This is a genomic window from Clavibacter zhangzhiyongii, from assembly GCF_014775655.1.
Taxonomy (GTDB): domain Bacteria; phylum Actinomycetota; class Actinomycetes; order Actinomycetales; family Microbacteriaceae; genus Clavibacter; species Clavibacter zhangzhiyongii.
Genome location: NZ_CP061274.1, coordinates 1,633,102 through 1,689,420 on the forward strand (window position 1 = coordinate 1,633,102; position 56,319 = coordinate 1,689,420).

The 56,319-nt window shown below is 73.1% G+C and carries 51 protein-coding genes, 1 tRNA gene and 1 other RNA gene (2 of these 53 cut by a window edge); 27 read left to right on the plus strand and 26 right to left on the minus strand.

All coding sequences use genetic code 11. The features are described from left to right. On the plus strand, positions 1-161 hold the 3' portion of the coding sequence (locus tag H9X71_RS07755; RefSeq protein ID WP_191146576.1) for an acyltransferase family protein. It extends 970 nt beyond the left edge of the window; 161 of the gene's 1,131 nt are visible here — the last part of the coding sequence; its start codon lies off the left edge, out of view; its stop codon occupies positions 159-161. A gap of 141 nt (positions 162-302) precedes the next feature. On the opposite strand, the gene H9X71_RS07760 is transcribed toward H9X71_RS07755, so the two are convergent. Further along, positions 303-1,403 (minus strand): glycosyltransferase, encoded by a 1,101-nt coding sequence (locus H9X71_RS07760; protein WP_191146577.1) that lies wholly within the window; start codon positions 1,401-1,403, stop codon positions 303-305. A gap of 363 nt (positions 1,404-1,766) precedes the next feature. After that, positions 1,767-2,870, minus strand: a complete 1,104-nt coding sequence (locus H9X71_RS07765) for a glycosyltransferase (RefSeq protein ID WP_191146578.1) — start codon at positions 2,868-2,870, stop codon at positions 1,767-1,769. A 488-nt stretch (positions 2,871-3,358) separates the two neighbouring features. Between H9X71_RS07765 and H9X71_RS07770 the strand changes: the two genes are divergently transcribed. The 3 genes from H9X71_RS07770 to H9X71_RS07780 are packed head-to-tail and all read left to right on the plus strand — an operon-like array spanning position 3,359 to position 6,686. Beyond that, a complete protein-coding gene (locus tag H9X71_RS07770; protein WP_191146579.1) occupies positions 3,359-4,453 on the plus strand; it encodes a glycosyltransferase family protein in 1,095 nt (364 codons plus the stop codon). Continuing rightward, positions 4,450-5,670, plus strand: a complete 1,221-nt coding sequence (locus tag H9X71_RS07775; RefSeq protein WP_191146580.1) for an oligosaccharide flippase family protein — start codon at positions 4,450-4,452, stop codon at positions 5,668-5,670. Before H9X71_RS07770 ends, H9X71_RS07775 begins: the two co-directional genes overlap by 4 nt. Beyond that, a complete protein-coding gene (locus H9X71_RS07780; RefSeq protein WP_191146581.1) occupies positions 5,667-6,686 on the plus strand; it encodes a glycosyltransferase family 4 protein in 1,020 nt (339 codons plus the stop codon). The genes H9X71_RS07775 and H9X71_RS07780 overlap by 4 nt, the downstream gene beginning before the upstream one ends. Before the next feature lie 138 nt (positions 6,687-6,824). Here H9X71_RS07780 and H9X71_RS07785 read toward each other — a convergent pair whose 3' ends face one another. The 4 genes from H9X71_RS07785 to H9X71_RS07800 form a co-directional block, all read right to left on the minus strand. Beyond that, positions 6,825-8,132 (minus strand): O-antigen ligase family protein, encoded by a 1,308-nt coding sequence (locus tag H9X71_RS07785; RefSeq protein ID WP_191146582.1) that lies wholly within the window; start codon positions 8,130-8,132, stop codon positions 6,825-6,827. A 106-nt stretch (positions 8,133-8,238) separates the two neighbouring features. Then, a complete protein-coding gene (locus H9X71_RS07790) occupies positions 8,239-9,711 on the minus strand; it encodes a sugar transferase (RefSeq protein ID WP_244961509.1) in 1,473 nt (490 codons plus the stop codon). Between the two features lie 231 nt (positions 9,712-9,942). Further along, on the minus strand, positions 9,943-10,230 hold the full coding sequence (locus tag H9X71_RS07795) for a hypothetical protein (RefSeq protein ID WP_191146584.1): 288 nt from the start codon (positions 10,228-10,230) through the stop codon (positions 9,943-9,945). A 116-nt stretch (positions 10,231-10,346) separates the two neighbouring features. Further along, a complete protein-coding gene (locus H9X71_RS07800) occupies positions 10,347-10,550 on the minus strand; it encodes a cold-shock protein (RefSeq protein WP_012038298.1) in 204 nt (67 codons plus the stop codon). 245 nt (positions 10,551-10,795) lie between these two features. On the opposite strand from H9X71_RS07800, the gene H9X71_RS07805 reads away from it, so the two are divergent. Further along, positions 10,796-12,466, plus strand: coding sequence for a bifunctional 3'-5' exonuclease/DNA polymerase (locus H9X71_RS07805; RefSeq protein ID WP_191146585.1), 1,671 nt, complete (start codon positions 10,796-10,798; stop codon positions 12,464-12,466). Between the two features lie 63 nt (positions 12,467-12,529). On the opposite strand, the gene H9X71_RS07810 is transcribed toward H9X71_RS07805, so the two are convergent. Further along, on the minus strand, positions 12,530-12,718 hold the full coding sequence (locus tag H9X71_RS07810) for a hypothetical protein (protein ID WP_191146586.1): 189 nt from the start codon (positions 12,716-12,718) through the stop codon (positions 12,530-12,532). Between the two features lie 106 nt (positions 12,719-12,824). Between H9X71_RS07810 and H9X71_RS07815 the strand changes: the two genes are divergently transcribed. Beyond that, the gene (locus H9X71_RS07815; protein WP_191146587.1) at positions 12,825-13,679 is read left to right on the plus strand and encodes a DUF1684 domain-containing protein; all 855 of its coding nucleotides are present in this window, start codon (positions 12,825-12,827) and stop codon (positions 13,677-13,679) included. 3 nt (positions 13,680-13,682) lie between these two features. Here H9X71_RS07815 and H9X71_RS07820 read toward each other — a convergent pair whose 3' ends face one another. Beyond that, positions 13,683-14,282: a PadR family transcriptional regulator gene (locus H9X71_RS07820; protein WP_191146588.1), complete on the minus strand. Its 600-nt coding sequence runs from the start codon at positions 14,280-14,282 to the stop codon at positions 13,683-13,685. 263 nt (positions 14,283-14,545) lie between these two features. On the opposite strand from H9X71_RS07820, the gene H9X71_RS07825 reads away from it, so the two are divergent. Next, complete coding sequence (locus tag H9X71_RS07825) at positions 14,546-15,064, plus strand: DUF3145 domain-containing protein (RefSeq protein WP_191146589.1); 519 nt, start codon at positions 14,546-14,548, stop codon at positions 15,062-15,064. Between the two features lie 93 nt (positions 15,065-15,157). Here the strand turns inward: H9X71_RS07825 and H9X71_RS07830 are convergent, their stop codons facing one another. From H9X71_RS07830 to aceE, 6 genes are all read right to left on the minus strand, one after another. Beyond that, entirely contained in the window at positions 15,158-16,399 is a 1,242-nt protein-coding gene (locus H9X71_RS07830) for a beta-ketoacyl-[acyl-carrier-protein] synthase family protein (protein ID WP_191146590.1), read from the minus strand. 82 nt (positions 16,400-16,481) lie between these two features. Further along, complete coding sequence (locus H9X71_RS07835) at positions 16,482-16,730, minus strand: acyl carrier protein (RefSeq protein WP_012038305.1); 249 nt, start codon at positions 16,728-16,730, stop codon at positions 16,482-16,484. A 53-nt stretch (positions 16,731-16,783) separates the two neighbouring features. Then, the gene (locus tag H9X71_RS07840; protein ID WP_191146591.1) at positions 16,784-17,797 is read right to left on the minus strand and encodes a beta-ketoacyl-ACP synthase III; all 1,014 of its coding nucleotides are present in this window, start codon (positions 17,795-17,797) and stop codon (positions 16,784-16,786) included. Positions 17,798-17,828: 31 nt separating this feature from the next. Further along, positions 17,829-18,749 (minus strand): ACP S-malonyltransferase, encoded by a 921-nt coding sequence (locus H9X71_RS07845; protein ID WP_191146592.1) that lies wholly within the window; start codon positions 18,747-18,749, stop codon positions 17,829-17,831. A 94-nt stretch (positions 18,750-18,843) separates the two neighbouring features. Further along, complete coding sequence (locus H9X71_RS07850; protein ID WP_191146593.1) at positions 18,844-20,118, minus strand: PucR family transcriptional regulator; 1,275 nt, start codon at positions 20,116-20,118, stop codon at positions 18,844-18,846. A gap of 16 nt (positions 20,119-20,134) precedes the next feature. Further along, positions 20,135-22,861, minus strand: coding sequence for a pyruvate dehydrogenase (acetyl-transferring), homodimeric type (gene aceE / locus H9X71_RS07855; protein WP_191146594.1), 2,727 nt, complete (start codon positions 22,859-22,861; stop codon positions 20,135-20,137). 256 nt (positions 22,862-23,117) lie between these two features. Between aceE and H9X71_RS07860 the strand changes: the two genes are divergently transcribed. Further along, positions 23,118-23,591 carry a peroxiredoxin gene (locus H9X71_RS07860; RefSeq protein ID WP_191146595.1) on the plus strand — a complete coding sequence of 158 codons (474 nt, stop codon included), beginning with the start codon at positions 23,118-23,120 and terminating at the stop codon, positions 23,589-23,591. A 36-nt stretch (positions 23,592-23,627) separates the two neighbouring features. Here the strand turns inward: H9X71_RS07860 and H9X71_RS07865 are convergent, their stop codons facing one another. Then, positions 23,628-24,317 carry a DUF1345 domain-containing protein gene (locus tag H9X71_RS07865; RefSeq protein ID WP_191146596.1) on the minus strand — a complete coding sequence of 230 codons (690 nt, stop codon included), beginning with the start codon at positions 24,315-24,317 and terminating at the stop codon, positions 23,628-23,630. Between the two features lie 92 nt (positions 24,318-24,409). On the opposite strand from H9X71_RS07865, the gene H9X71_RS07870 reads away from it, so the two are divergent. Then, a tRNA-Val gene (locus H9X71_RS07870) sits at positions 24,410-24,482 on the plus strand. On the opposite strand, the gene H9X71_RS07875 is transcribed toward H9X71_RS07870, so the two are convergent. Beyond that, complete coding sequence (locus tag H9X71_RS07875) at positions 24,442-25,302, minus strand: TetR/AcrR family transcriptional regulator (RefSeq protein WP_342355640.1); 861 nt, start codon at positions 25,300-25,302, stop codon at positions 24,442-24,444. The genes H9X71_RS07870 and H9X71_RS07875 overlap by 41 nt on opposite strands. Here H9X71_RS07875 and H9X71_RS07880 point away from each other — a divergent pair. The 7 genes from H9X71_RS07880 to rnpB all read left to right on the plus strand — a co-directional run bounded on the left by H9X71_RS07880 (position 25,187) and on the right by rnpB (position 29,489). Further along, positions 25,187-25,822, plus strand: coding sequence for a biotin transporter BioY (locus H9X71_RS07880; RefSeq protein WP_191146597.1), 636 nt, complete (start codon positions 25,187-25,189; stop codon positions 25,820-25,822). The genes H9X71_RS07875 and H9X71_RS07880 overlap by 116 nt on opposite strands. Continuing rightward, positions 25,777-26,505: an energy-coupling factor ABC transporter ATP-binding protein gene (locus H9X71_RS07885; protein ID WP_191146598.1), complete on the plus strand. Its 729-nt coding sequence runs from the start codon at positions 25,777-25,779 to the stop codon at positions 26,503-26,505. Before H9X71_RS07880 ends, H9X71_RS07885 begins: the two co-directional genes overlap by 46 nt. After that, positions 26,502-27,110, plus strand: coding sequence for a CbiQ family ECF transporter T component (locus H9X71_RS07890; RefSeq protein WP_191146599.1), 609 nt, complete (start codon positions 26,502-26,504; stop codon positions 27,108-27,110). Before H9X71_RS07885 ends, H9X71_RS07890 begins: the two co-directional genes overlap by 4 nt. A 90-nt stretch (positions 27,111-27,200) precedes the next feature. Continuing rightward, positions 27,201-27,374: a hypothetical protein gene (locus H9X71_RS07895; protein ID WP_191146600.1), complete on the plus strand. Its 174-nt coding sequence runs from the start codon at positions 27,201-27,203 to the stop codon at positions 27,372-27,374. A 52-nt stretch (positions 27,375-27,426) separates the two neighbouring features. Further along, positions 27,427-28,254, plus strand: coding sequence for a Nif3-like dinuclear metal center hexameric protein (locus H9X71_RS07900; RefSeq protein WP_191146601.1), 828 nt, complete (start codon positions 27,427-27,429; stop codon positions 28,252-28,254). Positions 28,255-28,330: 76 nt separating this feature from the next. Next, positions 28,331-29,065, plus strand: coding sequence for a zinc ribbon domain-containing protein (locus H9X71_RS07905; protein WP_191146602.1), 735 nt, complete (start codon positions 28,331-28,333; stop codon positions 29,063-29,065). Between the two features lie 44 nt (positions 29,066-29,109). Beyond that, an RNA gene (gene rnpB / locus H9X71_RS07910) (RNase P RNA component class A) lies at positions 29,110-29,489 on the plus strand. A 70-nt stretch (positions 29,490-29,559) separates the two neighbouring features. Here rnpB and ppgK read toward each other — a convergent pair. After that, complete coding sequence (gene ppgK, locus H9X71_RS07915; protein ID WP_191146603.1) at positions 29,560-30,381, minus strand: polyphosphate--glucose phosphotransferase; 822 nt, start codon at positions 30,379-30,381, stop codon at positions 29,560-29,562. A 74-nt stretch (positions 30,382-30,455) separates the two neighbouring features. On the opposite strand from ppgK, the gene H9X71_RS07920 reads away from it, so the two are divergent. Next, the gene (locus H9X71_RS07920) at positions 30,456-30,638 is read left to right on the plus strand and encodes an SPOR domain-containing protein (RefSeq protein ID WP_191146604.1); all 183 of its coding nucleotides are present in this window, start codon (positions 30,456-30,458) and stop codon (positions 30,636-30,638) included. 27 nt (positions 30,639-30,665) lie between these two features. On the opposite strand, the gene panB is transcribed toward H9X71_RS07920, so the two are convergent. Next, positions 30,666-31,535, minus strand: coding sequence for a 3-methyl-2-oxobutanoate hydroxymethyltransferase (panB, locus tag H9X71_RS07925; protein ID WP_191146605.1), 870 nt, complete (start codon positions 31,533-31,535; stop codon positions 30,666-30,668). Positions 31,536-31,620: 85 nt separating this feature from the next. On the opposite strand from panB, the gene H9X71_RS07930 reads away from it, so the two are divergent. Further along, entirely contained in the window at positions 31,621-32,958 is a 1,338-nt protein-coding gene (locus H9X71_RS07930; protein ID WP_191146606.1) for a glutamine synthetase family protein, read from the plus strand. A gap of 58 nt (positions 32,959-33,016) precedes the next feature. After that, entirely contained in the window at positions 33,017-36,034 is a 3,018-nt protein-coding gene (locus H9X71_RS07935; RefSeq protein ID WP_191146607.1) for a bifunctional [glutamine synthetase] adenylyltransferase/[glutamine synthetase]-adenylyl-L-tyrosine phosphorylase, read from the plus strand. Positions 36,035-36,128: 94 nt separating this feature from the next. On the opposite strand, the gene glnA is transcribed toward H9X71_RS07935, so the two are convergent. Further along, positions 36,129-37,553, minus strand: coding sequence for a type I glutamate--ammonia ligase (gene glnA / locus H9X71_RS07940; RefSeq protein ID WP_191146608.1), 1,425 nt, complete (start codon positions 37,551-37,553; stop codon positions 36,129-36,131). A 192-nt stretch (positions 37,554-37,745) separates the two neighbouring features. On the opposite strand from glnA, the gene H9X71_RS07945 reads away from it, so the two are divergent. Then, the gene (locus H9X71_RS07945; RefSeq protein ID WP_191146609.1) at positions 37,746-38,174 is read left to right on the plus strand and encodes an RDD family protein; all 429 of its coding nucleotides are present in this window, start codon (positions 37,746-37,748) and stop codon (positions 38,172-38,174) included. A gap of 26 nt (positions 38,175-38,200) precedes the next feature. On the opposite strand, the gene H9X71_RS07950 is transcribed toward H9X71_RS07945, so the two are convergent. Next, a complete protein-coding gene (locus H9X71_RS07950; protein ID WP_191146610.1) occupies positions 38,201-38,923 on the minus strand; it encodes a J domain-containing protein in 723 nt (240 codons plus the stop codon). A 54-nt stretch (positions 38,924-38,977) separates the two neighbouring features. Beyond that, on the minus strand, positions 38,978-39,688 hold the full coding sequence (locus H9X71_RS07955) for a DUF4191 domain-containing protein (protein ID WP_191146611.1): 711 nt from the start codon (positions 39,686-39,688) through the stop codon (positions 38,978-38,980). 238 nt (positions 39,689-39,926) lie between these two features. Here H9X71_RS07955 and H9X71_RS07960 point away from each other — a divergent pair, with 238 nt between their 5' ends. Continuing rightward, positions 39,927-41,588, plus strand: a complete 1,662-nt coding sequence (locus H9X71_RS07960; RefSeq protein ID WP_425321394.1) for a protein kinase domain-containing protein — start codon at positions 39,927-39,929, stop codon at positions 41,586-41,588. A gap of 26 nt (positions 41,589-41,614) precedes the next feature. Here H9X71_RS07960 and sucB read toward each other — a convergent pair whose 3' ends face one another. The 3 genes from sucB to H9X71_RS07975 all read right to left on the minus strand — a co-directional run bounded on the left by sucB (position 41,615) and on the right by H9X71_RS07975 (position 46,096). Further along, on the minus strand, positions 41,615-43,063 hold the full coding sequence (sucB, locus tag H9X71_RS07965; RefSeq protein ID WP_191146613.1) for a 2-oxoglutarate dehydrogenase, E2 component, dihydrolipoamide succinyltransferase: 1,449 nt from the start codon (positions 43,061-43,063) through the stop codon (positions 41,615-41,617). 60 nt (positions 43,064-43,123) lie between these two features. Next, positions 43,124-44,497, minus strand: coding sequence for a dihydrolipoyl dehydrogenase (gene lpdA, locus H9X71_RS07970; RefSeq protein WP_191146614.1), 1,374 nt, complete (start codon positions 44,495-44,497; stop codon positions 43,124-43,126). 90 nt (positions 44,498-44,587) lie between these two features. Further along, complete coding sequence (locus H9X71_RS07975; RefSeq protein WP_191146615.1) at positions 44,588-46,096, minus strand: leucyl aminopeptidase; 1,509 nt, start codon at positions 46,094-46,096, stop codon at positions 44,588-44,590. Between the two features lie 138 nt (positions 46,097-46,234). Between H9X71_RS07975 and H9X71_RS07980 the strand changes: the two genes are divergently transcribed. The 5 genes from H9X71_RS07980 (at position 46,235) to H9X71_RS08000 (ending at position 52,259) form a co-directional block, all read left to right on the plus strand. Beyond that, the gene (locus H9X71_RS07980) at positions 46,235-47,155 is read left to right on the plus strand and encodes a proteasome assembly chaperone family protein (RefSeq protein ID WP_191146616.1); all 921 of its coding nucleotides are present in this window, start codon (positions 46,235-46,237) and stop codon (positions 47,153-47,155) included. A 73-nt stretch (positions 47,156-47,228) separates the two neighbouring features. Beyond that, positions 47,229-48,551, plus strand: coding sequence for an MFS transporter (locus H9X71_RS07985; RefSeq protein WP_191146617.1), 1,323 nt, complete (start codon positions 47,229-47,231; stop codon positions 48,549-48,551). 232 nt (positions 48,552-48,783) lie between these two features. Next, on the plus strand, positions 48,784-50,244 hold the full coding sequence (locus H9X71_RS07990) for an RNA polymerase sigma factor (protein ID WP_191146618.1): 1,461 nt from the start codon (positions 48,784-48,786) through the stop codon (positions 50,242-50,244). Positions 50,245-50,247: 3 nt separating this feature from the next. Further along, the gene (locus H9X71_RS07995) at positions 50,248-51,528 is read left to right on the plus strand and encodes a Mur ligase family protein (protein ID WP_191146619.1); all 1,281 of its coding nucleotides are present in this window, start codon (positions 50,248-50,250) and stop codon (positions 51,526-51,528) included. Continuing rightward, complete coding sequence (locus H9X71_RS08000) at positions 51,525-52,259, plus strand: type 1 glutamine amidotransferase (RefSeq protein WP_191146620.1); 735 nt, start codon at positions 51,525-51,527, stop codon at positions 52,257-52,259. The genes H9X71_RS07995 and H9X71_RS08000 overlap by 4 nt, the downstream gene beginning before the upstream one ends. Positions 52,260-52,357: 98 nt before the next feature. On the opposite strand, the gene H9X71_RS08005 is transcribed toward H9X71_RS08000, so the two are convergent. Then, positions 52,358-52,585, minus strand: coding sequence for a DUF7455 domain-containing protein (locus tag H9X71_RS08005; protein ID WP_012038337.1), 228 nt, complete (start codon positions 52,583-52,585; stop codon positions 52,358-52,360). A 211-nt stretch (positions 52,586-52,796) separates the two neighbouring features. On the opposite strand from H9X71_RS08005, the gene H9X71_RS08010 reads away from it, so the two are divergent. After that, the gene (locus tag H9X71_RS08010) at positions 52,797-54,875 is read left to right on the plus strand and encodes a DNA gyrase/topoisomerase IV subunit B (protein ID WP_191146621.1); all 2,079 of its coding nucleotides are present in this window, start codon (positions 52,797-52,799) and stop codon (positions 54,873-54,875) included. Positions 54,876-54,947: 72 nt separating this feature from the next. Here the strand turns inward: H9X71_RS08010 and H9X71_RS08015 are convergent, their stop codons facing one another. Next, positions 54,948-56,319: the 3' portion of a DNA gyrase/topoisomerase IV subunit A gene (locus H9X71_RS08015; protein ID WP_191146622.1), read on the minus strand. The gene runs 1,175 nt beyond the window's last position; only the last 1,372 of its 2,547 coding nucleotides appear in the window; the start codon falls outside the window, past its right edge — the gene reads right to left on this strand; it ends in the stop codon at positions 54,948-54,950.

The window sequence follows — 56,319 nt, forward strand, 5'->3', positions numbered from 1 at the left end:
ACCTGGGGCTCGACGGCATCCCGGCGTTCGCGCTCGCCCTCGCCCTCGCACTGGTCGCGTCGTACCTCGTGCACCGGTTCGTCGAGGTGCCCTTCGAGCGACGCCTCCGGGGCCGGGGGAGGAGCCCCCTCGCCTCGAAGGAGACGGCGCTGCAGCCCTGAGGTGGGCCCCGCCTCCTCAGGGGGCGGCGGGGCGGCGGGCTCGGGATCGACGGCCGGTCCGTGAGCTGGGTCCGGGGATGCTGAACGGCCTCGCGTCGGTCCAGACTCCGGGCGACGGCGCGTCGGAGGACCCGGCCCGCGTCAGTCCCGCGCGGCGAGCTCGGGCAGCATCGCCTCGAGGAACGTGGCGGCGAAGGCCGCGGGCGTGCGCGTGAGGATCTCCGGGGCGTCGATGCGCTCCGCCGGGACCGCCGCGAGGATCCCCCGGCGCAGCCCCTCGACGGACACGTCAGTCGTGGAGACGCCGCGCATGCCGCGCACGGACGGGGTGACGCCGGCGTGCTCGCCGACGAGCACGGCCATGCCCGCCGCCAGCGCCTCGTTGACCGTCAGGCCCCAGACCTCCTGCAGGGCGGGGTGCACGAGGACATCGTGGCCGGCGAAGCAGCCCGGCAGGTCGGACGACGCGACGTACCCGAGGAAGGAGACGCGCTCCGCGAGGCCGAGCCGTCCCGCCAGGGCCTCCAGCGACGCCCGCTCCGGGCCCGTGCCGACGACCGTCAGGGTGCAGTCGGCGAGCTCGGGCGCGGCCAGCGCCTCGATGAGGCTCGCGACGTTCTTGCGGGGGATGAGCTGGCCGACGCACAGCAGGCGGTGCCCGGCCGCGGACGTCGACGCGTCCGCCGTCCGCCGCGCCGCCAGGGTGCGCGCGTGGATCCCCTCGACGTCGACGGCGTTGAAACCCACGCGGATGCGCGCGGGATCGATGCCCTCCGCGACGAGCGCGTCGCGCGCGGCGACCCCCGGCACGACGGTCTCGTCCATGCTCGCGAAGAACGCGCGCCGGACGCGCGCGACGGGACCCCCGTGGTGCTGCTGCGAGAGCCGGTGCGACTCGTAGAAGCCCACGCGCCGCACTCCGGCGAGCTTCGCCGACCACGACGCCACCCAGTAGGCGGGGGAGTCCCACCCGCCGAGGAGGATCGCGTCCTTCCCGCGCAGCGACGACGGCCGGATCCACCCCGTCACGTAGTGCCGGGCCTCGCCCCGGTGGACGACGCGGTTCGGGAGGAACCGCGTCGCGTAGGGGGATCCGCGGTCGCCGGTGGTCCAGTCCTCGCCGCGGTTGTTGTCGTCGCGACGCAGGCGCTCGTCGCTCTCGAGGAGCCAGACCTCGAGGTCGGCCTCCCGCGCGATCGCGTCCCACACCGGGACGCGGTACGGCGGAGCGAGGTTCGTCATCCAGACGATCGACGGTCGGCGCGCGGTGACCTGCTGCCGTGCCGCGCCCCTCCTGAGGAACGCGAAGCGCCGACGCGACGGACGGCGAGCGGCGCCGTCGGCGGGGTGGCGGACGCCGGACCCCGGCTCGACCTCGGCGTCAGCGGGCGCGGAGCCGGCCGTCGGGCCGTCCGCGGTGGGTGGTACACGGACTCGGGCGTCGTGCTGCTCCACTGGTCTCCCTGGTCGAGGACCTCGGGCAGGTCCTGCGTCGTCCGCGGCGGCCATCGGCGCGCGGTGCTCGCAGCTTAGGGGTGCGGGCGCGCGGACGGGGGCCGCGTCCCCCCACCTGGGGGAGCGGCGCGGGCGGCGCGTCGGCCGGCGCTAGGCCGGCCCCATGGCGTCCAGGATCGTGGCGCTGATGGTGTGCGCCGCCGCCTCGATGGTCGGATGGTCGGCGGCGGGCGCGTCGGCCCGCTCGCGGTCGGCCATCCAGGCTCGGGCGTACGCCTCGGGCGTCGGCGTCACCTCGACGACGTCGACGCCGGGTCGCAGGTACTCGAACTCGGGGGCGTGCGCGGCCCCCGTCGTCGTGACGACCCGCAGGCCCATGACGAGCGCGTCCACCGCGACGAGCCCGACCCGACCCGGGTTCAGGAGCGAGTGCGACATCGCGGCGGCGGGGGCGAAGTCCTGCGGACCCGACTGCCCCAGGACCACGACGCGCCGCGTCTCCCGAGCAAGCTCCTCCACCAGCCCGCGGGACTCCCCGTCGCCCGCGACGACGAGCCACTGCGACGGATCCTCCGCGAACACCAGGCGCGCGGCCTCCACCAGGAGGTCGACGGCCTTGAACCGGTTCAGGGCGCCCAGGAAGAGGGAGACGCGCGCGTCAGCCGGGATGCCGTGACGCGCGCGGAACGCGGCCTCGTCCGCCGGAGCGACCTCGGCCATCGCCCGCTGGAGGCGCGAGGTGTCGGTGGAGTTCCGGAACGCCGCCACCTGGTCCTCCCGCAGCCGCGTGGACGCGAGCACGTGACGCCGACCCGTCTCCGTGTAGGTGAGGGCCCTCGTCGCCGAGGAGTTCAGGAGGTTCTCCGCCGCGTCGGCGAGCGGCGACTGGGTCGTCGTCGCGGAGATGCCGTGCCCGAGGGTGACGAACGGCTGCCGCAGGCCGGCGCGCAGCCACGCGTTGAGGTTGGTGCCCTGCATCTCGGTCACGAGCAGCACCCGTCGCCCGCGCCAGGTGCGCGGGAGGCGCCGGAAGACGAACTTCGGGATGGAGCGGACGGGCCGGACGGTCAGCGCGGAGACGCGACTGGCCCATCGCGGTTCGATGCCGTCGCCCCGCGCGGCGACGTCCCGTTCCTGGTCCCGGTCGCCGCCGTAGAAGATCCGGCACTCGACGTCGGCCTCCCGCAGCTCGTCGATGACCAGCGACCAGAGGCGCTCCCGGTAGCCCGGTATGTACGGCTGCGTGACGGCCACGCGGCGGTCCACACGGCGCTCCCGCCCGTGCTCCCGCTGTCCGGCCCTTCTGACATGACGATCCCCCATCGTCTCTCCCCCTTCGACGATCGGGGATGCCAGGCACAGCCGCCCACCGGCGTCAGCATGCGCGCGGTGCGGCGGAAGTCGTGCTCGTCATCGTGCGATGACACCCCCGTCAGACGAGCGTAGTACGAAGCAGGCACGCTGCTCGGCGCCCACGGCACCCGTCGCGCGGACGTCGGGCCGACCGGATGCGGTCCGGCATACTGGTGGCGACACGGGGCACGTCCCCGAGGTCGACGTCAGGAGGGGACGGAGTCGCATGGGGGAACGGGGACGTCCGGTGCTGCCGACGGGACGCGGATCGGGCATGCCGGCACCAGCCGCCGGGACCCGGAGCACGGGGACGACACAGCCGGGACGCGCGTGCTGACCGCACCGTGCACCGCCTCGCCCGCCCCGATCCCCGCCGTCGGATCCCGCGCATGAGCGCCGAGCGACCGCATCCCGCCACCGCCGCGGGCCCGGCGCCCGTGCTGATCCTCGAGGGGAACGGCGACGGGCACCGCTTCTACTTCGTGCGGCTCCTCGCCGACGCGATCCTGGCCGATGGAGGTCGGGCCGTGCTGGTCACGAGGCCCGGCGAGATGGACGGCGCGCACGCCGCCGAGTTCCTCCGCGACCTCCCGTCGGGCTTCACCGTCGTCGAGGTCCCCGACGCGGACGTCGCCACGGCGTCGCGCGTCGCCCGGGAGACGGGGGCGCGACGCATCGTCATCCCCGACGGGGACCGCCACCTCGTCGACCTCGTCACCCGCCGGGGAGCCGACCTGCCGCACGTCACCGCGCTCATCATGCGGGAGCCCGACCTGCGTCGCCAGGCCGTCCGGTCGTCGGCCCGCCAGTGGGCGAAGCGCGCGACCATGACCCTCGCGGGCCTCCGCCGGTCCACCACCGTCACCGTCCTCAAGTCCTCGGTGTGGGCGGGCCGATCCCGCTTCCCCGTCGCCCAGGATCCCGTGACGCTCGCGGCCGGTCCGAACGACGTCGTCGCCCTCCGTGCGCGCTGGGGCCTCGACGCGGACCGCCGGTGGTTCGCCGTCGTCGGCGCCATCTCGGCGCGCAAGAACCTGCCGCTGGTGGCGGCGGCGTTCGCGCGCGTCGCCGGCCCGGGCATGGGCCTGCTCGTCGGCGGTGCCGTCTTCGACGACCAGCTCGCCGAGGCCGGACCCCACCTCGCGGAGGCGCGTCGCCGTGGTGCGGGCGTGGTGATCGTCGACCGCATGCTCGAGGACGTGGAGCTCGACGCCGCCATCGCCGCGGTGGACTGCGTGGTCCTCGCGCACTCCAACGAGGGCCCGAGCGGCATCTTCGGCAAGGCCGTCATGTCCGGCACGCGGCTGATCGCCTCCGGGGCGGCGAGCCTGCGGGGCGACGCTCACGCCGTGCCGACGCACGCCGTCTGGACGCCCCTGTCCGCCGACGCGATGGCGCGGGCGATGGAGGAGGCCGCCGCGGCCGACCGCCCCGCCGCCGTGTCGGACATGGGCACCGCGCGCTTCACCTCGGCCCTGCTGTGACGGCGGCCGCGCCCGCGTCGTCCGGCGGGCTCGGCCGGCAGGCCACCTTCCTCGCCGCGTCCACCGCGGTCGCCCAGATCCTCACGGCCCTGATCTACCTGTTCGCCGCCCGGGTCAGCGGCCCGACCGCGTTCGGCCAGGTGGTCACGGCGATCGCCATCGCCACGAGCGCGGTGGGCGTCCTCGACTTCGGCACCAACTCGCTCTGGATCCGGGAGACGGCCAAGGGGGCGCTGACCACCCACGACCTGGCCCGTCGCGCCCTGGCCAAGATCCTCATCGCGCTCGTCGTCTTCTCCGTCGGCGGCGCCGTCCTCCACGCGGTCGCCCCGAACCCGTGGCTGTGGACCGCCGCACCCATCGGCATGTTCCTGCTCGTGTCGCAGACCGCGCAGGTCCCGCTCCGCGCGCACTCCCGCATCGGCGTCGTCGCTCTCTCACTCATCGTGGATCGCCTGGTCGGGATGGTGGTGCTGTTCGCCGGGATGCTCCTCGGCGCGGACGGCGCCGCCTCGCTCTGGCTGGCCCTCGTCTGCGGCTCCATCGGCGGCACCCTCCTCCTCGTGTCGCAGATGCCCGGCCGCCGCCGCCTCCTGGTCGCCCCGGAGCTCGGCCACCTCCCGTGGCGCGGCTCGGGCTACTACGGGCTCAGCTCCATGGCCGCGACCTCCCAGGTCCTCGACGTCGCCATCATGTCGGCGGTGGCCGGTCCGGCGGCGGCCGGCATCTACGGAGCGGTCAACCGGTGGACGCAGCCCATGGGGCTGGCCGTGTCGGCCTTCGCGGCCGCGGCCGTCCCGGTCGTCGCCCGCGCGCAGTCCTGGAGCGCCGCGTGGCCGCAGGTCAAGCGGGCCCTGTGGCTCCCGGCCGCCGCACTGGCCGCGTGCGTGGTCGTGATCATCGGCGCCCCGACGTTCGTCGACATCCTGGTGGGGGACGCATACGCGGAGTCCGCGACGGTCCTCCGCGTCCTGGCCTTCGGCACGCTCTTCGCCATCGTCAACCAGCCCGTCGCCGTCTTCCTGCAGAGCCTCGGGCGGGACAGGGCCGTCTCGTTCGTCACCCTCGGCCTCGTCGCCGTCCAGCTGGCGCTCGTCGCAGTCCTCGCCTCCGTCTACGGATCCGTCGGCGCCGCGTTCGCCTTCCTCGTGGCGCAGGCGCTCATGCTCCTGTTGCTGCTCATGCTCACCCGGACCGGCAGGAGAGGCCGTCGATGAAGATCCTGCAGCTGCTGCTCCGCCCCCAGATCGGCGGCGCCGAGACCCTGGTGGCCGGTCTCGCGACCGAGTGGCGCCGGATGGGGCACGACAGCGAGCTGGCCTACCTCGATCCCGAAGGGGAGCCCACGGGGAGGCTGGCACGCGGACGACGGCTGCACCGGACGATCCGCGCGATCGCACCCGACCTCGTCGTCTCCCACTCCGCCCTCCCGAACCTCTACTCGAGCCTCGTGACGCCGCGTCGCACCCCGCTCCTGTCCGTGCTGCACAGCGCCACCGACGACTTCGCCTCCTCCCTGCTGCGGACGGCGGAGGCTCCAAGCCGTCGCCGGGGGAGGACCGTCATCGCGGTGAGTCGGAAGCAGGTGGACGAGTACGTGGCGCACTTCCCGCGGAGGCCACGCCCCGTCCTCATCCCCAACGGCATCAGCGACGACCTGCCGCGGAAGGCCGGCGCCCCGTCGCGGCCCGTCCGCGTGATCACGATGGCGCGCGTGGCGGGTCAGAAGGAGCCGGAGCTGTGGCTCGACGTGGTCGAGCGCCTCTCCTCGCTGGATCCCGCCCTCGAGTTCTCGTGGGCCGGTCCCGTCCTCGACTCGGACCCGCGCATCGCCCGGTTCCGCTCGGACGCCCGGACGCGGGGGTTCGCGCATCTCCTCACCGGCCCGTCGGCGGACGTGGGCGCCGACCTCGCCGCCGCGGACATCTGCTTCCACCCGTCGAGCAGGGAGGCGCACAGCATCGGCGTCCTCGAGGCGGCGGCGGTCGGTCTCCCCGTCGTCTGCAGCGAGGACGTGGCGGCCACGCTGCAGTCCTACGTCCCCGCCGCGACGTTCGCCTCGGGGGACCCGTCGTCCGCCGTCGCCGCCGTCCGGGCCGTGGTCGACGACTACCCGGCCGTCCTCGGCGCGGCACAGGGGACCGCCGAGCGCGTCCGGGCCGAGTTCAGCATCTCGGCGACCGCGATCGCGTACCTCCGGGTCGCGGGGGTGGACGGCCGCTCCACGTCGTAGGGGCGGCAGGTCACCTGGCGCGACAGCGGGAGATCGGCCGCCTCATATCGTCGACGGTCACGCGCCGCGGAGAGGCGAGGCAGGGTCGGGGGACGGCCCGGCCCTCCGGCGCACAGCGGGAGGGGGAGCGCCCGCCCGCTACCCCGTGTGCGCGGGAGCAGCCGTGGCCACAGCCGGCGACCTCGGGCCGGGGGACGACGACCGCACATCCGCCCGTCCGCGCTCGTCCGTCGGCAGCTCCACCAGGGACCCGCTCCGCGCGTTGAACAGCACGAACACCAGGGGCAGGAGGGCCGGGACCAGGTAGAGCCGCCCCGGTGCGCTCGTGACCTCCGTCATGCCGGCCGCCAGCCACACCACCGCCATCCCGAGCGCGATGATCCGCGCCTCGGGATCGGTCCGTCGGGCGCACAGGATGATTGCTCCGACGAGGGCCAGCGCGCCCAGCAGTCCGGTGGACACGAGCACCTCCAGCGCGAGGTTGTGCGCGCTGTAGTTGGCGGTGAGAGCCGTCGTGATGGGCTGCCGGACCCAGTACGTGGATCCCACGCCGAGCAGGGGGTTCTGCTGGATGAGCTCCTGCGCCTTCAGCCAGAGGACGCCGCGGTAGGTGAACGCGTCCGGCTGCCACGTCGTGACCGCCACCGCGCCCACGAGGAGCGCCGTGGTGATCGTGAGCGCTGCCATGAGGCGCGTCCGCACCTGGATGCGCATCCTCGTCGTCGTGCGGATGAGGAGCGCCGCGACGAGGGCCAGGGACCACATGATGAGGGCGGAGCGGCTGCTGCAGAGGTCGACGAGCAGCCCGGACGCGACGACCGCGATGAGCGCCCATGCCGTCTTCCGCGCGGTCAGGATGATGGGGAAGGAGAGGATCGCGATCGCCACGCCGAGCGCGTTGCCGGATCCCAGCTCCCCGAGCTGCTGACCCCAGAGGGAGCACTTGTCGAGGCGGCATGCGCCCACGATCGATCCCACCGCGCCGTAGAGCGCGATCATGACGGCCATCGCCTTGAGCGAGTGCACCAGTCCGAGCAGGACGAGCCGGACGTCCACGGGCTGGCGATCGACCGCCAGAGCGGGGAGGAAGGCGAAGGCCGCGATGAACGGCGTCAGGGACAGCTCGCCCGCCGCGAACGCCATGGGGATGCACAGCAGGAGGAGGAGGAGCAGGTGACCCCCGTAGACCTTCCCCCGGCTGAGGCTCCGAGCACCGATGACGGCACCCGCGACGAGCATGGGCACGAAGCGCGCGATGGACAGCAGCTCGTTGGCACCGCCGGCGCTGTCCTGCGAGAGCTCGGTGACGCGCAGGATCCCCGTGAGGCCGAACCCGGAGACGACCCACAGGTAGTACGGCGACCGCCAGGCCTCGCGGAAGCGCGGACCCGCCGTCGGCAGGAGCACGAGCAGGACGGCCGAGACCAGGAGGACGAGCTGCGCCATCAGAGGATGCCCCCCGGGAGTCCGAGGACTACGAGGACGCCGAGGTCGCCCATGGGGTCTGCTCCGGTCGCTCCCGTTCCCCGCCGCCGGTCACCACGTGCGCCCATCAATACGCCCCCTCACGCCGCAGCACGGCACGTGCCGTCTTCCACAGGATCACGAGATCCCCCACGATCGACCAGTTCTCCACGTAGTAGAGGTCGAGCCGCACGCTGTCCTCCCACGAGAGGTTCGACCGGCCGCTGACCTGCCAGAGGCCCGTGATGCCCGGCTTCACGAGGAAGCGGCGGTGCACCTTGGTCTCGTACGACTCGACCTCACGGGCGAGCGGCGGGCGTGGGCCCACGAGCGACATCGACCCGTTCAGCACGTTCACCAGCTGCATCAGCTCGTCGAGGCTGTAGCGCCGGAGGAACCGGCCGACCGGCGTCACGCGCGGGTCGTCCTTCATCTTGAACAGCACCGAGTTGCCAGCGTCCCGGGACTGCTTCTCGAGCTCGAGGAGCCGCGCCTCGGCGTCGGTCACCATGGTGCGGAACTTGAGCATGAGGAACGGTCGCCCGTTGATGCCCACTCGCTCCTGCCGGAACAGCACGGGGCCCGGCGTGCTCAGCCGGATCGTCATGGCGATCGCGAGGAGCAGGGGAGAGGAGAGGACCAGGATCAGGGCGCTCGCGAGGATGTCGAAGGCGCGCTTCGCGAAGAGCTTGGTGCCCTCGTAGCGCGGCGTCTCGACGTGGATGAGGGGGAGGCCGGCCACCGGACGCGTGTGGATCCGCGGCCCGCCGATGTCGGTGAGGCTCGGCGCGACGACCAGGTGCTGGCGTCCGGGCTCGAGCGACCAGCTCAGCTCCCGGATCCGCTCGGCCGAGAGCTCGTCGTTGCTGGCGATGACGATGGTGTCGGCGTCGACGGCGCGCATGGCGGCCTGGAGGTCGTCGAGCTTGCCGAGGACGGGGATGCCGGTTCCCGGCAGCGTGGCCGCGATGACGCCGGATGGGATGCACGCGCCCACCACGAGGTAGCCGGCGTACGGCTGGCGCGCGAGCTCGCGGGCGAGGAAGCCGGTGGACGCCTCGGATCCGATGAGCAGGACGCGGGAGGAGTAGCGGCCCTTGGTGCGCTGGACGTTGAGCCACTGCCGCCACATCCAGCGACTGAGCACGAGGGTCACGAGGCCGAGCGGCAGGGCGATGATGATGTAGCCGCGCGCGAACTCGATGCGGCCGAGGAACGCGACGATGGCGACGAGGCCGAACAGGCGGACGGTCGCGCTGAGGATGAGCCGGTACTCCTGGGGGCCGGTCCCGAGCACGCGGTAGCTGCGCGTGCCGTAGAGGCCGAGGGCGAGCATCCAGCTGGCGATGATGATGATCGAGATGAGCGAGTAGCTCACGGTCACGCCCTCGATGTCGCCGTTGAAGGCGACGTCCGAGGTCGAGACCCCGAACCAGGCGATCTGCACGCCGAACACGACCCAGATGAGCACGAGCAGGTCGGTGATGACGAGCCCGAAGGCGTAGGTGCGGCGCCACTCGTGCGCCTTGGCGTGGCTGAGCTCGGTCTCCGGCCCCGACATCACGCCGGACGGCTCGGCGTTCCGGCCTCGCGTGCGTGCCCGCGGAGCGGCTGCGGTCCGTGCGTCGTCGTGCGTCGCCTGCTGTTCGATCATCGTCCCCCCAAGCCGATGGTGCGTCCCCCAGAGTCACCGTCGGCTCTCGGTCATGAGACTACAGGCGATCCCGCCGATCCCCGTCGGCCCGGCCTTCGAGGCGCCGCGGGACACCGGCAGCGGACAGCCGCGGGGGAGTCAGATGCGGGTCCAGGCGCCGCCGTCGCGACGGGTGACGGTCGCGCGCTCCACGTCGACGAGCTGCGCGGTGCGGGCGCGCACGGCTCCGGCGATCCGCTCGGCGGCGGGATCGTCCTCCGCGGTGAAGCGCACGGTGAGACGCGGCTCGCCGCGGACGACCTGGAGGTCGTTCGCCTCGAGCGTCGCGACGCGGGCGGCCTCGGCGGCGGCCGCCGGCAGGACCTCCGCGGGCTCGGCGCCGGGTCGGAGCGCGCCGACGGTCATGGTGATGCGGTAGGAGGGCACGGTCGATGGTCTCGCATCGCGGGCCCTGCGTTAACTGGAGAACGGCCCCGACCACATGGTCGGAGCCGTTCTCGGAAGCTCAGCGTGCGTCGCTCACCAGTGGTGAGCGGGTGGCGTTAGAGCGGGCGGATGTTCTCAGCCTGGGGACCCTTGGGGCCCTGGGCGACCTCGAACTCGACCTTCTGGTTCTCGTCGAGCGACTTGTAGCCGCCCGTCGCGATCGCGGAGTAGTGAGCGAACACATCCGCGGTTCCGTTGTCGGGAGCGATGAAGCCGAAGCCCTTTTCAGCGTTGAACCACTTGACGGTGCCTGTTGCCATGACGAAATTTCCTTCAAAAGAGATGCATCGATCCCGGGACCCGGGACCGCGGGTCGGAAGCCCCTCGTGATCTCCCGGCGGACCGGGTGGATCGTGAGGACCTGACGACTTGTGAGCAACCCTAGCGGGTGGGAGCCGCATCTTGGGGGATGCCAGCACATTCGCATCCGGCATTTCCTCCGATGACGCCCTGTGGGGGGATCGCGACGGCAGGGCGCGTCGGAGGGTGGGGCGATGATGGGGGAGTGCACATCCTGGTCGCGAGGACGCCCGAGGGCGTGCGGCTCGTCGACCTCGATGCCGCCGGACGCGTCACGGCGGAGCGGGTCGTCGCCTCCGCGGACTGGCCGGCGGTCGCCGCCGAGCGTGAGCGCGCGGATCCGTCCCCGCGCTGGGTGTGGGACGACACGTCCGCCTGGGCCCGCACGCTGCTGCCCGCCGGCGTCCGCGTCGCGCGCTGCCACGACCTCCGGCTCTGCCACGCCATCCTGCGGCTCTCCGTCCAGAGCTCCGGCAGCACGCTCGCCCGCGCGCCGCTCGGCCCTTGGGACACCGGCCGGCCGGCGGAGCGCGAGCCGTCCGCGGCCGCGACGCTCTTCGACGACCTCGACGCGCCGGAGGGCCGGTCGACGGAGGAGCTGGTCGCCGAGCTGCGGCTCCAGCTCGAGGCCGTCGCGGGCAGCACGGAGCCCGGACGCCTCCGCCTGCTGCTCGCCGCGGAGTCCGCGGGTGCGCTCGTCGCCGCCGAGATGTCCGCCGACGGGCTGCCCTGGGACACCGCCGTCCACGACGCGCTCCTCGTCGACGCGCTCGGCGGCCGCCCGGCGCACGGCGGCGCGCCGCCTGCCCTCGTCCGGCTGGCCGCGCGGATCCGCGAGCTCCTGCACGCGCCCGACCTCAACGTGGACAGCCCGCCGGAGGTCCTGCGCGCGCTCCGACGCGCCGGCATCGACGCGGCGAGCACCCGGCAGTGGGAGCTGCAGGAGATCGACCACCCGGTCATCCCGCCGCTGCTCGAGCACAAGAAGCTGTCGCGGCTGCTGACCGCGAACGGCTGGACGTGGATGGAGACGTGGATCCGCGACGGCCGCTTCCATCCCGAGTACGTCCCGGGCGGCGTCGTCACGGGGCGGTGGGCGGCGAGCGGCGGCGGGGCGCTGCAGCTCCCGCGCCAGATCCGGTCGGCCGTGCGGGCGGACCCCGGCTGGCGGCTCGTGGTCGCGGACGCCGCGCAGCTCGAGCCGCGCGTCCTCGCCGCGCTGGCCGAGGACCGCGCCATGGCGGATGCCGGTCGCGGCACCGACCTCTACCAGGGGCTCGTCGACGCGGGCGTCGTGGACACCCGCGCGCACGCGAAGGTGGCGATGCTCGGCGCCATGTACGGCGCTACCTCCGGGGAGAGCGGCCGGCTCATGCCCCGGCTCGTCCGGGCGTACCCGAAGGCGACAGGCTACGTCGAGCTGGCGGCGCGCACGGGGGAGAGCGGCGGGGTCGTCAGCACGCGCCTCGGACGCTCCTCGCCGCCGCCCGGCGACGCCTGGCGCGACGTCCAGCAGAGCGGACGGGCGGGCGAGGCGTCGGCGGCCGACGCCGCGCGTGCCCGCACCGCCGCGCGCGACCAGGGGCGGTTCACCCGCAACTTCGTGGTGCAGGGCAGCGCCGCCGAGTGGGCCCTCTGCTGGCTCGCGGGGCTCCGTCGCCGGCTCGCCGCGATGGAGCGCCCGGGATCGCGGCCGCACCTCGTCTTCTTCCTGCACGACGAGGTGATGGTGCACGCACCGGATGACCGCGTGGACGAGGTCCGGACGGCGGTCGCGGACGCGGCCGCGGAGGCCGGGCGCCTGCTGTTCGGCGACGCCCCGGTCGACTTCCCCGTCACGATCGCGGTGGTCGACGACTACGCCCAGGCCAAGTGACCCGAGCCCGGACGCGACGCCCGGCCCCCGAGGGGGCCGGGCGTCGCACGGTCGTGGGGAGGATCAGCCGCCGGAGCCGACGTCGCCCTCGTGGTCGTCGCCCTCGCTCGTGTTGCTGCCGGAGCCGTCGGGCGCGGACTCGTCGGAGCCGCTCTCCGTCGTGATCGAGGAGGAGGACGACTCGGCGTGCTCCTCGGTGTGGGTCGTCGTGCCGTCGTCGTCGGTCGAGGTGCTCTCGTGATCTGTGCTCATGGTCCGACCGTACGCTCGCCGTCCCCGCCACGGAACCCCGCCGGGCGGAGGACACGCGCGCGGCGGCCGACTTGGCCGCGGCCCCGTGGGCGGCGAGGATGGGGGGATGACCGATCCCGCCGCGTCCGCCCCCTCCGCTCCCACCGATCCGGCTGAGGTGCTCGCCCTCTACCGCTCCCGCCGCGAGCAGATGGTGGTCATGCCGCAGGGCAACCTGGCGCTCGTCAACACGCAGTGGCTCGCCCACGACGCGGCGCCGCAGCCCGTGCACGGCATCGCGGGCACCTGGTCGCCCCTCGAACCCGGCGTCTCCGGCCTCCGGGTGCAGGCGTCGGCCGCCGACGGGATCCGCGTGGACGGGGTCCTCGTCGACGGCGAGGCCATCGTGCGCGGCCGTGACGACCCGAACCCGTCCGCGGTCGTCGCGAGCGACACCGTGTCCGCCTTCGTCATCGCGGACGAGGACGGCATGTACGCGTTGCGCGTCTGGGACGCGCAGTCCGACGCGATCCGCGACTTCGGCGGGATCGACGCGTTCCCGTACTCCGAGGAGTGGGTGGTCGAGGCCGACTTCACCCCCATCGAGGGCGGCCGGGCCATGGGCTTCGAGCACCTCAAGGACGACGGCGCCACCAAGGACAAGGTCGTTCCCGGGGAGATCACCTTCACGAAGGACGGCGTCGACTACGAGCTCGCCGCGTTCCGCGAGGGCCGCGCGCTCCTGCTGGTGTTCTCCGACGCGACGAGCGGCGACTCCACCTACGGCGTCGGCCGCTTCCTGATGGTCGCGCCCTCGCCCGACGGCACGATCACCCTCGACTTCAACCGCGCCTACCTGCCGCCGTGCGCGTTCAGCTACAACTTCAACTGCCCGATGCCGCCGAAGCAGAACCGCTTCACCGTGCCCATCGAGGCGGGGGAGAAGAACGTGCTCGCCACGGGCGGCGGCCTGCTCCACTAGGGGTCAGCGCGGCGCGTCCTCGCGGCGTGCCGGTCGTCCGCGGCGCGGCGCCGCGCCGAGCCCGGCGGGCCGCGACCCCCCGGCCCGTGCCGCCCGGATGCGCCGTTCCGCCGCGTCGAGGAAGGCGAGTCGCGCCGCGACCTGCGCCTCCTGCGCCTCGACGGCGAGCAGGCGCTCCAGCTGGACGTCGTCGGCATCCGCCTCCAGATCCTCGCGGAGCCGAGCCAGCGCCGCGGCCTCGTCCTGCGAGCTGGCCCGCTGGATCCGCACCACCTCGCCGGCGTCCGCGCCCGGGAGCGACAGCGCGAGCGCGACCTTGACGAGCAGCTCGTCGCGCCCGCCGACCCCGGCGACCGCGCCTCCGAGCCATGCGGCCACCTCGGCGCTGCCGGCCTCGGTGATCGTGTACGGGACGTGACCCGCCTCGTCGGTCGCGCCCTTGACGACGAGCCCGTCCCGTTCGAGCCGGTCGAGGGTGTTGTAGATCTGGCCGACGTTGAGCGGCACGGCGGTCCCGGTGCGCCGCGAGAACTCGGTGCGGAGCTGGTAGCCGTAGCAGGTGCCCTCGGTCAGGACGGCGAGGAGCGCATGCCGCACCGACATCCCCGCCCCGTCTCCCGGCCCCAACGGGCCGACACCCGCAGCCTAGGCATTCCCGGCATGCATCCCGGGGGGACCCGCCGAGACCGCCGATTCGCCGAACCGACCCGCTGCGGCGCGTCGCGCCCGCGATGTTGCCGACGCACAGGATCACCCGGCATGATGAGACCCGTCGGCGCTCGCGCCGGTCGCACCGGCAGGTGTGGAGCTCGTCCATCGCACGCAGATCGTTGGGGAAGACGCATCTGATCGGATGGAGGAGACCCATGGAAGCACCCGTCGCCAACTCAAGACCGGCTCGAGGAGTGCTCTACGTGCACTCCTCCCCTCGCGCGCTCTGCCCCCATGTCGAATGGGCAGCGGGTCGCGCGCTCGGTCACGCCGTGAACTTCACGTGGAACCCGCAGCCGGTGCTGAAGGGCGCCATGCGCGCGGAGTACTACTGGGAGGGCCCGGAGGGATCCGGCGCCGCCATCGCCAGCGGCCTCCGCGGCTGGGAGCACCTCCGCTACGAGGTCACCGAGGACGCCGGCCCGGGCCGCGACGGCGGAAGGTGGATGCACACGCCCGACCTCGGCGTCTTCTTCGCGCAGACGGACACGGCCGGCAACACGGTCATCCCCGAGGACCGCATCCGCTACGCCCTCGACGTCGCTGGCTCGAACACCCTCGAGCTGCACCGCGAGCTGCGCCTCGCCATGGGGCAGGCGTGGGACGACGAGCTCGAGGCCTTCCGCCACGCGAGCGACTTCAGCCCGGTCGTCTGGCTTCATAAGGTCGGCTGACCCGCTCCGCTCCCCGCGGACGGCTCCTCCCGCTCCGCCCCGCACGACGAGAGGCCCCGACCATCCGGTCGGGGCCTCTCGTCGTGCGTGCGACTAGACGCTGCGGAAGGCGATGACCGCGTTGTGCCCGCCGAAGCCGAACGAGTTGCTGATCGCGAGCAGGTCGCCGTCGCCGAGGGGGCGGGGCGACGTGACCACGTCGAGCGGGATGGCGGGGTCCTGCTCCGTGAGGTTGATGGTCGGGGGAGCGGTGCGCTCCGCCAGGGCCTTCACGGTGAAGACGGCCTCGATGGCGCCGGCGCCGCCGAGCAGGTGGCCGGTCGACGCCTTCGTGGCGCTCACGGGGATCCCGTGAACGGACTCGCCGAAGACGCGCTCGAGCGCCTTGTACTCGGCGATGTCGCCGACGGGCGTGCTCGTCGCGTGCACGTTGATGTGCGACACGTCGGAGCGCGAGTAGCCGGCGCCCTCGATGGTCTGGATCATGGCGCGGGCCGCGGCCGTGCCCTCCGGGTCCGGCGCGGTGATGTGGAAGGCGTCGCTCGTGACCGAGCCGCCGACGAGCTCGGCGTAGATGCGGGCGCCACGGGCCTTGGCGTGCTCCTCGGTCTCCAGGACGAGCGCGGCGCCGCCCTCGCCGAGGACGAAGCCGTCCCGTGCGATGTCGTACGGGCGCGAGGCGCGGGTGGGATCGTCGTTGCGCTTGGAGAGCGCCTGCATCGCGGCGAAGGACGCGATGGGGAGCGGGTGGATCGAGGCCTCGGAGCCGCCGGCGACGATGATGTCGGCCCGGCCTGCCTGGAGGTGCTCGTAGGCGCTGGCGATGGACTCGGTGCTGGAGGCGCAGGCCGACACGACGGTCTGGATGCCGGCGCGGGCGCCGAGGTCCATGCCGACCGCGGCCGCGGGGCCGTTCGGCATGAGCATCGGGACGGTCATGGGGAGGACCCGGCGGGGGCCCTTCTCGCGCAGCGTGTCCCACGCGTCGAGCAGGGTCCACACGCCGCCGATGCCGGTCGCCCAGTCCACGGCGAAGCGCAGCGGGTCGACATCGGGGGAACCCGCGTCGGCCCACGCCTCGCGGGCGGCCGTCAGGGCGAACTGGCTGGAGGGATCGAGGCGCTTGGTCTCGATGCGCTGCATCACCTCGGAGGACGGCACCTTGGCCTGTCCGGCGAACGTGACGGGGATCTCCCACTTCGCGACCCAGTCCTGCTCGAGGGTGCTGATGCCCGACTCGCCGCGGAGGAGCGCCTGCCAGGTGTCCTCGGCCATGCCACCGAGGGGCGACGTGGCGCCGATGCCGGTGACGACGATCTTCTTGGGGGTGGTCATGCGTGGCGTCTCCTCGACGTCAGGGGGAACGGGAGAGGGAGACGGCCGGCCCCGGATGCGGGACCGGCCGTCGTCCGCGCGATCAGGACTGCGCGTTGGTGATGAACGTGACCGCGTCGCCGACGGTCTTGAGGTTCTTGACTTCCTCGTCCGGGATCTTCACGTCGAACTTCTCCTCGGCGTTGACGACGATCGTCATCATCGAGATCGAGTCGATGTCCAGGTCGTCGGTGAACGACTTGTCCATCTCGACGGTGTCGGTGGCGATCCCGGTCTCGTCGTTGACGAGCTCGGCCAGGCCGGCCAGGACTTCTTCGGTGGACAGTGCCATGTGTATCTCCTCGTTGTTCGTGATGACCGGAACAGCTTATGGGGCGGTGGGGCTCAGGGCAGGACGACGACCTGCGCGCCGAAGACGAGCCCGGCGCCGAACCCGATCTGCAGGGCGAGGCCGCCGGAGAGCGACGGGTCCTCCTCGAGCAGGCGGTGGGTGGCGAGCGGGATCGACGCGGCGGACGTGTTGCCGGTGGTCGCGATGTCGCGCGCGATGGCGACGGACTCGGGCAGGCCGAGCTGCTTGGCGAACTCGTCGACGATGCGCATGTTGGCCTGGTGGGGGATGAACGCGGCGAGCTGCTCGGGTGCCACGCCCGCGCGGTCGAGGGCATCCTTGGCGACCTTCACCATCTCCCAGACCGCCCAGCGGAAGACCTTCTGGCCGTCCTGGCGGAGCGTGGGCCACGCGGATCCGTCGCGCATGCTCTTCAGCGTGCCGCTCATGCCGACCGCGTCCCAGTTGGAGCCGTCGGAGCCCCAGACGGTGGGCGAGATGCCGGGGGTGTCGCTCGGGCCGACGATCGCGGCGCCGGCTCCGTCGCCCAGCAGGAACGAGATGGAGCGGTCGGTGGGGTCGACGATGTCGGAGAGCTTCTCCGCGCCGACGACGAGCACGTACTCGGCGAGGCCCGACCGGATGAAGGAGTCGGCCTGCGCGATGCCGTACGTGTAGCCGGCGCACGCGGCCGAGATGTCGTAGGCGGGCGCCGGGTTCGCGCCGATGCGGTCGGCGAGGAGCGCGGCCATCGACGGCGTCTGCACGGTGTTGCTCACGGTGCTGACCAGGACGATGCCGATCTGCTCGGGGCGGATGCCCGCCTTCGCGATGGCCTCGAGCGACGCGGTGGTCGCCAGGTCGACGGCGTCGACGTCGGCGCCCGCGCGCTTCCGGGTGATGATGCCGGTGCGCTGGCGGATCCACTCGTCGGAGGAGTCGATCGGGCCCACGAGGTCGTCGTTCGGCACGTCGAGCTCGCCGCGGGCGGCGCCGAGGCCCCAGATGCGGGTGAAGCGCTCGACCACGGGCGCGGTCTGGATGGTGGGGCGGGGCTGGGCGGTCATGTCTGCCTGTTCGGTGTCGGGTGAGGCGGGATCAGGCGTGCGCGTCGAGCATGTCGATTGCCGCCGGGAGGTCGTCGGGCGTGGAGAGCGCGAGCGTCGGCAGGCCCTTGAGGCCGCGCTTGGCGAGGCCCGTCAGCGCACCGGCGGGGGCGACCTCGATGAGGCCGGTGACGCCGGCCGCGTCGAACGCCTCCATGCAGAGGTCCCAGCGCACGGGGCTCGCCACCTGGCCGACGATGAGGTCGAGGTACGCGGCGCCCGACTCGACCCGGCTGCCGTCGCGGTTCGTCCAGACGGGGAACCGCGGGTCGCGCGGGGCGAGCGGCGCGACGGCGGCACGCAGCGCGTCCACGGCGGGGGCCATGTGGTGCGTGTGGAACGCGCCGGCGACCTGGAGGGGGATGACGCGCGTGCCGCGGAGCGGCTCGGCCTGCAGCGCGGCGAGGGCCTCGGGTGCGCCGGCCACGACGATCTGGCCGCCGCCGTTGAAGTTGGCGGGCTCCAGGTCGAGCTCGGCGAGGCGGGCGAGGACGGCGTCCTGGTCGCCGCCGACGACCGCGCTCATGCCCGTGCGGGTGATCGCCGCGGCCTCGGCCATGGCGTCGCCGCGGGTGCGCACGACGCGCATCGCCTCGTCGTCCGTGAGGATGCCAGCCCCGGCGGCCGCGGTGATCTCGCCGACCGAGTGCCCGGCGATGCCGGCGACGTAGGCGTCACGCCCCTCCGCCAGGAGCGCGTGCAGGGCGACGATGCCCGCCGCCACGATGAGGGGCTGCGCGACGGCGGTGTCGCGGATGGTGTGGGCGTCCGACGTCGTGCCGTGCGTGACGAGGTCGAGGCCGGCGGCGTCGCCGAGCTCCCCCAGACGTCGCGCGTGCTCCGGGTGCTCGAGCCAAGGGGAGAGGAAGCCGGGCTTCTGCGAGCCCTGACCCGGGCAGACGACGATGATCATCCGTCCATCCTCCCGCTCGCGGAGGGGGAGGCCGGAGTCGACGTCCTACAGAGGATCCGCGACGACGTTGTGAGGGCTCCACACGCGATGAGCGTCACCGGGCCGCCTGCCGCTTCGGCCGCGCGCGCCCCGAGCCCTGCTGCTTCGGCACGGCGGTGCCGGCCTCGGCGATGCTGCCGATGATGAGCGCCGCCTGGAGGATGAGCGCCTCACGCGCGCCGGTGGCGTCCCAGCCGATGACGTCGGAGACCCGCTTCAGACGGTACCGGACGGTGTTGGGGTGCACGAACAGCTCGCGCGCCGTCGCCTCGAGGGAGCGGCCGGTGTCGAGGTAGCACCACAGCGTCGCGAGCAGCTCCGTGGAGTGCGCCTGCAGCGGCTTGTAGATGCGGTTGATGAGGGTGGAGCGCGCCAGCGGGTCGCCGGCGAGGGCGCGCTCGGGCAGCAGGTCGTCGGCGAGCGTCGGACGCGGCGCGTTCCGCCACGAGCGCGCGACCGCGAATCCGGCGAGGGCGGCGCGAGCGCTGCGCGACGCCTCGACGAGGCTCGGCACCTCGTGGCCGAGGACCAGGTGGCCGGAGCCGAAGCCCGGCTCCAGCTGCGTCGCGATCTCGAGGAACGCCACGGGCGGCGTCTCGGGGGCGGGCGCGTCGGGATCCGCCTGCGCGGGGGAGGCGCGCCCGATGACCAGGACGAGCCGGCTCCCCTGGACGCCGATGAGGACGTCCGCGTCGAGGTGCCGGGCCGTGCGGCGCAGCTGGTCGACGTCGAGCACCGCGGGCGCCGTGCCCACGAGGACCGACACCTCGCCGTGCCCGTGCCAGCCGAGGGCCGCGATGCGCGACGGCAGCTCGTCGTCGTACTCGCCCGAGAGGATGCTGTCGACCACGAGGGCCTCGAGCCGCGCGTCCCAGAGCCCGCGGGCCTCGGCGGCGCGCGCGTAGACGTCGGCCGCCGCGAAGGCGATCTCCCGCGAGTAGAGCAGGATCGCATCCCGCACCGTGCGGTGGCGGTCCCGCACGCGGTCCTCGACGACCTCCACCGTGACCCGGATGAGCTGCAGCGTCTGCTGCAGGCTCACCGAGCGGAGGAGCTCCCGCGGGGCCGCGCCGAACACGTCGGCGGCGATCCACGGCGTGGAGTCGGGGTCGTCGTACCAGTGGATGAACGACGTGATGCCGGCCTGGGCGACGAGGCCCACGGCGGACCGCCGCCCCGGCGGCATGTCGCCGTACCAGGGCAGCGTGTCCTCCAGCCGCTTGAGCGTCGCGCTCGCGAGCTCGCCCGACAGGGACCGGAGCCACGTCAGCGTCTCCGCCTTCGTCTCCCCGGTCTCCACGTCGGTGTCGTGCCGGTCGCTCGGGGTCACGTCAGGTCGGCGCAGCTCACGCCTCGCCGCCGGCCGACCCGGTGGTGCCGGCGTTCACGTCGAGGAGGCGGTACTTGTCGATCGCCCACTTCGGCGCGTCCTGGTCGACCTTCCCCTGCTTGGCGAGGCGCTGCAGCGTCTTCACGACCATGGACGGACCGTCGATGGCGAAGAAGCGGCGGGCGGCCGGACGGGTGTCCGAGAAGCCGAAGCCGTCGGCGCCGAGCGTCGAGTAGTCGCCCGGGACGAACTGCCGGATCTGGTCGGGGACCGCGTGCGAGAAGTCGGTGACCGCCACGAACGGGCCCTCGGCTCCGCGCAACTTCTCCTCCAGGTACGGGACCCGGATCTCGGAGTGCGGGTGCAGCAGGTTGTGCTCCTCCGCGGCCAGGCCGTCACGTCGCAGCTCGCCCCACGAGGTGACGGACCAGACGTCGGCGGAGACGCCCCAGTCGTCGGCGAGGAGCTTCTGCGCCTCGAGCGCCCACGGGACCGCGACGCCGGACGCCATGAGCTGCGCCTTCGGGCCGTCGATCCAGCCGTCCTTGAGCTTGTACACGCCGCGGACGATGCCGTCCACGTCCACGCCCTCGGGCTCGGCCGGGTGGATGATCGGCTCGTTGTACACCGTGAGGTAGTACATGACGTTCGGGTCCTCGTGCTCGCCGCCGTACATCCGCTCGAGGCCGGTGCGCACGATGTGGCCGATCTCGTAGGCGTACGCCGGGTCGTACGAGACGACCGCGGGGTTCGTCGCCGACAGGACCAGCGAGTGCCCGTCCGCGTGCTGGAGGCCCTCGCCCGTGAGCGTGGTGCGACCGGCGGTGGCGCCGATGAGGAAGCCGCGCGCCATCTGGTCGCCGGCCGCCCAGATCGCGTCGCCCGTGCGCTGGAACCCGAACATCGAGTAGAAGACGTAGATCGGGATGAGCGGCTCGCCCTGCGTCGAGTACGTGGTGCCGAGGTTGGTGAACGCCGCCAGGGCGCCCGCCTCGTTGATGCCCACGTGCACGATCTGGCCCTGCGGGCTCTCCTTGTAGGAGAGCAGCAGCTCGCGGTCGACCGACGTGTAGTGCTGGCCGTTCGGGTTGTAGATCTTCGCCGTCGGGAAGAAGGCGTCGATGCCGAACGTGCGGGCCTCGTCCGGGATGATCGGGACGACGCGGTTGCCGAAGTCCTTGGCGCGGATGAGGTCCTTCAGCAGACGCACGAACGCCATGGTCGTGGCGATCTCCTGGGTGCCGGAGCCCTTCTTCGAGATCCGGTACGCGGAGTCGTCGGGCAGCGAGATGGCCGTGTGGGCCGTGCGGCGCTCGGGGGAGTACCCGCCGAGGGCGCGACGGCGCTCCTGCATGTACTGGATCGCCTCGTCGTCCTGGCCGGGGTGGTAGTACGGCGGCAGGTACGGGTTCTCCTCGAGCTGCGCGTCCGTGATCGGCACCCGCATCTCGTCGCGGAACTGCTTGAGGTTGTCGAGCGTGAGCTTCTTCATCTGGTGGGTCGCGTTGCGGCCCTCGAAGCTCGGGCCGAGGCCGTAGCCCTTGACGGTCTTCGCGAGGATGACCGTGGGCTGGCCCGTGTGCTCGCTCGCCGCCTTGAACGCCGCGTAGACCTTGCGGTAGTCGTGCCCGCCGCGCTTGAGGTTCCAGATCTGGTCGTCGGTGTAGCCCTCGACGAGCTTCGCGGTGCGCTCGTCGCGCCCGAAGAAGTTCTCGCGGATGTAAGCGCCGCTCTCGGCCTTGAAGGTCTGGTAGTCGCCGTCGGGCGTGCGGTTCATCAGGTCGAGGAGCGCGCCCTCGGTGTCGCGGGCGAGCAGGTCGTCCCACTCGCGGCCCCAGACGACCTTGATGACGTTCCAGCCGGCGCCGCGGAAGAAGCTCTCGAGCTCCTGGATGATCTTGCCGTTGCCGCGGACGGGCCCGTCGAGTCGCTGCAGGTTGCAGTTGATGACGAAGTTCAGGTTGTCGAGCTTCTCGTTCGCCGCCACCTGGAGCTGGCCGCGGCTCTCGACCTCGTCCATCTCGCCGTCGCCGAGGAAGGCCCAGACCTGCTGGTCGGACGCGTCCTTGATGCCGCGGTTGGTGAGGTACTTGTTCGCCTGAGCCTGGTAGATCGCGTTGATGGGGCCGAGGCCCATCGAGACCGTGGGGAACTGCCAAAACTCCGGCATGAGGCGGGGGTGCGGGTACGACGACAGGCCGCCGCCCTCGTGGCTCTTCTCCTGGCGGAAGCCGTCGAGCTGGTGCTCGCTCAGGCGGCCCTCGAGGAAGGCGCGCGCGTAGGTGCCGGGCGACGCGTGGCCCTGCACGAAGACCTGGTCGCCGCCGCCGGGGTGGTCCTGGCCGCGGAAGAAGTGGTTGTAGCCGACCTCGTAGAGGGCGGCCGAGGAGGCGTACGTGGCGATGTGGCCGCCGACCGCGATGCCGGGGCGCTGGGCCCGGTGCACCGTGACTGCCGCGTTCCAGCGGATCCACGCGCGGTACCGGCGCTCGAGCTCCTCGTCACCGGGGAAGTCGGGCTCGTTCTCCGGCGCGATGGTGTTGATGTAGTCCGTGGTCGGGACCATCGGCACACCCAGGTGCAGCTCCTTCGAGCGCTTGAGGAGGCTGAGCATGACGTCGCGTGCGCGACCCCGGCCCTGCGTCTCGACGAGCCCGTCGAGGGACTCGTTCCATTCGGCGGTCTCTTCCGGATCCTGGTCGGTGTGGTTCACCGAGTACGGATCCTGGTCGTTGACAGTCACCCTCGACCTCTTCCTGTGGTGTGCAGACATCGTCTTCGGTGCCACGGGGCTCGAAGGGTGCGAGACCGCGCGTACGCCAGGAGCCAGCCTACCCATGCGGACCGACGGTGACGGACGGGGCCCGCCGGGCTGCCGCGGGCCGCGGCCCGTCGGGTCAGGACGCGGCGGGCGGAGCTGGACATCCCTGTCCCCCGGCGTAGGATCGACCCTCGTGCCAGACAGGGGACATCTGCCGGCACGGAAGGATCCGCACCCCATGGCCCTGGCCAACGACACACAGGCTCCCGACTTCGAGCTCGCCAACCAGTTCGGCGAGCGGGTCCGGTTGAGCGAGTACCGCGGGCACCGCGCGGTCGCCCTCGTCTTCTTCCCGCTGGCCTTCTCCGGCACCTGCACGGGGGAGATGTGCCAGCTCGAGGAGAACCTCGGCCTCTTCGCCGACAGCCGCGTGGAGCTCATCGGCATCAGCGTCGACAGCAAGCACACGCTGCGCGCCTGGGCCCAGCAGCAGGGCATCGACTTCCAGCTCCTCGCCGACTTCTGGCCGCACGGCCAGGTGGCCAAGGAGTACGGCGTGTTCCTCGAGGAGAAGGGCTTCGCGAACCGCGCGACCTTCCTCATCGACACCCGGGGCATCATCCGCGGCAGCTTCATCACGGCACCCGGCGAGGCGCGCGAGCTCGAGGCGTACCGCTCGGCGATCCGCGACCTGGCCCTCGTCCCGGCCTGACCGGCGCGCGTCCCCGCGCGTCCCGCCGGGGCGGCTTCAGTCGAGGATGTTGACGGCGCGCGCGATGACGAGCGCGAGGATCACGAAGCCGGCGAACGCCTGCAACGACATGAGGCCCTTGGCCCGGTGGCTGAGCGGCATGGTGTCGGTCGGGCTGTACGCCATCGAGTTCGTGAGCGAGAAGTACGCGTAGTCGACGAAGCCGGGCACCCAGTCCGCGTGCTCGGACGAGCGGCGGGCGACCTCGGACACGGCGCCCCCGTCCTCATCCTGGGGGAAGCGGAAGTCGGCGGGCGCGAGCGCCGCGCGGGCGTGCGTCCGACGGGCCACCGGACCGCCGCGATCCAGCTCCCAGTAGACGAGCGCGAAGGCCAGCACGTTCGTCGTCCACACCTGCAGCGCCGTGAGCAGGAGCTCCGCACCCGCCTCCGAGGCGTCGACCAGCGCGACCACCAGGGCGACGAGGCTGACCTGGTTCGCGACCAGCAGGAGCCCGCCGAGGGCGAGGCCGAGCCCGCGCGACCAGGCCGTCTCCCGGTCGAGGCGCCGCGGGTTGAGGGCGACCAGCGGCACGAGGAGGGCGACGGCGACGGCGACCACCGCGATCCGCGCGCCGGCGGGCACGGCGGTCGGCGCGACGCCGTACAGCGCGACCGCGGCGAGCAGGCCGACCGCGGCGGGCCAGCGGGACTCGGCGACCGTGCGGCGCGAGGGGTGGGTGGGCACGGGGGAGAGGCTACGGCGATCCCCGACGGCGGCGCCGGGACGCGCCGACGCGGTCGGCTAGCATGGCGGGGCGCCGGATCCCCGGCCGTCAGGGGCCTTTAGCTCAGTTGGTAGAGCGCCACGTTTACACCGTGGATGTCGTCGGTTCGAGCCCGGCAGGGCCCACCTCACGTGTCGTCCCCACGGCGACCGGCGTCGTGCCGCGCAGGTCCGCGAGCCCGCGCACCAGCAGGTCCACCCCGAAGCGGAAGCCCTCGGCCGACTCGCGCCGCGCGCGTGCGGACGGCGCCGGCTGCACGACGCCGAGCCGTGCGAGCTGGTCCCGCTGCTGCTCGTGCGCCACGTGGCCGAGCACGAAGTGGAGGAGCGCCGCGGCGGCGCGCGCGGTGTCCGCCTCCCCGATGCCCGCCGCGGCCACGGCGTCGGCCAGCGCGCGACGCGCGGCCGACGAGCCGAGCCCGAGGACCGTCGTGCTCGCGACCACCTCCGCGCCGTCGCGGTGCGCGAGGAGCGCGGCCCGCAACGCACCCGCCTCGTCCTGCACCCGCTCGTCCCACGGGCGCTGCCCCCGCGGGCGGCGCGGACGGTGCGCGGCGGACTCGGCGACGATCCGGTCGGCCACCTCGGCGAGGAGCCCCTGCTTGTCGGGGAAGTGCCAGTAGAGCGCGCTCGGCTGCACCTGCAGCGCGGCGGCCAGGCGGCGCATGGTGAGGTCGGGGAGGCCGTGCTCGTCGAGGATCCCGAGGGCAGCCCGGGCCACGTCGTCGCGGGTGTGCCCCCTGCCGCCGCGCGCCCCCGCCATGCCGCCACTATAGTGAACGGCGTTCAGGTGAACGCCGTTCAGGAGCGTCCCGAGGCCGAGGAGCAGCATGACCACGTCGCCGTCCGTCCCCGAGGACCGCGCCTCGCGCGTCGACGCCACCGACCTCGCCCGCGTCGCCGTCCTCGCCGCGGTCATCGCGGTGCTCGGCCTGCCGGGCGGCATCAGCGTCCTCGGCGGCGTGCCCATCACGGCCCAGACCCTCGGGGTGATGCTCGCCGGGGCGATCCTCGGACCATGGCTCGGCGCGCTGTGCATCCTGGTGCTGCTCGCGCTCGTCGCCGTCGGCCTGCCCCTCCTCGCGGGCGGCACGGGCGGCATCGGCGTCTTCGCCGGACCGACCGCCGGGTACCTCCTGGGCTGGATCCTCGGCGCGCTCGTCGTCGGGGCCCTCGTCCACCTCGGCGGGCGGAAGCCCGCCCTCGTCCGCACCGCCGTCGCCATGGTGGCCGGGGGCATCCTGGCGATCTACGCCCTCGGGATCCCCGTGCAGAGCGCCGTCACGCGCCTCCCGCTCGTCGAGACCGCCACCACGAGCCTCGTGTTCCTCCCGGGCGACCTCATCAAGGCCGCCATCGCCACGGGCATCGTGATGACCCTCGTGCGCGGCTACCCGCGGGCCTTCCGGCGGCGGGCCGGATGGACCCGCACCCCGTCCCGGACCTCCGCGGCATCCGGCGCGTGACCGGCGCCGCCCTCCGCCTGGACGCCGTCGGCGTGCGCCTCGGCGACGTGGACGTCCTGACCGACGTCACGCTGGACCTCGACGCCCGCACCGTCGCCGTCATCGGCGAGAACGGATCCGGCAAGAGCACCTTCGCGCGGCTGGTCGGCGGGCTCGTGGCGCGCTCGTCCGGCGACGTCCGGGTGCTGGGGCTGGATCCCGCGCGCGACGCCCGGGAGCTGCGACGGCGGGTCGCGCTGGTGTTCAGCAACCCGGACGCGCAGATCGTGATGCCCACCGTCCGCGAGGACGTCGCCTTCTCGCTGCGGTCCGAGCGCCTGGCGCGGGATCGCACCGCCGCCCGGGTGGCGGACGCCCTCGCCCGCTTCGGGCTCTCCGACCTCGCCGACCGCCCGTCGCACGACCTGTCCGGCGGGCAGAAGCAGCTGCTCGCGCTCGCGGGCGCGTTCGTGCGCCGGCCCGAGCTCGTGATCGCCGACGAGCCCACCGCCTACCTCGACGCCCGCAACGCGCGCCGTGTCGCCGACCACCTCTTCGAGGAGGGCCACCGCCTCGTGCTCGTCACGCACGACCTCGCCGTCGCCCGTCGCTGCGACGCCGCCGTGCTGTTCGCCGGCGGCCGGCTGACGCGCGTCGGCACGCCCGCCGAGGTCGTCGCCGAGTACGAGGCGCTGCTCCGATGACGATGGCAGGGCGGGCACCGGGTCGCCTGGCCCGCATGCGGACGGGGCCGAAGGCGCTCCTCCTCGCCGTCGTCGTGCTGGCGGTCTCCCTCCTGCCGTCCACGTGGGCGGGCGCGGCCCTGGCGACCGGGGCGGCGGTGCTCGCCTACGCCTCCGCGGGCCTCGGCGACGGCCGGCTCGGGCTCCGCGCCCTGGCGTCGCAGCTGCGGGCGGTGCGGTTCCTCCTCCTGTTCACGCTCGTCTGCCAGGGAGTGCTGCTGGGCCCGGAGCCGGCGGTCGCGAACACGGCACGCGTCGCGACGGCGATCGCGATCCCCGGACTCCTCGTGCTCACGACGCCGACGACCGCGCTCCTCGACGCCGTCGAGCGCGGCCTGCGTCCGCTGGCCCGGCTGGGGGTCGACACCGAGCGCGTCGCGCTGCTCATGACCGTCACGGTCTCGACCGTCCCCGTCCTGGCGCGCCTCGCCGGGGACGTGCGCGACGCGCAGCGCGCCCGCGGCGGACGCGCCGACCTGCGGACCTTCGTCGTGCCGTTCCTCGTCGTCGCCCTCAAGCACGCGGACGACCTCGGCGACGCCCTGACCGCACGCGGCGTCCGCTGACCGCGGCCCGCCCCGGGCGACCGCGGTGGCCGCGCATCCGCTCACGCATGCGTTCGCGCACTCACGGTCCGTTGCCGCTACTGTGCAGTCATGAGCCCCGAGAAGGTCGAGGACGCGGCCTCCTGGTCCGTGGTCGACGCCGCGACCCACGGGTCGAGCACCCACCCCGGATCGGCCCAGCGCGCGCTCTGGCCCCTCGAGCCCCTCGTCCCCTCGATGGGCGACGACGACGACCCTCGCGCCGCCCGCTCCAGCGGACGCTGATCCGCACCCGCGCGCGCCGGGCCGCCACCGGCGCTTCGTTACGATGGGCGACGTGATCCCCATCCTCGCCGACGCCGTCCGAGCCGTCGAGGACGCCTGGCCTCCCGCCGGCGCGTCCGACTGGGACTCCTCGGGCCTCGTGAGCGGCGATCCCCGTCGTCCCGTGCGGCGGATCCACCTGGCCGTCGACGCGGTCCGCGCGACGGTCGACGAGGCGGTCGCCGCTGACGCCGACCTCCTGCTCGTGCACCACCCGCTGCTCCTGCGCGGCGTGACGACCATCGCCGAGACCGGCTACAAGGGCGCGCTCCTCGCCGACCTCGTGCGCGCCGACTGCGCGCTGTACGCGGCCCACACCACGGCCGACGTCGTCGAGGACGGCACCTCCGGCCGCCTCGCGGCCCTGCTCGGCCTGCTCCCGGAGACGCTGCGGCCCCTCGAGCCCGCCGAGGGCGGCGTCCGCGGCATCGGCCGCGTGGGCGACCTCCCCGCCCCCACCACGCTCGGGCGGCTGGCCGGCGAGCTCGCGCGGATCCTCCCGCCGACCGCCACGGGGATCCGCGCGGCCGGCCCCTACGACGCCCCGGTCACCCGCGTCGCGCTCTGCGGCGGCGCCGGTGACTCGCTCCTCGGCGCCCCCGAGGTCCAGGCGGCCGACGTCTACATCACCTCCGACCTCCGTCACCACCCGGCGAGCGAGGCCCGCGAGGCCGCCGTCCAGCGGGGAGGCGGACCCTGCCTCATCGACACGTCGCACTGGGCCAGCGAGTGGCTCTGGCTCGACGCCGCCGCCGACACCTTGCGGCAGGCGCTGCCGGACGTCGAGGTGACGGTGAGCGACATCCGCACCGACCCCTGGGACTTCGTCGTCACGCAGTGACGACCCGCGGCCCCGGCCGCACCCGCACCACCGGCAGGCGCGCCCGCCGCGCCGCCCGCACCACGAGAGGGAGAGCATGAAAGCCGATCCGAGCATCCAGAAGGAGCTCCTCGACCTGCAGGAGATCGACACCCGGCTCACGCACCTGAAGCGCCAGCTCGGCCAGCTCCCGCAGCTGAAGGAAATCGACGCCCTCCAGCGCGAGATGGAGCTCGTCCGACGCCGCCTCGGCGAGCGGACGGGCGTCGTCGAGGACGCGCAGACCGAGCTCGCCCGCATCGAGTCCGACGTGGCCGTGGTGCAGGCCCGCATGGACCGCGACCGGACCCGCATCGAGGCCGGCGGCAGCTCCAAGGACGTGCAGGCGCTCGAGCGCGAGCTCGAGTCGCTCCTCCGCCGACGCGGCACCCTCGAGGAGGTCGAGCTCGAGGTGATGCAGCGGCTCGAGGAGGCGCAGGCGGCGCAGGCCGAGGTGGTCGTCGAGCGCGACGGCCTGGCGCAGCGGCTCGCCGCGGCCGAGGCGGAGCGCGACGCCGCCGCCGTCGAGCTGCGCGTCCAGGCGGAGCAGGCGCAGAAGGACCGCGACGCGCTCGCGCCCCGGTTCCCCGAGGACCTCCTCGCCCTGTACGAGAAGCAGCGCGCCCGCTATGGCGTGGGCGCCGCCATGCTGCAGCGCGGCATCTCGCTCGGCAGCAACATCGCGCTCCACCAGAGCGACCTCGACGCGCTTCGGAAGCGGGCGCCCGACGACGTCGTGATCGACCCCGAGAGCAACGCCATCCTCGTGCGCACGGACGAGTCCGGCCTCTAGCGGGAGGACCGCCCGGGCGCCTGCCCTAGACTCGTCCCCGCGGATGGGTCGGCAAGACGGTCGCGCCGCGGAGGATCCCGAGAGGGGGAGACCGCGTCGAGGAACGTCCGGGCTCCGCAGAGCAGGGCGGTGGGTAACACCCACCCGGGGCGACCCGCGAGACAGTGCAACAGAGAGCAGACCGCCCGCCGCGCGAGCGGCGGGTGAGGGTGAAACGGCGGTGTAAGAGACCACCAGCGGCCCGAGTGATCGGGTCGGCTATGCAAACCTCGCCCGGAGCAAGGTCGAACAGGGGACGCACAGGCTGCTCGTCCAGTCCCCGGGTAGACCGCTGGAGGGCTGCGGTGACGCAGCTCCGAGATAGATGGCCGTCCAAGGTGCTCCGGCACCGGGACAGAACCCGGCGTATCAGCCGGCCCATCCGCATCCGCACGACGAAGCGGCCGGATCCCCTCGGGGATCCGGCCGCTTCGTCGTGCGCCGTCGGCGCGGGTTCAGTCCTCGGGCTTCGCCTTGTCGACGAGCTCGGCGGCGGGATCGTGCGGGCTCACGCCGGCCGCGTGGGCGGCGAGGGCCGCGGCGCCCATGATGCCGGCGTTGTTCCGCAGCTCGGCGGGCACGATGGGCGTGCGCAGGCGGAGCAGCGGCAGGAAGTGCTTGTGGTTCTTCGACACGCCGCCGCCCACGATGAACAGCTCCGGCCACATGAGCTTCTCGAGCTGGCCGTAGTACACCTGCAGCCGCGCGGCCCAGCGCTTCCAGTTGAGGTGCGCCCGCTCCTTGGCGGCGTACGACGCGCGGCGCTCGAAGTCGCGGCGGCCTGCGACGTCCATGTGGCCGAGCTCGGCGTTGGGGATGAGCACGCCGTCGTGGATGAGGGCGGTGCCGATGCCCGTGCCGAGCGTCGTCATGATCACGAGGCCGCGCACGTCCTTGGCGGCGCCGTAGCGCGCCTCGGCGTAGCCGGCGGCGTCGGCGTCGTTGACGAAGGTGATGCCGAGGCCGAGCCGCTCCTCGAACAGCTTCTCGGCCTCGAGACCGATCCACGTGGGGGAGACGTTCGCGGCCGACATGGTCGTGCCGTGGACGATCGCCGCGGGGAAGCACACGCCGAGGGGGGTGCCCGCCGGGACGTCGCCGAGCGCCTCGATGATCTGCTTCACCGTGGCCACGATGTCCTCGGGCTCGCCGCCCTGGGGCGTCGGCAGCTTGACGCGCTCGCTGCGCAGCTCGCCCGTCGCGACGTCCACGATGGCGCCCTTGATGCCGGTCCCGCCGATGTCGATGCCGATTGCGGTCGTCGCGTCGTCGCTCATGCAAGCGACCCTACCGGCTCGTCCGCCCCGTCCCGGCCCGCGCGCGCGAGGCGGACGGGCCTAGCATCGGCAGCATGAGCGACAGCGACGAGAAGTACTGGTACGACGACCGCACGGGCGAGGTCGAGAAGGGGATGCTGTCCCCGGGAGCCCACCGGATCGGCCCGTTCGCCACGGCGGAGGAGGCGGCGAGGGCACCCCAGCGGCTGCGCGAGCGCGCCGAGCAGTGGGCCGCGGAGGAGCGCGGCGAGGACTGAGGCGGCGCGGCCCCTGGCGACCGCGCGTCAGTCGGAGTAGCTCTCCGCCTCGGACGGGAACGCGCCGGAGACGACGTCGTCCCGGTAGCGGGTGGCGGCGTCGAGCAGGACCGCGCGCATGTCCGCGTAGCGACGCACGAAGCGCGGCACGCGACCCGAGGTGAGGCCGGCGAAGTCGGTCCAGACGAGGATCTGGCCGTCGGTGCCGTTCCCCGCGCCGATGCCGATCGTGGGGATCCGCAGCTCCGCGGTGACGCGGCGCGCGATCTCCTGCGGCACCATCTCCAGCACGACGGCGAAGGCGCCCGCGTCCTCGACGGCGCGCGCATCGGCGAGCAGCGCCTCGGCGGCGTCGCCGCGGCCCTGGATGATGTGGCCCCCCAGCCCGTGCTCGCTCTGCGGGGTGAAGCCCACGTGGCCCATCACGGGGATGCCGGAGGAGACGACCCGGCGAATCTGCTCGGCGCTGCGCACCCCGCCCTCGAGCTTGACCGCGTGGGCGCGCGCCTCCTTCATGAAGCGCACGGAGGTGGCGAGCGCCTGGTCGGGGCCCGACTCGTAGGAGCCGAACGGCAGGTCCGCCACGACGAGCGCGCGCTGGGCGGACGCGGCGACGGCGCGCGCGAGCGGGATCAGCTCGTCGACCGTGACGGGGACGGTCGTGTCGTAGCCGAGCACGGTGTTGCCGGCGGAGTCGCCGACGAGCAGGAAGTCGATGCCGGCCTCGTCGAAGACGCCGGCCGTGAGCATGTCGTAGCTCGTGAGGCCCGTGATCCGCAGCCCCTGCTCCTTGGCCCGGGCGAAGTGCCGGATGCGCACGCGCTTGGGCGGCGCCGCGGGCTCCGACGGCAGGCGGGCGGGCTCGGGCGGGGTGACGGCAGCGTCGGGGCTCTGCATGTCACGGAGTCTACGGCGGGCCCCGTCGGGGCTCGGTCCGACCCCTGGCCAGCCGGTAGGTTGGACTCCGACGAGAGGGTGGTGGATGGACAAGCAGCGTGACTTCGTCCTGCGGACGATCGAGGAGCGCGGGATCAAGTTCGTGCGCCTGTGGTTCACCGACGTGACCGGCACCCTGAAGTCGGTGGCGATCGCCCCGGCCGAGGTGGAGGGGGCGTTCGCGGAGGGCCTCGGGTTCGACGGCTCCGCCATCGAGGGCCTCACCCGCTCGTACGAGGCCGACATGCTGGCCCACCCGGATCCGACGACGTTCCAGATCCTCCCGTGGCGCGGCGAGATCGACCCCACGGCGCGCATGTTCTGCGACATCTCCACGCCCGACGGCCAGCCCGCCATCGCGGATCCGCGCAACGTGCTCAAGCGCACGCTGGAGAAGGCGGCCGACCGCGGCTTCACGTTCTACACGCACCCCGAGATCGAGTTCTACCTCCTCAAGTCGAGCGAGTTCGGCGTCGACGGCCCGGAGCCGGTCGACGCGGCGGGCTACTTCGACAACGTCCCGGGCGGCACGGCGCACGACTTCCGCCGCCGCTCGGTGCGCATGCTCGAGGACCTCGGCATCTCCGTGGAGTTCAGCCACCACGAGGCGGGCCCCGGCCAGAACGAGATCGACCTCCGGTACGCCGACGCGCTGACCACCGCGGACAACATCATGACGTTCCGCACGGTCATCAAGGAGGTGGCGATCGAGCAGGGCGTCTACGCGACCTTCATGCCGAAGCCCCTCGCGGCGAAGCCCGGCAGCGGGATGCACACCCACATGTCGCTCTTCGAGGGCGACGTAAACGCGTTCTACGCGTCCGGCGCCGAGTACCAGCTCTCCACCATCGGCCGCCAGTTCATCGCGGGGCTGCTCCGGCACGCGCCCGAGATCACGGCCGTCACGAACCAGTTCGTGAACTCGTACAAGCGGCTCTGGGGCGGCGGCGAGGCGCCGAGCTTCGTCACGTGGGGCCACAACAACCGCTCCGCGCTCGTGCGCGTGCCGCTGTACAAGCCCAACAAGGGCAACAGCTCCCGCGTCGAGTACCGCGCCATCGACTCGGCGGCCAACCCGTACCTCTCGTTCTCGCTCATGCTGGCCGCCGGCCTCAAGGGCATCGAGGAGGGCTACGAGCTCCCGCCCGAGGCCGAGGACAACGTCTGGAGCCTCAGCGACGCCGAGCGTCGTGCCCTCGGCTACGCGCCGCTGCCCTCGAGCCTCGACCACGCCATCCAGCTGATGGAGCGGTCCGAGCTCGTCGCCGAGACGCTCGGGGAGCAGGTGTTCAACTACGTCCTGCTCAACAAGCGGCAGGAATGGCGCGACTACCGCGCCCAGGTGACGCCGTACGAGCTGCGCTCGAACCTCGAGATGCTCTGACGCGGATCCCCGTCCGACGCCCCCGCACCGACATCCGACGACGAGGCCGGAGCCCCCGATGAGACGCGGACAGACCCTGACCGGCGCGCTCGCGCGCGCCGGCTTCGCCCGGCTGAGCGAGGTCGGCGCCACCCTCGCGGAGGTCGCCGGGCTGTCGGGCTGGGCCGAGTCCGACGTAGTCGACGCGCTCACGCCGAGCGCGGATCCCGATGCGGCCCTCGACGCGCTCGTGTCCCTGCTGCGCGTCGACCCGGAGCGCACGCGGGCCGTCCTCGCCGACGACGACGCACGGCACCGCCTCGCGCGCGTCCTCGGCTCGTCGCACGGCCTGGCCGACTTCCTCGTCCGGCACCCGGAGGAGCTCGACGCGTTCGCGCAGCCCCTGTCGCACCTCCCGGCGCCCGACGACGTCCGGGAGCGCATGCTCGACGCCGTGGGTGCGGTCGACGGCGTGGCCGGCGTCACGGGTACGGAGGCGCGCGCCGCGCTGCGCATCCGCTACCGCGCCCTCGTCGCCCGGGTGGCGGCCTGGGACCTCGTGCACCCGGATCCGCTCGTCGCCGTCCGCCCGGTGACCGCCGCCCTCGCCGACCTCGCCGGCGCGGCGCTCGAGGCCTCGCTCGCCGTCGCGCGCGCCGAGCTCTCCGTCCCCGGCACGTTCGGGCGGGCGCGACCGGAGGAGATCCGGGCGACGCGCCTCGCGGTCATCGGCATGGGCAAGGCGGGCGCCCGCGAGCTCAACTACGTGAGCGACGTCGACGTGATCTTCGTGGCCGAGGCCGCCACCGACGCCGAGGGCGAACCGCTCATCGAGGCGCACCGCGCGGTCGAGCTCGCGACGCGCCTCGCCGTCCTCACGATGCGCGGCATCGACGAGCACGAGATCGAGCCGGCCCTGTGGGAGGTGGACGCGAACCTGCGCCCCGAGGGCAAGGCCGGCGCGCTCGTCCGCACGCTCGACTCGCACCTCGCGTACTACGACCGCTGGGCGAAGGACTGGGAGTTCCAGGCGCTGCTGAAGGCGCGGCCGCTGGCCGGCGACGCCGAGCTGGGGGAGCGCTACGCCAACGCCGTGTCGCCGCTCGTCTGGTCGAGCGCGTCCCGCGAGGGCTTCGTCGGCCAGGTGCAGCGGATGCGCACGCGCGTCACGGACAACATCCCCGTCGAGCAGCTGCACCAGCAGATCAAGCTCGGACCCGGCGGGATCCGCGACATCGAGTTCACCGTGCAGCTCCTGCAGCTGGTCCACGGCCAGACCGACGAGGAGGTCCGGCACCGCGGCACCCTGCCCGCCCTCGTGGCCCTCGCCGACGCGGGCTACATCGGCCGGACCGAGGCCGGCGACTTCGCGCGCGACTACCGGTACCTGCGGCTGCTCGAGCACCGTCTGCAGCTCGACCGGCTGCACCGCACGCACCTCATGCCCACAGACGAGGAGCGGCTGCGCGTGCTCGCCCGGAGCACCGGGCTCGACGCCCGGGCCGAGGAGCTCGTCGCGCGCTGGACCGCCACCAAGGCGCGGGTGCGCTCCCTGCACGAGCGCCTCTTCTACCGGCCGCTGCTGGCGGCCGTGGCGTCGCTCCCCGAGGAGACGCTCGCGCTGACGAGCGACCAGGCCGCCGCCCGCCTGTCCGCCATCGGGTTCGTCGACGCGCGCGGGGCCCTCGGGCACATCCGGGCGCTGACGCAGGGGGTCTCCCGCAGCTCCGCCATCCAGCGCCACCTGCTGCCCGTCCTGCTGCAGTGGTTCGCGGACGGCCCGGATCCCGACCACGGACTGCTCGCGTTCCGCCGGCTCAGCGAGGCGCTGGGGGAGGCGACGTGGTTCCTCCGCATGCTGCGCGACTCCTCGGGCGCGGCGCAACGGCTGGCGCAGGTGCTCTCCGGGTCCCGCTACGTCTCCGAGCTGCTCGACCGCGTGCCCGAGGCGGCCGCGTGGCTCGCGCGCGACGAGGACCTCCGGCCGCGCACCTGGGCGGCGCTCGAGGAGGAGGCCGTCGCGACGGTCAACCGGCACCCGACCGCGGATGCCGCGGCGGCGGCCCTCCGCACCCTGCGCCGCCGCGAGATCCTGCGGCTCGCCATCGGCGCGATCGTGGGCGTCACGCACGTCGAGACGCTCGGCCCGTCGCTCGCCGACATCACCACGGCGACGCTGCGCGGCGTGATGCGCGCCATCCGCCGCGAGGACGGGCCCTGGCCCGAGTTCGCCGTCGTGGCGATGGGCCGGTACGGCGGCGCGGAGCTCGGCTTCGGATCCGACGCCGATGTGATGCACGTCTACCGTCCCATCGCCGGCATGGACCCCGAGCTCGCCCAGCGGCGGGCCCAGCTCATCGTCGCCGAGCTGACCCGCCTCACGGACGACACGCGGCTGCCGCTCGACCTCGACACCGGCCTGCGTCCCGAGGGCCGCAACGGGCCGGTCGTCCGCTCCTTCGCGTCGTACCGCGCGTACTACGAGCGCTGGTCGCTCACGTGGGAGGCGCAGGCGCTCCTGCGGGCCCGCGGCGTCGTGGGCGACAGCGGCCTCATCGCGGACTTCACGGAGCTCGCCGACCGGTTCCGCTACCCGGAGGGCATCGGGGACGCGGACGTGCGGGAGATCAAGCGGATCAAGGCGCGGGTGGAGGCCGAGCGGCTGCCGCAGGGCGCCGATCCCACCCGGCACCTCAAGCTCGGGCGCGGCTCGCTGAGCGACGTGGAGTGGCTCGTCCAGCTGATCCAGCTGCAGCACGCACATGCCCACCCGGCCCTCCGGACGCCGACCACGCTCGGCGCGCTCGCGGCCGCCGACGCCGGGCTCCTCTCGGCCGATGACGCCGAGCGCCTGCGCGAGGCCTGGCTCCTCGCCTCCCGGGTCCGTTCCGCGATGACCCTCTGGACGAACCGCACCGCCGACGTGCTGCCGGCCGACCGCGCCGCCCTCGACGCGATCGCGCGCCTGCTGGAGTACCCGCCCGGATCCGCGAGCGTGCTCGAGGAGGAGTACCTGGGCGTGACGCGCCGCTCGCGGGCCGTCTTCGAGCGGCTCTTCTACGGGCTCGACGAGCGTCCGGAGCCGCGCGGCGCCTGATCTCTGCGCGGGGAGGGCCGGCACGACGACGGGCCGCCCTCCCGGAGGAGGACGGCCCGTGGGTCACGCACCCCGGAGCGGGGCGCCGGCGGGATCAGACGCCGTAGTACAGCTCGAACTCGAACGGGTGCGGGCGCTGCGCGAGGGGCTTGATCTCCTTCTCGCGCTTGTACTCGATCCACGTCTCGATGAGGTCGGGCGTGAACACGTTGCCCGCGGTGAGGAAGTCGTGGTCGGCCTCGAGCGCGTCGAGGGCCGCGCCGAGCGACGCCGGCACCTGCGGGATGTTCTTCGCCTCCTCGGGCGGCAGCTCGTAGAGGTCCTTGTCGACGGGCTCGTGCGGCTCGATGCGGTTCTTGATGCCGTCGACGCCGGCCATGAGCTGGGCCGCGAACGCGAGGTACGGGTTGCTCGAGGCGTCCGGCGCGCGGAACTCGATGCGCTTGGCCTTCGGGTTCGTGCCCGTGATGGGGATGCGGATCGACGCGGAGCGGTTGCCCGCCGAGTAGACCAGGTTGACGGGCGCCTCGAAGCCGGGCACCAGGCGGTGGTACGAGTTCACCGTCGGGTTCGTGAAGGCGAGGATGGCCGGCGCGTGCTTGAGGATGCCGCCGATGTACCAGCGCGCGACGTCCGAGAGGCCGCCGTAGCCGGCCTCGTCGTAGAACAGCGGCTTGCCGTCGTTCCACAGCGACTGGTGCGTATGCATGCCCGAGCCGTTGTCGCCGAAGAGCGGCTTCGGCATGAACGTGGCGGTCTTGCCCCACTGCTCGGCCGTGTTCTTGACGATGTACTTGAACTTGAGGATGTCGTCGGCCGCGTGGACCATCGTGTCGAAGCGGTAGTTGATCTCCGCCTGGCCGCCGGTGCCCACCTCGTGGTGCGCGCGCTCGAGGATGAGGCCGGCGTCGATCAGCTTGAGGCTGATGTCGTCGCGGAGGTCCGCCTGCTTGTCGACCGGGCTGACGGGGAAGTAGCCGCCCTTGTAGGGCGTCTTGTTGCCGAGGTTGCCGCCCTCCTCCTCGCGTCCGGAGTTCCAGGCGCCCTCCTCGGAGTCGACCGAGTAGAAGCTCGTGTGCTGGTTCACCTCGTAGCGGACGTCGTCGAAGATGTAGAACTCGGCCTCGGGGGCGAAGAACGCGGTGTCGGCGATGCCGGACGCGGCGAGGAACTTCTCGGCCTTCTTGGCCACCTGGCGCGGGTCGCGGGCGTAGATCTCGCCGTTGCGGGGGTTGTAGATGTCGAAGACCATGATGAGCGTGCGCTCGATGCGGAACGGGTCGACGTACGCCGTCGTGACGTCGGGGATGAGCTGCATGTCCGACTCGTGGATGCTCGCGAAGCCGCGGATGGACGACCCGTCGAAGAGCTGGCCGACCGAGAAGAACTCCTCGTCGACGGTGGACGCGGGGATGTTGAAGTGCTGCTGCACCCCGGGCAGGTCGGTGAACCGGATATCGAGGAACTTGACGTCGGTGTCCTTGATGAACGCGAGCACCTCGGATGAGTCTCTGAACATGTGGTGTCTCCAAAAGGGGGGCCGGAGCGGATGAGACTGACGGTTTCAGCCCCTAGGAGCCTAGGGGGACGGGGTTACCCCGCCATAACCGACGTGTTTCCGCGATGTTACGCAGGCCGGCCCGGGCGCGTCGTGTGCGTCATGCGGCCCCGTCCGCCCGGCGCTCCCGGGGAGCCCGCCTAGGATCGCAGGGTGCCCGCGACTCCCACGACCCCCGACCTCGGCGACCCGGGTCGGAACCGCTGGCCGGGAGAGCGTCTCGGCCTGCCCGAGCGCGGCCGGGGATCCGTCGCCCGGGCCGGCCGCCGCATCGTGGGCGTCTGCATCGACTGGGCCCTCGCCGTGCTCGTCTCCTGGGCCTTCTTCGCGTACGACGCCACGGCGACGCTCGTGATCTTCGCCGTCATGCAGTACGTCCTGACCGTCACCCTCGGCGGCAGCGTCGGGCACATCGTGCTGGGGATGCGGGTCCGGCCCCTCGCCGGCGGGTACGTCTCGCTCTGGCGTCCGGCGCTGCGGACCCTGCTCATCTGCCTCGTACTCCCGGCGGTCGTCTGGAACGCCGACCAGCGCGGGCTCCACGACGTCTTCTCCGGCACGGTGCTGGTCCGCACGAGCTGACGCGCGCCCCTGCGTCGCGGAGATCGTCAGCCCGGCTCGCAGCCGAGGTAGACGAGCTCGGGATCCACGCCGCCGAGCACAACGCGCGCCGGCGAGCCCGCCCGCACGGCGCCGAGCTCGCGGCTCTCCATCTCCCGCCCGTCGGCGGACCGTCCCGTCGTGACCTCGAAGCGCACGAGCGCCGCGCTGCAGTCCGCCGGCGCGGTCATGTCGAGGAGGGTGCAGGAGCGCGCGTCGACGCACTCGCTCGCGCGGGCGGCCGCGTCGTCGACCCGCACCACGGTGGCGCCCTCGGTCAGATCCGCGCCGACGGTCGTGAACTGCGCGCGCGTCGAGTCCTGGAAGCTCACGAGGACGACGAGCACCCCGGCCAGCGCGCACACGGCGGCGATGGACGGGCCGAGCCCGCGGCGGGCGCGCTCGCGTCGGGAACGCCCGTAGGGCGACCTGCGCTCCGATGCCGACGCGGCGGGCCGCGCGGCCTGCGGGGCTCGTGGCTCGTCCCCCGCCGGTCTGCGAGCCGCGGCCGGACCGGCGTCGCCGGCCGTGCGCTGGCGCAGGAGCAGGGCGTCGCGCGCCAGGGTCATCTGGACGAAGCTCTCGTGCGCCACGCGCAGCTGCTGGGGCGTCGCGTCGGGCAGGCGGTCCGGGTGCGTCGCGCGGGCACGCCGGGCGTAGGCACGGCTGATGGTCGCCCGGTCGGCGTCCACGTCGACGCCGAGCAGCGCCGCAGCGGAGGCCGGATCCATGGGCTCAGTCTGCGCCGGGCGTGGCACCCGTGCAAACGACGCCGGTGACGGGGATCAGCGCGCCCGCGACGGACGGACCTTGAACGGGTCGACGCCCTTCGGGATCGGCATGCTGTTCTGGCCGAGCGAGGTGAGGCGGTTGTTGACCGCGAGGACCTCGGCCTTGGTGATGGTGCGCGGGAAGCGCTGGAGACGTCCGGCGAGCTTGTGCAGCTCGACGGAGTCGGCGTCCGGGCCCACGAACACGAAGTGGACGGGCACGTTGGGCAGCACGCGCGCGATCTTGCGGCGCTCGTCCTCCAGCATGCGCGTCGTGCGGCTCTTCGGTCCCTCGCCGATGAGCGCGACGCCCGAGCGGCCGACGGCGCGGTAGACCGCGTCCTGCGACTTGCCGTTGACGGCGACGGGCATCTCGCTGCCGACCCATCCGCGCTTCAGCGAGCTGCGGAGGACGACGCCCACGGCGCCCGGCTGTCCCTTGATCTGCAGGTACGCGGCTCGCTCGGCCTTGCGCCCGAGGACGATGAGGAACGCGAGGATGCCGGCGAACACGCCGGCGATGACGAAGAGGATGGCCGTCAGCCAGTTCCCGCCGGTCGCGAAGACGGCGAGCAGCACGCCGACGACGATCGGGGCCAGCAGCGCCAGGAGCATCCACCAGACCGAGCTCTTGTCGTACCGCCGGGTCATCTGGAAGACCTGCCACATCTGCTTGATGCGGCCGGGTTCCTTGGGCGCCTTCGGAGAGGCTGTCTTGCGGGCCATGGTGCTCAGGATACCGGTGCGCGGACGGATCCCCGAACGGCGGCGACGCGCAATCTTCCCCCACACCGGGCCAGCCGGTCCTCCATCCCCAGATCAGCGCGCGTGGCGGGTCGTGCCGCCCCGGAGCGCTCGACACTGGCGCCGCTCGCGCCCCTCGCACCCGCACGCCGCGGGGAGGGCACGGGCATCGACGGGGAAGGACGCGAGGCCGATGCACGACGGACTCCAGGGGACGGGGATGCCGCGATCGACTGGACGGGGGCGCGACGGCGGACGACGGACAGGGGCGCCGTCCCGCGGGAGCGCATCGGCGCCCGGCCCCCGCGAGGGGTTGCGCCCGCGCCGCCGCGGTGCGCCCGAGCAGGGGGCGACGGTCGCGGGCTACCGCCTCGTGCGCCTCATCGGACGCGGTGCGCGCGCCGAGGTGTACCTCGCGCATCCGATGCAGGAGGCGGGTCGGACCGGACGTGGCGAAGGTGCCGGCAACGTGGCGGTGAAGATCGTGCCGCCCACCGAGCGCAGCCGCGGCGACGCGGAGGCGCTCGCGCTCCAGTCGGTCGCGTCCGAGCACGTCGTCGGCCTCCGCGACGTCGCGAGCCTCGCGGACGGCAGCCTGTGCATCGTGCAGTCGCTCGCCGCGCGCGGCACCGCCGCGGGACTGCTCGCACGACGAGGAGGCCTCACCCCCGGCGAGATCGTGACCCTCGTGGCGTCGATCCTCCGAGGCCTGGGCGACATGCACGACGCCGGCATCGCGCACGGAGCGCTGGATCTCACGCACGTCCTCATCGACGCGACGGGCTGCCCTGTGCTGGGAGGGCTGGGTTCCGCGTGCCCGTTCGACGGCGACCCGGCGGGCGAGTCGCCGCGCGGTGCGGATCCCGTGGAGCAGGACCTCATCCGGGTCGCCCGGATCGTCGCCGCGCTGCGCGATCCCGTCGGCTCCCGCGGATCGGCCTCCGATGATCGCTGGGGCGAATGGCTCGACCTCCTCGACGCGACCGTGCACGGCGAGACCGACCTCACCGCGCACGATCTCGCCGACCAGCTGCTCGAGGTCGCAGACGCGGCCCCGCTGGCGGAGGCCGGCACCGTCGACACGGCCCCGACGACCGCCCTGGGACGGACGCGCCAGGAGGCGGACGACGAGGCCGCGGGTCCCGAGCCGAGATCGCGCCGTGCGCGCCGGACGTCCCGCGCACATCCGGGGACGGCTCGTCGGCACCGTGCGGTGCGAGAGGACGGCCGAGGCTCGACGGCCGCGCGCATCCGGGGTGCGAGGAGCGCCGTGCGGCGGGAGCTCGCCGTCGTCCGTCCCCGGGTCTGGGCCCTCGGGCTGGTGGCGCTCGTCGCGGTGAGCGCCGGCGCCGTGGCCCTGCCGATGCTCGCCGGTGCCGCACGTGGGGAGTCGGTGGACGCCACTGCTCCGGGCTCCGCGGGGGAGGGGACCGACGCGGACGCCTCGGCAGCCGAACCGCCCTCCTCGTCGGAGCACGAGCACGACCACGACCTCGTCGCCGATGCCGCCATGGCCGGATCGGAGGATCCCGACGTCGCGGCTCCGGCACTCCTCCGGCTCCGGGCCGACTGCCTGCGCCGGCGCGACGCCCGCTGCCTCGACGGGGTCGACCAGGCGGGATCCGCCGCCGACGACGCCGACCGCTCTCGCGTCTCCGGCCCCACAGGTGGGTGGCTCGACGACGGGGAGGCGCACCTCGCGGACGCGATCGGACCCGCGCGCCTGCTCGGCGACAGCGCGCTCCTCGAGCTGAGCCCGATCGACGACGGCACAGCCGTCGGGGTCGCAGGGCCGTCGTCACCCGGACGCCGAACGGCCTCCCTCCTGATGGTCAGGGGGGAGGCCGGGTGGCGGATCAGGGACCTGATGGACGACCGGTGACGGTCGTCGCCAGGAGCCCGGTCGGGCTAGATGCCCAGGTCGGCGTCGAAGGCGCCGGCCTCGAGGCGGTTCTTCACGGCCACGAGGAAGCGCGACGCGTCCGCGCCGTCGACGATCCGGTGGTCGTAGGAGAGCGCGAGGTACACCGTCGACCGGATGGCGATCGTGTCCTGGCCGTCCGCCGTGATGACCACGGGGCGCTTGGTGACGATGCCGGTTCCGAGGATGGCCGACTGGGGCAGGAACACCACGGGGGTGTCGAACAGCGCGCCGCGCGAGCCCGTGTTGGTCAGCGTGAACGTGCCACCGGCCAGCTCGTCGGGCGACAGCTTGTTGTCGCGCGTGCGGGCGGCGAGGTCCGCGATCTCCGTCGCGAACTGCGCCAGGTTCTTGCCCTCGGCGTTCTTCACCACGGGGGTGAGCAGACCGCGCTCGGTGTCGACGGCGATGCTGATGTTCTCGTGGTCCGGGTAGACGATGCTGTCCCCGTCGACCGTCGCGTTGACGACCGGGTAGGCCTTCAGGGCCTCGGCCGCCGCCAGGGCGAAGAAGGGGAGGAACGAGAGCTTGACGCCGGTCTTCTCGACGAAGTCCGCCTTCACGCGGTCGCGGAAGCGCGCCACCTTGGTGACGTCGACCTCGACGACGGACGTGAGCTGCGCGGTGGACTGCATGGACACGACGGCCCGGTCCGCGATCAGCTTGCGCATCCGCGACATCTTCGCCGTGGTGCCGCGCAGCGGCGACGTCTCCAGCGGGGCGGTCGCGGGAGCGACCGGAGCCGACGCGGGCGCGGCGCTGGCGGCCGACGCGGCAGCCTCCGCCGCGGCGAGCACGTCCTCCTTGCGGATGCGACCGCCGACACCCGTGCCGGTGACCGAGGCGATGTCGACGCCGCGCTCGTTGGCGAGCTTGCGCACGAGCGGGGTGACGTACCCCGCGTTGCCGGAGGCTGCGGGAGCCGGAGCGGCAGCAGGCGCTGCAGGAGCCGGCGCGGGGGCGGCCGCGACGGGAGCCGGCGCGGGGGCCGCGGGCGCGGGAGCGGGGGTCCCGGCCGGCGCGGGCGCCTCCTGCTGGACGGCGGGAGCCGGCTCCGGCTCGACGGGAGCGGGGGCCTCGGAGTCGTCGTCGGCCTCGGTCGACGGCGTGACGGTGTCCTCCACGGCCTCCTCGACCGGAGCGTCCTGCTTCGTCTCCTCGGCGGCGGGCTCCTCGGCGGGCGCGTCGCCGCCGCCGGAGCCGTCGCCGATCCTCACGAGGACGGCGCCGACCTCGACGGTCTCGTCCTCCTGGACCAGGATCTCCTCGATCACACCGGCGACCGGGGAGGGGATCTCGGTGTCGACCTTGTCGGTCGACACCTCGAGCAGGGGCTCGTCGACCTCGACGTGGTCGCCGACGTTCTTGAGCCAGCGGGTCACCGTGCCCTCGGTGACGCTCTCGCCGAGTGCGGGGAGGTTGACGGATTCGCTCATGGGGTTGTCTCCTTCAGGCCCGACTCCGGACCCAGCTTGTGTGTCGGTGTTGGCAGGGTGCTACAGGGCGTGCAGAGGAGTCCCGGCGAGGGCCAGGTGGGCCTCCCCGAGCGCCTCGTTCTGAGTGGGGTGGGCATGCACCAGGTTGGCGACGTCCTCGGGGTAGGCCTCCCAGTTCACGATGAGCTGGCCCTCGCCGATGAGCTCGCCGACGCGCGCGCCGATCATGTGGATGCCGACGACCGGTCCGTCCTGCACGCGCACGACCTTGACGGATCCCGCGGTGCCGATGATCGAGCTCTTGCCGTTGCCACCGAGGTTGTACTCGTAGCTGGAGACCTTGTCGGCGCCGAACTTCTCGACGGCCTTCGCCTCGCTGTAGCCGACGCTCGCGACCTCGGGGTCGGAGTAGGTGACCTTGGGGATGTTGATGTCCTCGACGACGACGGGCTTGTTGCCCGCGATCTCCTCGGCGACGAAGATGCCCTGCTGGAAGCCGCGGTGCGCGAGCTGCAGGCCGGGGACGATGTCGCCGACGGCGTAGACGCCGGGGACGCTGGTCTGGAGTCGCTCGTCCGTCAGCACGAAGCCGCGATCGGTCTTCACGCCGGCCTCCTCGAAGCCGAGGCCCTGCGTCGCCGGCCCGCGGCCGACGGCGACGAGCAGGATGTCCGCGTCGAACGCGGTGCCGTCCTCGAGGGTGACCTGCACGCCCTGGTCGTCCTGCGTGACCGACTTGAACCGCACGCCGAGCGAGAACGCGATGCCGCGCTTGCGGAAGGCGCGCTCGAACTGCTTGCTGATCGACTCCTCCTCGTTCGGGACGAGGTGGGGGAGGGCCTCGATGATCTGCACGTCGACGCCGAAGGAGCGCCAGACGGAGGCGAACTCCACGCCGATGACGCCGCCGCCGAGGATCGCGACCTTCTTGGGGATGTAGTCGAGCTCGAGGGCCTGCTCGCTCGTGATGACGCGGCCGCCGATCTCGAGGCCGGGGAGGGTGCGGGAGTAGGAGCCCGTCGCCAGGACGACGCTCGTGCCGGTGATGGTCCGGTCGCCGACCTGCACGGTGGTCCCGGAGGTCAGGCGGCCCTCGCCCTCGATGACGGTGATGCCGCGTGCCTTGATGAGGCCCTGGAGCCCCTTGTACTTGCTGGCGACGATGGCCTCGCGGTACGCCGTGACGCGCGCGATGTCGACCCCGTCGAACGTGACGTTGACGCCGTACTTCTCCGACTCCCGCGAGACGTCGGCCACCTCGGCCGAGTGCAGGAGGGCCTTGGTGGGGATGCAGCCGCGGTGGAGGCACGTGCCGCCCAGCTTGCCCTTCTCCACGAGGCCCACGGTCTTGCCCAGCTGCACCGCGCGGAGCGCTGCCGCGTAGCCGCCGCTCCCGCCGCCGAGCACCACCACGTCAAAGTTCTGTTCCGACACCCAGGATCTCCCTCGTATGCATCAGGTCGTCTCATGCGACCGCCCGACCGGGCAGGCGCGGGACCCCCTCAGGAGGCCTCTCCGAGCCTACTACGCGCGCGAAAAACCGGCGGCCAGGGCCAGGAGCGTCCGGACCGCCACGCCGGTCGGTCCCTTGCCCGTGAAGCCGTGCCCGCCGCCCTTGTTGTGCGACGGCCCGGCGATGTCGATGTGGGCCCAGGGGATCCGCGGCGCGTCCTCGGCGTCGCTCGCCCGGCCGACGAACTCCTTGAGGAAGACGCCCGCGACGAGCATGCCGCCGGCGGGGTTGCCCGGCTTGACGTTCGCGATGTCCGCGATGTCCGAGTTGAGGAGCGCGCGCATCTCCTCGGGGAGGGGCATGCCCCACATGCTCTCGCCCTGCTCCCGCGCGGTCTCGAGGAGACGCGCGACGAGCGCGTCCTCGCCCATGACGGCCGAGTACCGCTCGCCGAGCGCCACCACCTGCGCGCCGGTGAGCGTCGCGATGTCGATGATCGCGTCGGGGTGCTCCTCGCTCGCGGCGACGATGCCGTCCGCCATGACCAGACGGCCCTCGGCGTCGGTGTTGAGGACCTCGACCGTGGTGCCGCCGCGCATGCGGAGCACGTCGTCGGGGCGGATGGCGGACCCGGAGGGCATGTTCTCCGCGATGCAGAGCCAGGCCGTCAGGCGCACGGGCAGCTCGAGGCGGGCGGCCGCCACCACGACCTCGAGGATCGTCGCGGCGCCGGTCATGTCGTACTTCATGCCGATCATGGGCACGGCGGGCTTCAGCGAGATGCCGCCGGTGTCGTAGGTGATCCCCTTGCCCACGAGGGCGAGGTGGCGCGTCGCCCCGGCGGGGGAGTAGTCGACCCGCACGAGGCGGGGCGGGCGGGTCGAGCCCTGGCCGACGCCGAGGATCCCGCCGAAGCCGTCGGCCGCGAGCGCGTCCTCGTCCCAGACGCGGACGTCGACGGGCAGGCCGGCGGTGCGCTCGTGGACGGCGTCCACGAACGTCGCGGGGTAGAGGTCGAGCGGCGGCGTGTTCACGAGGTCCTTGGTCCCGGCGACGGCGCCGGCGACGGCGGTCGCGCGGACGACGGCCTCGTCCGCGTCCTCGGCGGTCCACGAGCTGCCGCGCGCGAGGACGGTGACGGCGGACGCCCGCGGCTTCTGCCCCGCACGGGAGTCATGGCGGTACGCGTCGAACGCGTAGACGCCGAGGGCGGCGCCCTCGAGCACCGCGGTGAGCTCGTCGAGGGAGGTGACCGGCACGGCCACCGCGACGCGGTCCACGCCGCGCAGCTGCCGGGTCGCGCTGCCGACGGCGTAGCGGAGGGCCACGGCGTCGAGAGGGGCGGAGCCGAGGCCGACGAGGGCGATGACGGGCGCGGCGGTGCCGACGCCGGCGATGCGGACGACCTCGTCGCGTCCTCCCGTGACGCCGAGGCCGACGAGACCGGCCGCGTCGAGCTCGAGGCCCTCGGGGGCGTGCACGCGGATCCCCTCCTTCTCGCTGGAGACGGCGACGACGAGGACGTCGGCCTCCGCGTCGATGGCGCGGTCGGAGGACACGGAGAGGAGGGGAGCGGTCATGGGGCACGAGCCTACCGACGCGCGACGATCCGCCGCCGGAGCCCGCGCCCGACGCCTCGCCGGCCGTGTTCGCTCTCGGCGGCACGAGCGGGCCCTCCGCCGGGAGGTCGCGTCGGGGGCGCGGCCTAGAGTGGATCCATGGCTGACGCGGACGGACTGTACGAGATCGATTCCGACATCGGCGAGGTCCCGACCGGCCTGCCCCTCGTCGCCGGCCTCACCGGGTTCTCCGACGCCGGATCCGGGGTGTCGCAGGTGAGCGAGTACCTGCTGAGCACCCTGAGCCACCGCGACGTCCTGCGCTTCGACACCGACACCCTGCTCGACTACCGGGCACGGCGTCCCACCATCTACTTCGACCAGGACCACCTGGCCGACTACCGTCCCGCCCGGCTCGCGCTGTACCTGGCGCACGACGAGATCGGCCAGCCGTTCCTCCTGCTCACGGGATTCGAGCCAGACTTCCGGTGGGAGGCGTTCACGGCCGCCGTGCTCGGCATCGTCGACCGCTACCGGGTCTCGACCACCACGTGGGTGCACGCCATCCCCATGCCCGTCCCGCACACGCGCGACATCAACGTCACGGTGAGCGGCAACCGCACCGAGCTCATCGACGCCCTGAGCGTGTGGAAGCCGCACACGCAGGTGCCCGCCAACGCCCTGCACCTGGTGGAGCACCGCCTGCACGACGTCGGGCACCCGGTGGCCGGCTTCGTGCTGCTCGTCCCGCACTACCTCGCCGACACCGAGTTCCCCCTCGCCGCGGTCGCGGCGCTCGAGAGCATCAGCGCGGCCACGGGGCTCATCTTCCCGACGGACCGCCTCCGCGAGGAGGGCCGCGACTTCGTCGGGCGCATCGACGAGCAGGTCGCGGGCAACCAGGAGCTCGCGCGCCTGGTCACCACGCTGGAGGAGCGGTACGACAGCTACATGGAGGACACGCCCCTCAAGTCCCCGCTGACCGACGAGGACGGCGCCCTGCCGAGCGCGGACGAGATCGCCGCGGAGCTCGAGAAGTTCCTCGCCCGGCGCCGCCCGGGCGACGGCGACCTGGCCTGACGCGCCCGCGTCCCGTCCCCGCCGACGCCGCGCGACGCCGGCCGGGTCCGCGACCGCCGGTATCCTCGTGCCGATGAGCACCCGCCGCGCCCGCATCGTCCTCGGCGTCGCGATGGCGGCGTACCTCTCCTCCGTCCTCCAGCGCGGATCGCTCGGCGTGGCCTCGGTCGAGGCGGGGGAACGGTTCCACGCCTCGGCGTCCCTCCTGTCCACGCTCGCGGTCACCCAGCTCGTGGTCTACGCCGCGCTGCAGATCCCGGTGGGCGTGCTCATCGACCGGGTGGGTCCGCGGGCGCTGCTCGCGAGCGGCGCCCTGCTCATGGTGGCGGGGCAGGTCACGCTCGCGCTCTCGACGTCCCTCGAGGTGGCGGTGGTCGGGCGGATGCTCGTCGGCGCCGGCGACGCCATGACCTTCGTGTCCGGCCTGCGCCTCATCAACACGTGGTTCTCCGGTCCCCGGGTGCCGGTGCTCTCGCAGTGGTTCGCGAACGTGGGTCAGCTCGGCCAGGTGCTGTCGGCCGTCCCCCTCTCGCTCGTGCTGCACACGGCGGGGTGGACGCCCGCGTTCCTCGGCTCCGCGTCGGTGGCGGTCGTGGCGCTCGTCGCGGTGGTCGTCGCCGTGCGGGACCGTCCGACCGGCGACGCGCCGCCGCCCCGGGTCCCGTGGGGCGAGTCGATGCGAGAGCTGGCCCGGAGCCTGCGCCGACCCGGGACGCAGCTGGGCTTCTGGTCGCACTTCGTGACGCAGTCGTCCGGGGTGGTGTTCAGCCTCCTGTGGGGGTTCCCGTTCCTGGTCGGCGGCCTCGGGTACAGCCCGGCGCTCGCCTCCGGCCTCCTCATCGCGATAGTCGCGTCCGGCATGGTCGTGGGCCCCGCCATCGGGATCCTCACGGGCCGCTTCCCCTTCCGCCGCTCCAACCTGGTGCTCGGCATCGTGGTGATGATGGGGGCCGCCTGGGGCATCCTCCTGCTCTGGCCGGGCACGCCCCCGCTCGCCGTCGTGGTGGTCGTGGTGGTGGCGATCGGGATCGGCGGGCCCGGTTCGCAGGTGGGCCTCGACTTCGCGCGCACCTTCAACCCGCCGCGGAGCCTGGGCGCGGCGTCCGGCATCGTGAACGTGGCCGGCTTCGCGGCGAGCTTCACGATGATGCTGCTCATCGGGATCGCGCTCGACGTGCAGGACGGCATCCGCGTGGCCCAGGGAGCGGCGAGCGACCTGTACTCCTTCGACTCGTTCCGGATCGCCTTCGCCGTGCAGTACCTCGTGGTCGGCTTCGGCGCGGTCATGCTCGTCCGCACGAGGCGCCGGACCCGGCGCGTGCTCGCCGACGAGGGAATACGCGTGGGGCCGCTGTGGGTTGCCTACCTCGACAGGCGACGCCGGCGCCGCGCCTGACGCCGGCCGCAGTCCCGCACGGATTGGCTCGTCCGCGCGCCCATCCGTGCAATAATCAGATACGGACCCGTTCATGTCCCGCGTCTCGCGCCGCCCCGGTGGTGCACGAGCAGCGGACTTGACATGGGTCCTAGCAATGTCCGAAAACAACCCCGACCCACCTCCGGCAGGTCTCCCCGCAGCAGCACCGCGGAGCGCGCGACCGGTCGTCGTGGGGACGAAAGGTGTTCGCATGGCCACCCCCTCCACCCCGTCCGCCACCCTGGACGCGGCCGCCGCGACCGGCACGGCCGACGCCGCCGCGACGGGTGAGGCGAAGGCCCCCGCCAAGCGCGCGCCGGCCCGCAAGCCGGCCGCCGCCAAGAGCGCAGCCGGCACGGCGACCAAGGCGCCCACGAAGGCCGCGGCCGCGAAGGCCGCCGCTGCCGCCGCCGCCGATGAGGCCGACGCACCCGCGGTCGTCAAGGAGCCCACCGCCCGGGCCAAGGCCGCCGCCGCCAAGAAGGCCGCAGCCGCGTCAGGCGACGCCGCTCCCGCGAAGGCACCCCGCAAGACCGCCGCCAAGAAGACCACCGCCGCCGCGGACGGTCCCGCCGACCCCGCCGAGGAGGAGGCCGAGGAGGTCGTGGTCCCCGTCGCGGAGGACGACACCGAGGACGAGGTCGTCGAGGACGGCGCCGCGAAGCCCCCCGTCGTGCTCGAGCCCCTCCCCACCGGCGCCATGGTGCTGTCGAACAAGGAGGAGGACGAGGACGTCCCCGTCTACTCGACGACCATCACGGGCGCCACGGCCGACCCCGTCAAGGACTACCTCAAGCAGATCGGCAAGGTCGCGCTGCTCAACGCCGCAGAGGAGGTCGAGCTCGCCATGCGCATCGAGGCAGGCCTCTTCGCCGAGGACAAGCTGGCGAACACGCCCGGCATCTCGCGCGAGCTCGAGCGCGAGCTGCGCTGGGTCGCACGCGACGGCCAGCGCGCGAAGAGCCACCTGCTCGGCGCCAACCTCCGCCTCGTGGTCAGCCTCGCCAAGCGATACACGGGTCGCGGGATGCAGTTCCTCGACCTGATCCAGGAGGGCAACCTGGGCCTCATCCGCGCGGTCGAGAAGTTCGACTACACGAAGGGCTTCAAGTTCTCCACGTACGCCACGTGGTGGATCCGCCAGGCCATCACCCGAGCCATGGCCGACCAGGCGCGCACCATCCGCATCCCGGTGCACATGGTGGAGGTCATCAACAAGCTCGCCCGCGTCCAGCGGCAGATGCTCCAGGACCTGGGCCGCGAGCCCACGCCCGAGGAGCTGTCGCGCGAGCTCGACATGACGCCCGAGAAGGTCATCGAGGTGCAGAAGTACGGCCGCGAGCCCATCTCCCTGCACACGCCCCTCGGCGAGGACGGCGACAGCGAGTTCGGCGACCTGATCGAGGACACCGAGGCGGTCGTCCCGGCCGACGCCGTGGGCTTCACGATGCTGCAGAAGCAGCTCGAGTCGCTCCTCGACTCGCTGTCCGAGCGCGAGGCGGGCGTCATCCGCATGCGCTTCGGTCTCGGCGACGGCATGCCGAAGACGCTCGACCAGATCGGCGACACGTTCGGCGTCACCCGCGAGCGGATCCGCCAGATCGAGTCGAAGACCATGGCCAAGCTCCGCCACCCGTCGCGCTCGCAGTCGCTGCGCGACTACCTCGAGTAGGCCGTGCCCCTGCGCCTCGCCGTCGCCGCCGGACGCGCCGCCCGCTGGGCCGCCCGTCTCCGCGGCGGCGGTTCCGCCGTGCCCGGCGTCGTCGCCCTCCGCCTCGAGCCCCGCTTCCTCGAGCGGACGATCGCCGACCTGCCCCACGGCGTGGTCGCCGTCACCGGGTCGAACGGCAAGTCGACGACCACCCACATGCTCACCGCCGTGCTCCGCGCGCACGGGCTCCGCGTCTTCACGAACCCGTCGGGCGGGAACCTCCCGCAGGGGATCGCCTCCGCGGTGCTGGCGGACGCCGACGCCTCCGGGCGCCTCGACGCCGACGTCGCCGTCCTGGAGATCGACGAGGCGTACGGCGTCGCGCTCTCCGCGCTCCTGACGCCGCGCACGGTGCTGCTGCTCAACATCCAGATCGACCAGCTCAACCGGTTCCACGAGCCGGACCGCGTCGTCGGCATGCTGGAGCGGATCGCCGCGACGGCCACGGAGGCGGTCGTCGCCAACCGCGACGACGCGCACGTCAATGCCATCGCCGCGGATGCCGCGCGTGCGGGTCGCGCCGCGGTGGACTGGTTCGGCGTCTCCGAGGAGCTCCTCGGCGACAGCAAGCACGGCCTGGCCTCCGCCCCGCGGTTCGGATCCGAGGATCCCGACCCCGTGCACGTCACGGCCGACGTCGAGGCCGTGGCGCTCTCGGGTCGCGAGGCGGTCTTCCGCCTGCCGGCCGGCGACGTCCCGGTGACGCTCCCGTCGCGCGGCCTCCACTACGCGGTCGACGCCGCGGGTGCCCTCGCGACCGCGCGGCGCGTCCTCGGCGACCGCTTCGACCCGGCCCTCGCGGCCCAGGGCCTCGGCTCCGTCGCCGCGGTCTACGGGCGGGGCGAGATGCTGCGCGCGGGCGGCGAGGACATCGAGATCATCATGATGAAGAACCCCGCGAGCCTGCAGATGAACCTCGACGCGCTGGGCGACCCGCCCGAGCAGGTCCTGCTCGCGGTCGACGACGGCACGCCCGACCCCTCGTGGATCTACGACACCGACCTCTCCGCACTCACGCACGCCGACGTCGTCTCCGGCACGAAGGGCTACCAGCTCGCCGTCCGCTTCGGCTACGAGGGCCTCGAGGTCGGGCGCGTCGAACCCGACCTGCGTCGCGCCGTCCAGGCGTTCCTCGCCCTGGAGAAGCCCACCCGCGGCGTCAAGACCATGATCGTCAACTACGAGCAGATGATGGCGATCCGCCGCATCCTCGGCTACACGGACCTCGAGGGAGGACCCGCGTGAGCGACGCCCTGCGCATCCTGCACCTCTATCCGGAGGAGCTCGGCATCAACGGCGACCGCGGCAACGTGACCGTGCTCGTCGAGCGCGCGCGCATCCGCGGCATCCGCACCGAGGTCGTCCGGCACGCACCGGGCGGCGGCCACCCCGGCGAGGCCGACCTCGTCGTCGTCGGATCCGGCCCGCTCACGGCCCAGCGCTCCGTGCTCCCCGACCTCGTCTCGCTCGCCGGGCACCTCATCGCGCTGCAGGCAGCGGGCGTCCCGCTCCTGGCGGTGGGCGGCGGCCTGCAGCTGCTGGGGGAGTCCGTGCGGCTCGTCGACGGCGGCGAGCTCGTGGGCGCCGGCGTGCTGCCGGTCCGCACCACGCTGACGGCCGAGCGCCGGGTGGGCGACCTCGTGCTCGACACCCCCGACGGCGAGCTCGTGGGCTACGAGAACCACGGCTCGACGCTCGACATCGGCGACGCGTCCGCGCTCGGATCCGTGCGGGCGGGCTTCGGCAACACGGGCGCCGGCGGCGGCGAGGGCGTCCGCCTCGGCGCCTCCATCGGCACCCACCTCGGCGGCCCCGTTCTCGCGCTCAACCCGCGCCTCGCGGACGAGCTGCTCGCGGCCGCGCTCACGCGTCACGGCCGGGAGCTGCCCGCCGACATCTCCGGGACGCTCGACCGCCTCGACGGCTGGGCGCGCGAGGCGCGGGCCACCGTCATGGCGCGACCCGCGCACTACTAGCCGGCACGGCGCCGTCGGACGCCGCCGGACATGGAGAAGGGCGCATCCCCGTGGGGATGCGCCCTTCGTACGTCGGCCGGAGCCGACGCGGAACGTGCCTAGGCGCGCTCGTCGAGCAGGCGGCTCGACTCGTCGTGCCAGCTCGTCGCGATGGCCGACAGCTTCTCCTGGTACTTCTTGCCGTGGTGGGCGCAGAAGAGGAGCTCGGAGCTGTTGACCTCGACTCGGATGTAGGCCTGGGCGCCGCAGCTGTCGCAGCGGTCGTTGGCGGTGAGCTGGTGGTTGTCGAGCTCGTCCACGGGACGCTCGGTCGCGGTCGGTGTCATGTGATGCTCCCCTCCGGGTCGGGTCGTGGGTCGAGCCGAATGCGTCAAGTAGACCACGTGCTCCCGGCAGTCGGCCCATCCGGGCCCGTCGTTTCGCTCTGCGCGTAGGCATGAGCGGGGACGGCGGGTCGGAGGGGGAGACGCCGGGCGGCGGTTAAGATCGACACCGGCTCGCGTCCGGCGAACGCCGGACGCACATGGAGGACAGCACGTGGCAGCATCCGATTATTCCGCCCGCCATCTCTCCGTCCTCGAGGGCCTCGAGGCGGTGCGCAAGCGGCCCGGCATGTACATCGGATCCACCGACTCCCGCGGCCTCATGCACTGCCTGTGGGAGATCATCGACAACAGCGTCGACGAGGCCCTGGGCGGACACGGCGACCTGATCGACGTGCGCCTGCACCCCGACGGCAGCGTCGAGGTGCGCGACACCGCGCGCGGGGTGCCCGTCGACATCGAGCCGAAGACCGGGCTGTCGGGCGTCGAGGTCGTCTTCACCAAGCTGCACGCCGGCGGCAAGTTCGGCTCCGGGTCCTACGCGTCCTCCGGCGGCCTGCACGGCGTCGGCGCGTCCGTCGTCAACGCCCTCTCCGAGCGCCTCGACGTCGAGGTCGACCGCGGCGGGAGGACGCACGCCATGAGCTTCCGCCGCGGCGAGCCCGGCATCTTCGACGACCAGGGGGAGCCCAGCCCCGACGCGCCCTTCCGCCCGTTCACGTCGGGCAGCGAGCTGCGGGTCGTCGGCAAGGTGCGCAAGGGCGTCACCGGTACGCGGATCCGCTACTGGGCCGACCGCCAGATCTTCACGCGCGGCGCGTCCTTCCTCACCGAGGAGCTCCTCGGCCGGGCACGGCAGACGGCGTTCCTCGTGCCGGGGCTCAGCATCGACATCGAGGACCTGCGCGGCGAGCAGCCCGTGCGCGAGTCCTTCCGCTTCGACGGCGGCATCACCGAGTTCGTCGACCACCTGGCGCTCGACGCCCCGCTCACGGACACCTGGCGGCTCACCGGCTCGGGCACGTTCACGGAGACGGTGCCCGTCCTCACCGACGGCGGGGCGATGGTCCCCACCGAGCTCACGCGCGAGTGCCAGGTCGACGTCGCGCTGCGCTGGGGGACCGGCTACGACACCCGGTTCAAGTCCTTCGTCAACATCATCGCGACGCCGAAGGGCGGCACCCACCAGGCCGGCTTCGAGGCGGGCCTGCTCAAGTTCGTGCGCGCGCAGGTCGACGCGAACGCCCGCAAGCTCAAGGTCGGCACCGACAAGCTCGAGAAGGACGACGTGCTCGCGGGCCTCACGGCCGTGCTCACGGTGCGCTTCCCGGAGCCGCAGTTCGAGGGGCAGACCAAGGAGGTGCTCGGCACGCCGGCGGTCCGCCAGATCGTCTCGCAGGTCGTGCAGAAAGCCATGGCCGAGCGCTTCGAGTCGACCCGCCGCGAGGACAAGGCGCAGACGGCCGTGCTGCTGGAGAAGGTCGTCGGCGAGATGAAGTCGCGCATCTCGGCCCGCACCCACAAGGAGACGCAGCGCCGCAAGAACGCGCTGGAGAGCTCGTCCCTGCCCGCGAAGCTCGTGGACTGCCGGTCGAACGACGTCGCCAACAGCGAGCTGTTCATCGTGGAGGGCGACTCCGCCCTCGGGACGGCGAAGCTCGCGCGCGACAGCGAGTACCAGGCGCTGCTTCCCATCCGCGGCAAGATCCTCAACGTGCAGAAGGCCTCGCTGCCGGACATGCTCTCCAACACCGAGTGCGCGTCCATCATCCAGGTGCTCGGCGCCGGGTCCGGCCGCACCTTCGACCTGTCGGCGGCGCGCTACGGGAAGATCATCATCATGAGCGACGCCGACGTCGACGGCGCCCACATCCGCACGCTCCTGCTCACGCTGTTCTTCCGCTACATGCGGCCGATGATCGACGAGGGCCGCGTGTTCGCCGCCGTGCCGCCGCTGCACCGCGTGGTGGTGATGAACCCGGGGTCGAAGCCGAACGACGTGATCTACACCTACTCGGAGCGCGAGCTGGCCGCGGTGCTGGCGCAGGCGAAGCGGCAGGGCAAGCGCTACCAGGACCCCATCCAGCGCTACAAGGGGCTGGGGGAGATGGACGCCGACCAGCTCGCGACCACGACGATGGACCGGCGCAACCGCACGCTCCGCCGCGTGCGGGTGGACGACGCCGAGGCCGCCGCGCGCATGTTCGAGCTGCTCATGGGCAACGACGTGGCGCCGCGCAAGGAGTTCATCATCGACGGCGCCGGATCCGTGCGGGATCGCATCGACGTGTGACGCACGGGCGCTGATACGGCGACGGCCGCGGAACCCGAGGGGTCCGCGGCCGTCGCCGTGCGTCGTGCGGGATCAGGTGTCGAGCGGCGCCGACCCGTCCTCCGCGGGAGCCTCGACCACGCCGACCGCGGCGCCCGACGCGGCGTCGGGCACCTCGTCGGGCGTGACCGCGTGCCCGACGCTGCCGACGGCCTTCTCGAGCGGGATGCCCGATCCGTCGCGCTTCATGCCCGTGGGCGGGAGCTGCCGGACCTCGCCGGCGGGGCCCACCGCCAGCGCCGGGCCGGGCCCGACCCAGGCGAGCGCCAGGTGGTCCTCGCCCTTGAGGTAGGCGTGCGCCCGGACGCCGCCCGTGGCGCGGCCCTTGCGGGGGAAGTCGCCGAAGGCGGACACCTTGGCACGGCCGGGGTCCACGCCCGTGATGGTCGCCGACGAGGCAGAGATCGTGACGACGTGCGCCCCCTCCGGCGCCACGGACGAGAAGAACAGCACGCGGGCGCCCTCACCGAGGTTGACCCCGGCGACGCCTCCCGCCTGGATGCCCTGGGGCCGGACGGAGACCGCCGGGAAGTGCAGCAGCTGCGCCTCGCTCGTGACGAAGACGAGCTCGTCCGTCTCGGCGCCCTGGCGGGCTCCGACGACCTCGTCGCCCTTCCGTAGCGCGATGACCTCGAACTCGGGCTTCGCGGGCAGGGCGGACGGCGCGACGCGCTTGACGACGCCCTGGCGCGTGCCGAGGGCGATGGCCTCCTCGGTGCCCAGCGCGACGAGCGCGACGACGCGCTCCCTCTTGTCCGTGAGCCCGAGGTAGTCGCGGATCCGCACGCCCGCGCCCAGCTGCACGCTCGCGACCGGCACGACGGGCAGGTCCACCGGCGTCATGGTGACGAGGCGGCCCGTGTTGGTGATGGCGCCGATGCGGGTGCGGCTCGTGGTCTCGATGGCCGTGAGGACGGCGTCGTGCGAGCTGCGGCGGACGGTCTGCAGGGGCGTGCCCGGCGCGTCCGTCGGCAGGTCGACGCGCACCGCGCGTCCCGTGGTGGACAGCAGCACCCGGCAGGGCACGTCGGCGATCTCGAGCACGGGCGCGGCCCGGCGGCTCGACGCCCCGGCGACGCTCGGCGCGGCCTCGGTGAGGAGCGTCCGACGCGGCGTGCCGAAGCGGTCGGCGACCTCCTGCAGCTCGCTCGAGACGAGGGCGCGGAGGCGCCGCGGATCGGCCAGGATCGCCTCGAGCTCGGCGATCTCCGCCGCGAGACGGTCGCGCTCCTCCTCGAGCTCGATGCGGCTGAACCGCGTGAGGCGGCGGAGGCGGAGCTCGAGGATGTAGTCGGCCTGCAGCGTAGAGAGGTCGAACACGTCCATGAGGCGGGCGCGCGCCTGCTCCGTGTCGTCGCTGCCGCGGATGACCTGGATGACCTCGTCGATGTCGAGGATCGCGATG

Coding starts and splice junctions, on each gene's coding strand:
- H9X71_RS07825 (WP_191146589.1), top strand. CDS start 14,546: ATGGAAGCACCCGTCGCCAACTCAAGACCGGCTCGAGGAGTGCTCTAC.
- H9X71_RS07815 (WP_191146587.1), top strand. CDS start 12,825: ATGACCGATCCCGCCGCGTCCGCCCCCTCCGCTCCCACCGATCCGGCT.
- H9X71_RS07980 (WP_191146616.1), top strand. CDS start 46,235: ATGGCTGACGCGGACGGACTGTACGAGATCGATTCCGACATCGGCGAG.
- H9X71_RS07820 (WP_191146588.1), bottom strand. CDS start 14,282: ATGTCGGTGCGGCATGCGCTCCTCGCCGTCCTGACCGAGGGCACCTGC.
- H9X71_RS07935 (WP_191146607.1), top strand. CDS start 33,017: ATGAGACGCGGACAGACCCTGACCGGCGCGCTCGCGCGCGCCGGCTTC.
- H9X71_RS07785 (WP_191146582.1), bottom strand. CDS start 8,132: ATGGCGCAGCTCGTCCTCCTGGTCTCGGCCGTCCTGCTCGTGCTCCTG.
- H9X71_RS07835 (WP_012038305.1), bottom strand. CDS start 16,730: ATGGCACTGTCCACCGAAGAAGTCCTGGCCGGCCTGGCCGAGCTCGTC.
- H9X71_RS07960 (WP_425321394.1), top strand. CDS start 39,927: ATGCCGCGATCGACTGGACGGGGGCGCGACGGCGGACGACGGACAGGG.
- H9X71_RS07760 (WP_191146577.1), bottom strand. CDS start 1,403: ATGACGAACCTCGCTCCGCCGTACCGCGTCCCGGTGTGGGACGCGATC.
- H9X71_RS07920 (WP_191146604.1), top strand. CDS start 30,456: ATGAGCGACAGCGACGAGAAGTACTGGTACGACGACCGCACGGGCGAG.
- glnA (WP_191146608.1), bottom strand. CDS start 37,553: ATGTTCAGAGACTCATCCGAGGTGCTCGCGTTCATCAAGGACACCGAC.
- H9X71_RS07880 (WP_191146597.1), top strand. CDS start 25,187: ATGACCACGTCGCCGTCCGTCCCCGAGGACCGCGCCTCGCGCGTCGAC.
- H9X71_RS07860 (WP_191146595.1), top strand. CDS start 23,118: ATGGCCCTGGCCAACGACACACAGGCTCCCGACTTCGAGCTCGCCAAC.
- H9X71_RS07770 (WP_191146579.1), top strand. CDS start 3,359: ATGAGCGCCGAGCGACCGCATCCCGCCACCGCCGCGGGCCCGGCGCCC.
- H9X71_RS07930 (WP_191146606.1), top strand. CDS start 31,621: ATGGACAAGCAGCGTGACTTCGTCCTGCGGACGATCGAGGAGCGCGGG.
- H9X71_RS07845 (WP_191146592.1), bottom strand. CDS start 18,749: ATGATCATCGTCGTCTGCCCGGGTCAGGGCTCGCAGAAGCCCGGCTTC.
- H9X71_RS07905 (WP_191146602.1), top strand. CDS start 28,331: ATGAAAGCCGATCCGAGCATCCAGAAGGAGCTCCTCGACCTGCAGGAG.
- H9X71_RS07975 (WP_191146615.1), bottom strand. CDS start 46,096: ATGACCGCTCCCCTCCTCTCCGTGTCCTCCGACCGCGCCATCGACGCG.
- H9X71_RS07985 (WP_191146617.1), top strand. CDS start 47,229: ATGAGCACCCGCCGCGCCCGCATCGTCCTCGGCGTCGCGATGGCGGCG.
- H9X71_RS07895 (WP_191146600.1), top strand. CDS start 27,201: ATGAGCCCCGAGAAGGTCGAGGACGCGGCCTCCTGGTCCGTGGTCGAC.
- H9X71_RS07875 (WP_342355640.1), bottom strand. CDS start 25,302: ATGCCGCCCGGCAGGCCGAGCACCGCGATGACCGCGGCGAGGACGGCG.
- H9X71_RS07780 (WP_191146581.1), top strand. CDS start 5,667: ATGAAGATCCTGCAGCTGCTGCTCCGCCCCCAGATCGGCGGCGCCGAG.
- sucB (WP_191146613.1), bottom strand. CDS start 43,063: ATGAGCGAATCCGTCAACCTCCCCGCACTCGGCGAGAGCGTCACCGAG.
- H9X71_RS07790 (WP_244961509.1), bottom strand. CDS start 9,711: ATGTCGGGGCCGGAGACCGAGCTCAGCCACGCCAAGGCGCACGAGTGG.
- H9X71_RS07830 (WP_191146590.1), bottom strand. CDS start 16,399: ATGACCACCCCCAAGAAGATCGTCGTCACCGGCATCGGCGCCACGTCG.
- H9X71_RS07800 (WP_012038298.1), bottom strand. CDS start 10,550: ATGGCAACAGGCACCGTCAAGTGGTTCAACGCTGAAAAGGGCTTCGGC.
- H9X71_RS07990 (WP_191146618.1), top strand. CDS start 48,784: ATGGCCACCCCCTCCACCCCGTCCGCCACCCTGGACGCGGCCGCCGCG.
- H9X71_RS07955 (WP_191146611.1), bottom strand. CDS start 39,688: ATGGCCCGCAAGACAGCCTCTCCGAAGGCGCCCAAGGAACCCGGCCGC.
- H9X71_RS07950 (WP_191146610.1), bottom strand. CDS start 38,923: ATGGATCCGGCCTCCGCTGCGGCGCTGCTCGGCGTCGACGTGGACGCC.
- H9X71_RS07810 (WP_191146586.1), bottom strand. CDS start 12,718: ATGAGCACAGATCACGAGAGCACCTCGACCGACGACGACGGCACGACG.
- panB (WP_191146605.1), bottom strand. CDS start 31,535: ATGCAGAGCCCCGACGCTGCCGTCACCCCGCCCGAGCCCGCCCGCCTG.
- ppgK (WP_191146603.1), bottom strand. CDS start 30,381: ATGAGCGACGACGCGACGACCGCAATCGGCATCGACATCGGCGGGACC.
- H9X71_RS07840 (WP_191146591.1), bottom strand. CDS start 17,797: ATGACCGCCCAGCCCCGCCCCACCATCCAGACCGCGCCCGTGGTCGAG.
- H9X71_RS07885 (WP_191146598.1), top strand. CDS start 25,777: ATGGACCCGCACCCCGTCCCGGACCTCCGCGGCATCCGGCGCGTGACC.
- H9X71_RS08005 (WP_012038337.1), bottom strand. CDS start 52,585: ATGACACCGACCGCGACCGAGCGTCCCGTGGACGAGCTCGACAACCAC.
- H9X71_RS07890 (WP_191146599.1), top strand. CDS start 26,502: ATGACGATGGCAGGGCGGGCACCGGGTCGCCTGGCCCGCATGCGGACG.